The organism is Pseudomonadota bacterium (assembly GCA_040752895.1).
Lineage (GTDB): Bacteria > Pseudomonadota > Alphaproteobacteria.
On sequence record JBFMHN010000006.1, the window covers coordinates 1 to 54445 of the forward strand.

The following is a 54445-nucleotide window of genomic DNA, read 5'->3' on the forward strand; positions in this document are numbered from 1 at the left end:
CAACCCGATCGGGGTGACCGAGAACGACATCTCGGTGGCGCGCCTCGAGAAGGGCGGCGACTAAAGCCTACTCGTTGCGTTTAAATACCGCTGGCGGAGCCCAAAAGGCTCCGCCAGTTTTTTTGTGCATGAGAAATAAGAAAAGGCGCCGGGCCTTAAAGGCCCGGCGCCAGTCGTTTCGATGCGCAAATACGTTCAGGCCGCGCTCTTGCCGCCTTCCAGCAGTTTCTTCAAACCACCTTTCGTGATGGAAATTTCAACCTTGCGCGGCTTCATCGCCTCCGGCAACTCACGGACGAGGTCGATATGCAGAAGGCCATTCTCGAGATGGGCGTCTGCGACCCGAACATGTTCCGCAAGCCGGAACTCGCGGGCGAAGCTGCGGCCGGCGATGCCGCGATAGAGGTAAGTCGCGTTCTCCGGCTCGCCTTTCCGCTCACCCCGAACGGTAAGCGCGTTCTCACGCGCCTCGATGTCGAGGTCCTCCTGCCGGAAGCCGGCCACCGCGATGCTGATGCGGTAGGCGTCCTCGCCCAAGCTTATGACATTGTATGGCGGATAGTTCGAGAAGGACTCATCGACCTGCATGGCGTTCTCGAAATAGGGCGCCAGGCGGTCGAAGCCGATCATCGAACGGAACAGGGGGGTAAAATCAACGTGAGTCATTTCTACATTCTCCTTACGAAGCAATGTTTTCAGGCGCCCGCCGACTGGCCGGGCGGTGTTGGCACTCCTATCAAGAGAGTGCCAACTGTCCCCTATTTGGTTCGGGCCGGCCTTTTTGTCAAGGGGGCGGGCTGAAATGTAACTTACTGAAAATTATTAATATTTTTTGGAAAAATCCGGGGCGGGCGCGCTTGAAACACCGCCTTCTAGCGCGACCCTTCGAGCAGGACCGCGGCGGCCTTCGCCACCTCGCCCGGCGGCCCCCCCGCGGCGAGACGATGCCAGCGAACCGGGCCGGTTTCATACAGAAGCTGCTGGCGGACAACTTCGGGTGTGGCGTCGGAAGCGTCGGCCCGTCTTTCACCCACCCGCGCGATCAAGGTCTCGGGCGAGGCCTCGAGCCAGAGGCCGACGAAAGCAGCCCCGAGCTCCCCGGCGATGGCCTCAAAGGCCTCGCGCTCGCCGGCGTGCGCGAAAACGGCGTCCACTATGACGGCGTGGCCGGCGGCAAGCGCGCTTCTCGCCCGTCTTTCCATTTCCTCGTAAACCCGCCGGCTGACTTCCGGCGTGTAGGCGGAAGGCGGAAGGGGAACGGTTTCCGCAACGCCGAAAAGCTGCTTGCGGAGCACGTCGCTGCGCACATGGAGCGCGCCCGGCGCGACCCCGACGCCGGGACTCAAGGCACGGGCAAGCGAGGTCTTGCCGGTCCCGGAAAGGCCGCCTATGCCGATCAGGCGGGTGGGTTTGGGTGTCAGATAGGCGGCCGCCTCTTCGAAATAGGCCATGGCCTCGGCGCGGAGCGAGGCTGCCGCGGAAGCCGCGCCCTGGCTTGCCTCGGCGATGGCGCTTACCTTGGCGCGGACGGCCGCCCGGCAGGAAAGAAAAAGCGGCAAGGCCCGCAGCCCGGAGAAGTCCTCCGTTGCTTGGAAATAACGGTTGAAGACCAGGTTGGCGAAGGAGCGCAGGCCTCGGTGATCGAGATCCATCAGAAGAAAGGCGAGATCGTCGAGCACATCGATCGCAGCGAACCGATCGTTGAACTCGATCGCGTCGAAAAGGGTGGGCTTCTCCTCGAACAGGCAGATATTCCGAAGGTGCAGATCGCCATGGCAACGGCGCACGAAACCCGCCTCGACCCGTTCATCCAGCAAGCCCCCGACGCGTTCCAGGCTTTCCCGGAGCCCTGCCCGCAAGGCGGCGACCATGGCCGGCGGGAACAGGTTCGGCCGTTCGTCGAATTCGGCAAGATTTTCGTCGATCACCCAACGCATGGCCTTGCCCCCCCCGCCCACCGCCGCCTCCCCGTGCAGCCGCGGGGCCGCGCCGTGAAAAGCGCGGATGACGTCCGCCGTCTCCGCCATACGCCCGACATCAAGCCGGCCTTCCCTGGCCATCCGGTCGAAAAGCGCGGCCTGATCGAAGCGACGCATGCAAACGGCCCATTCGATCGCCTTGCCTTTTCCGCCGATGGCAAGCCCTGCCGCTTCCCGCGTGATCGGCGCGGCGTCCAGGTAAAGCTTGGGCGCCGTGCGGCGATTGATGGCGATCTCCCGCTCGCAGGCCCACCGCCGGCGTTCGAGCGTCGAGAAGTCCAGGAAGGGGAAGCAAACGGCGCGCTTGATCTTGTAGGCCCGATCGCCGGCCAGGAAGACGACGGCGGCGTGGGTGTCGATCCGCTCGACCTTGGAGACGCCGGGACCGTAGCTCGCGGGGGAAGAAAGAAACGCCAGAACCTCCCGCTGGTCATCAACGGGAAGCCGTCTTGCGTCCTTCGTCTTGCCCGTCATTCAAAAGGCTTAGTCGAGCCGTTCGAGCACGTCGAGGAGTTCGGAAAATTCGCCGATCGTGACATCGGCGCCGAGTTCCTCCGGGCTTAGGGTCGAATAGCCATAGCGGCAAAAGACGTGCGGGATGCCGGCGTTTCTAGCACCTTCGACATCCACGTCCATATCGCCGACGAGAACGCCGTCCTTGGGCCCCCCGCCCGTCGCGGCAAGCGTCTTCAGGACGTGCGCCGCTTCGGGCTTCTTCGTGCCGTCGAAGCTGTCGCCGCCGGCGATGAATGCGAAAAAGTCCGCAAGGCCGGTCATCTCAAGTGTACGCACGGCGGAGGCCTGCGGCTTGTTCGAGCAGACGGCCAGGCGCAAGCCCGCTTCCCGCATGGTCTCCAGCGTTTCGACCACGCCCGCATAGGGTGCCGTCAATTGCGGTTCGGGGTACTCGTAATATTGACGGAAGCGTGCGACCTTTTCCTTGAGGTCCGCCTCGGAAAGCGTCTCGCCACGCAACGCGAAGGCGCCGAGGACAAGATCGGAGGCATGGCCCTTGAGGAGTGGCAGCACCTCTTCACGTTCGACCGGAGCATGCCCCGCCGCCGCGAGCAACTTGTTGAAGGCGGCCTCAAGGTCGGCGACGCTGTCGATCAGCGTTCCGTCTATGTCAAAAAGAATGGTCGCGCGTCGAAAGGCCACGGGCAAAACCATATAAAGAAGACCGCGCGCAAGTCAAGGCGGCGACGCGGCCGGGCCGAAGGGGCTCAGTACCGCGGCTTCACGTCCTCGCGGATCAAGGTTTTGGCCAGAGCCTTCGCCGCCGCAATTTCGGTGTCCGTCATCTTCACTTCCAACTCCGCGCGCGCAACGACGGAAGCGTGCAAACCTTCCTCATAGGCGAGCGTGTACCAGGCGTAGGCTTTGATAATGTCCTTCGGCACGCCCCTCCCTTTCGCATGAACATCCCCGAGGGTGTATTGAGAATAGACGTAGCCTTCCTCGGCCGCCCTCTCGATCCACAGTACGCCTTCCTTCTCGTTCTTCTCGACGCCGATGCCTTCCATATACATGACCCCGAGACTGTGGTGCGCCGTCGGCTCTTTCTGCCTGGCCGCCTCGCGCATCCATCGAAAGGCCTCGTTTGCGTTCTTTTCGACGCCCTTCCCGTCCTTGTAGGCGACGGCAAGGTTATACTGGGCGTAGAGGTCCCCCAGCTTGGCCGCTTTTTGCCACCATCGGACGGCTTCCTCGAAGCTAGGCTCCGTGCCGATGCCTTGCGCGTAAAGGATGCCCATATTGCTGATCGCCTGGAGATAATCCTGCCCGGCCGCCTTGCCGATCCAGTGAAAGGCCTGCCTGCCGTCCCGAGGCACGCCGCGGCCGCTGGCATAGAGAAGGCCAAGTTCGTTTTGGGCCATGGCTTCGCCCGCCTCCGCCGCCGACTGGTACCAACGAACCGCCTCGGCGTAGCTCTGGCCCATGCCGCGGCCTTCGACGTAGCGTTTCGCAAGCCTGGCCTGGGCGGCCGTATTGCCCACTTCCGCCTTTGCGATAAGGGTTGCGACCGTTTCGTCTTCGCGATCAAGAACGAACCAGCCCGCCGCCACGAGGACAACCACGGCCACCAGCACGCCAAGCCACGTCTTCGCCCGTTTCATTAAAAATCCCCCCTTCCCGCGCCCTTTTTCAAGTCTAGACCAAAAGCGAAGGCAACCCTGCCGGAAAGCCGGACGGGTGGCTGGAGCGCCGCGCAAGAACAAGCGAGCCCAAAAACAAGAAGGCCCGCACGTGGCGGGCCTTCTCTTTATTTATTGTCTCGTTGGCGCGTCAGTCGACGAGCTTTAGGTTCTCGGCCGCGCTCTTGCCATTCTTGCCCCGCTGCAGTTCGTACTCGACGCGCTGGCCTTCGTTAAGGCCCGGCAGCCCGGCACGCTCGACGGCGGAAATATGGACAAAGACGTCCTTTGAACCATCCTCGGGGCTGATGAATCCATACCCCTTGGCTGGGTTGAACCACTTCACGGTTCCATTGCTCATAGAAATCTTCCTTCTCGTATTAAGTGCTTGTATCGTTACCTACGCCTCATGCGTGGGCATATCTCAGTTCACAAAATCCTGGGGTATCTGGCTCGGTTGGTGGAACGAAGCGCATACGCAGGGCCTTCGAGGACTGATCGTAAACGATATAGGCACAGACCGATTAATTTGCCAATAATTTTCGCAACGGCTTTCCGCGGGCGGGCGTTCGCCTAGCGTTTCCGCCCCCCCCAACCCCCGACCGGCCAAAAAGCGAGGGTTCGCTGGCAAGGCAGGTATAATAAAATCCTGTGACGTAACGCGGCCGCCCGTACAAGATGCAAATAGAACACGTAGAAACGGCTTGAATGCAAAAACGAAAGCATTCCCTTTCGGCTTCAAAAAAGCTGACAAAAAAATCCCCAAAGGCCACGATCGGGTGGCGCGAATGGGCAGCGCTTCCCGAACTGGGCGTCCGCAACATCAAAGCCAAGGTGGACACCGGCGCGCGCACCTCCGCGCTTCACGCCTTCGCCGTTCGCCCGTTTAAAAAGAACGGCAAGGACTGGATTCACTTCCACGTGCACCCCCTCCAAAGAAACGATAAGCTGGTGAAGGTGTGCGCCTGCCCCGTTCACGATTACCGATGGGTGACGAACTCCGGCGGCCATCGGGAACAGCGTTTCGTCATCAAAACGTGCCTGCGCCTGGGCGAGGAGGAATGGCCGATCGAGGTTACATTGACGGACCGGGACCAGATGGGCTTCCGGATGCTGGCCGGGCGGACGGCAATCGTCGGCCGCATGGTGGTGGACCCGGCGAAGTCGTTCTGCCTAGGTCGCCGGAAAAAACGCCAGGGTCAGCCAACGGAACGCCGCATCCCGCAGCGGCCCGACATCGGGGAACGTCGTCCCCTGAAAATACGGGGAACGCCGCCGAAAAATGCAAGGGACGAAGAGGAATAATACATGAAAGTCGCGATGCTGGCACGCAACCCGAACCTTTACTCGCACCGCAGGCTGGTCGAGGCCGCTACGGCGCGGGGGCATACGCTCGACGTCATCAACACGCTTAACGTCTATATGAACATTACCTCGCACCGGCCTGAGTTGCGTTACAAGGGCCAGGCGCTGACCGGCTACGACGCCGTCATTCCGCGCATCGGGGCGTCGGTCACTTTCTACGGCCTGGCCGTTCTGCGCCAGTTCGAGATGATGGGGGTGTGGCCCTTGAATGAGTCGGTCGCGATCGGCCGCTCGCGGGACAAGCTGCGCTGCCTGCAACTGCTTGCCCGCGACGGCATCGGGTTGCCCGTCACGACCTTCGCGCATTCCTCGAAATTCGCCGACGACATCATCAACCTTGCCGGCGGCGCGCCGGTCGTCATCAAACTCCTGGAAGGCACGCAGGGCATCGGCGTCATGCTGGGCGAGACCCACAATTCCGCCAAATCCGTGATCGAGGCGTTCCAGGGCGTCAATGTCAACATCCTGGTGCAGGAGTTCATCCGGGAAGCGAACGGTTCCGACATTCGCTGCTTCGTCATCGGCGACAAGGTGGTGGCGACGATGCAGCGTCAGGGCAAGGAAGGCGAGTTTCGCTCGAACCTGCATCGTGGGGGTTCGGCGAAAATGATAAAGATCACGCCGGAAGAACGCTCGACGGCGACCCGGGCGGCGCGCATCCTGGGTCTCAACGTCTGCGGTGTGGACATGCTGCGTTCGACCCACGGGCCCGTCGTCATGGAGATCAATCCTTCCCCCGGCCTGGAAGGCATCGAGGCGGCGACCGGTCTCGATCTCGCCGGAAAGATTTTCGATTTCATGGAAAAACATGCAAAACCCCACCGGACAAAGACCCGCGGCCGTGGTTAAGGAGAGGCGCGACCCCTTCGAGATCGGCGGCGTCACCATACCGGCTGGCACGCGGCGAACCGTCGATTTGCCCCTAAGCCTACTTTCCAACCACACACCGATGACGGTGCCGGTTCACGTCGTCCACGGACGGAAGGAAGGTCCGCGCCTTTTCGTGTGCAGCGCGCTGCACGGGGACGAGATCAACGGCGTCGAGATCATCCGCCGGCTGTTGCAACTGCAACGCCTGTCGCGGCTTAAGGGAACGCTTTTGGCGGTGCCGGTCGTCAACGTCTACGGCTTCGTCTCGAACACCCGCTACCTGCCGGACCGCCGTGACCTTAACCGCAGTTTCCCGGGCTCGGCCAACGGCTCGCTCGCCGGACAGCTCGCTAACCTTTTCCTTCAGGAAGTCGTGTCCCGCTCGACCCACGGGATCGACCTGCACACCGGCGCCATTCACCGCACGAACTTTCCCCAGGTCCGGGCCGACCTCACGAATCCGGAAGTCCTCCGCCTCGCCTACGCTTTCGGCGCGCCGCTTGTTCTCGATGCGGTCTTGCGCGAAGGCTCCTTAAGGCAATCCGCCATAAAGCAGAACGTGCCGACGCTTACCTACGAGGCGGGCGAGGCGTTGCGTTTCGACGAGTCGGGCATTCGGGTCGGGCTTCGCGGCGTCCTTCATGTCATGGGGGCGCTCGGCATGCTGAGCACCCCTGAAATTTCCACGAAGAAGCCGGAGAAAAAGAAAAAAATGGCTTCCGTCCTCGCCCGGGCGAGCTATTGGGTCCGCGCCCCTTCCGGCGGCATTCTGCGGACGTCGCACCTGCCCGGCGAACGCATCAACGCGAATGCGAAACTGGGTTCCATCTTCGACCCTTTCGGCGAGAAGGAAATCGTCGTAACGGCAAACAACCCCGGCATCCTGATCGGACGAACGAACCTGCCCGTTGTCAACCAGGGGGACGCTCTCTTCCACATTGCCAGCGTCGTCGACGTTGCGGTCGCCGAGAAGTCGATCGAGCAATTCCGCGAGGAGGTCGAAGAGAAAACCGAGCTGGAGGATCTGGACATCGTCTAGAAAGAAGACGCGCAGCAACGCCTAGGGAGTCGCGGAAGAAGCCTCTTTTAGGCGACCCGTTTTCTTCAGCACGCGGATGGCGGCGAAGGCGGCGGTCGCAACGATCAGGATGACGATAAACAGACGCCCGCCGGCGGATTCGAGAAAATCTCCCGCCCGCCAGTGCGCAATGCCATCCACCAGAAACGCGGCGACAATCCAGGCATAGACGTTGCTGTTTTCCTTGAGCAGCACCCGGCGCCAGTTGAAGCGTTGGTCGTGAAAAATACCGCGAACCCCGCGGAGATTCGGCAGCCACCTGGCCACTTTTTGACAATAGGCTTCGTATTCGTCGCCGAATTTTTCGCGTAAATAGTTCTCTTCCGCAGCGACCAAGGAAACGTATAAAAACAAAACCACCGCGCCCCCCAGAAGGAAAATGGGCAGACGGCCGGTAAGCATCAACAGCGCGAACACCATCAACAGATTGCCGATGTAGAGAGGATTGCGGGAGAGCGTGAAAGCCCCTCCCGTCACCAGTTGTTTGGCGTAGACCTGTTTGTTGAGGCCGCCGCGCTTTATGTACTCGAGCCCAACCGTTATGACGCGCACCGCTTCTCCGAAAGCGGCCAAAAGGAGGGCAAAAACATCGAGAATAAAATCAAGCCCGGCGTCGCCGTATGGGTAGCGCGGCGGAAAAACTACGATGAAAGCGATGAGCAAAACCGGAAAGACCACGTTCCGTTTCCGAAACATGAAGTTTCCGATGCGGATGACTGCGGAATTTGAATAGAGGAAACCGAGGCGCAAAGAAGACGGCATTTTATCTAGGTCTTGATCGCAAGCATTCCGCAAAAATTATACCAGCGGAAAAACTCGTCTACTTGCCCGAACCCCACCTTGGTAAGCATTTCCCTGTTTTCTTCAAAGTGATAGGGAATGAGAACGTTTTCCAACGCCTCGCGCTTCCGGGAAATCTCGATTTCGCTGTAACCGTTGCGCACCTTGAAGTCGTAGTAGTGCTTGATGAAGAGACGGTTCAACAGCGAAGACGGAAAATTCAACTTCTCGACCAAAAGAAGGCAGCCATTCGGGTTCATGCCCCGGAAAATCGACTCGAGTATTTTCTGCCGGTAAAGGGGGCGAATAAATTGCAGAGTCAGCACCATCACGACGACCGAGGCATTCTCGACCCCGCGGAAGTCATGCAAATCTTCCTCGACCAGATTGTACAACCGTTGGGTGCCGCAGGATTCCAGTTTGAGGCGCGCCTTCTGCAGCATCTCGCCGGAATTGTCCACGCCAACGAAATGCACCTGCGGATCAATGGCGGCGTCCAATTTCGCAAGGGTGGTGCCGGTCGCGCACCCCAGATCGAAAAGGCTGCTGCCCGGCGTCGCGAAGTCACCCGCCATTTCCACGATCATGCGCTGGATTTCCGTATAGAACGGCACCGAGCGCGTAACCATGTTGTCGAAGACGCCCGCGGTTTCCTGGTCGAAGCTGAAATCTTTGATAGCCGCCTCCGGATTGGCGAACAGGCGGTCCTCCAGCTGGCTATCGGCGACTTTGCCTTGTCCTTCTCCTTCCCGTGGGAAAGACGTGACGGACCCTTTTTTCATCCAAAGTCTCCACGCCAATGTTCGGGGCGACGCCACAATATAAGTTGGGTGACGGGGCTTGGCTAGCCACTTTCACGGTCGGTCTTGCCGGACCAAAGAAGACAAAAGGAGAAAGGGGAAGGCGGGCCGGCCGGCCGCCTCCAGCCCCGCTTCACCCTTACTTGCCGTGCATTTCCTTCAGATGCTGCTGCAGCAGATCTTCCATCCGGCCCTGCATTCCTTCTTGCATCGGCCCGCGATGCCCTTCCCCCATCCCGCGTCCGCCCTGCATGTGGCCGTACTTTCCCCACATGCCCGCCGGGTGGTGGCCGGAGACGGCCGCGTAGCCTGCTCCAATCAGCGGAAGGAGTGCCAGAATGAAAAGCCACGCCCCCAGCACATGGCCGAAGGTCCGGAATTTCCCTTCCGTCCGGCAGGAAGCGAACAGCACGAAATAGCCTACCGTCACCAACGCGGTGGCGAGCAGCAACGCGCACAAAACAAACATCGAGTCCTCCTTCGTCGTTTCAGAATAAGGAACGCCCGCCAGCATAGCGCGTTACCGGGGCTGGCGTCCCCTGCGGGATAACGCCGCGTTCCGGCGGAGAAAACGGGGCGAATCCTGCTAGTTCCGGGCGCTCGGGCGAAGGCTCACATGGGCGTGCCAGCGCCGCAGGTGGGTGAGGCCTTCCGGGACCTCGAGCTTGGCACCGGCGGCGAAATCCACGGTGACCAGCAAGGTGATGTCCGCCACGCTGTAGGCGGGACCGGCGACGAATTCGCTTTCGGCGAGGCGCACGTCCATCGCCTTGAAAAAATTTTGGACGCGCAGCCGGCCGCGTTCGGCAAGAGCTGGTATCTGTTCCACGGCCGCAAGACCGGTCATCGCCCGGCCCTTGAGGCCCTTCGCCGTATTGCGGAAGGCCTCGGCGACAGCGAAGAAGCCGTCCATCTCGCAGCGGTGCTCCCACATGGCGATAACGGCTTTTTCTTTCCCGTTACGGCCCATTAGCGGCGGGTCGGGATAGGCTTCCTCGATATAGCGACAGATAGCAATGGCTTCGCTGATCGCCGTGCCGTCGTCGAGTTCAAGCACCGGCACCGTGCACCACGGGTTCAACTTACCAAACTCCGCCGTCAGCTGCGCGCCGCCGCGCAGGTCCACTTGCACGCTGGGCAACGTGACGCCCTTCTCGGCCAGGAAGATGCGAACCCGACGCGGGCTGGGTGCGCTGCTGCAATCGTAAAATTTCATGGCACGGCATATCCGGTTAGCGAACGTTCGATGGCGTGGCGTACTCTAAGGAATTCGAATTCCCGTCGCCACCGGGAAAGAAAATACTTCCCTATGAAAACCATTCACGCGATGATGTTGAGAAAATGTGGCCGTTTCATGGGTTCGTGCGGCGGAAAGCCGATGAATCATTGAAAAGCTCGCAACCTGTAACCACATAAATTCAATCGCCAGGTTCGTCTTTCTCGAAGATGGCCTGTTTGGGCTGCGATCGGATTCTTGCCAGGTTTTCCCCTCGGAAAACCCCTTTGGATCGCATGCAGAAGGGTCAAATGAAACCTACGTCCATAAGGACGACTTCCGACGAGAACCAGGCGGCCCTTAGGGCTTCCGTTGCCCACTTCCAAGCGCCGATTCTGACCAAGAGTCTTATCCAAATCGGGACATCGTTCGGTTGCTTCCTGGCCATCACCGCTGCCATGTACGTGACGGCGGGAATCTCTTACTGGATCGCATTTGGCCTGATCCCGCTGGCGGCCGGCCTCCGAGTCTGGCGTTTTACCTTATGGGATGAGGACCTCCAGAAGATGGTGACCTTCCGAGCGGCCGCTGCCGCGAGCACCGGAAAGGCGCGCCTTACATGAAGCCGATGAGGAATAAAGTGGATTTCGAATATTTCGAGCCCGCCCCGGAGCCCGCCGAGGAACCGAAGGCGCGACTCTGTCTCGCGTGTCGCACGCCGTTCCAGAGCGCCTGGGCGGGCGAACGCGTCTGCCCGAAATGCAAGTCCCGCGCCGGCTGGCACCGGGGCCGGAATACGATCTGGTCCTGACGGCGTGACGGCTGACCGGCGTCTTGCAACGCCCCCACCCCGCGTGGCGTCCCCTAGGGGATTCGAACCCCTGTTGCCGCCGTGAGAGGGCGGTGTCCTGGGCCTCTAGACGAAGGGGACCCGTAGCGAAGCAAGGGGCGGAGTGTTGCCCTATCCCACCGCCATAAGCAAGGGGGTTTGCGCAGTTTAAGCGGGGGTGACGATGGGAATTTCCTCGAACGCCCGCCCCGTCGCGTCCAAAAGATGCGCCGTCACCGCCTCCACCCGCCCCGCCCGCACAGCGGCGATCACCCAGACGTATTCCTTGTCCCACGCCATGGAAAGGTCGATGGCAGAAGGCTGCGCGGGGTGTTCGGGGTGGGAGTGGTAGTGGCCGATGATGTCGTCTGCCGTTCCTTCGCAGGCCCGCATCACGTCGAAACGAAGCCTGGGGTCGATCTCGAAGCGGTCCTTGCGCGCCTCCTGATCGATCGCGACGTTCCGGCTCGGCACGACCCACGTCACGACACAATCGCCGTTCGCCTGCCGCCGTCCGACCAAAAGCCCGCACGCCTCATAGGGATAGGCCTTTTCCGCTTCGCGGCGGATACACTCCAGGCCTTCCGGGGGCAGCCGGATCATCGCCCCTTCTCGAGTTCGACCGTGCCGAGAAGCCGCCCGTCGTTGAGATCCAGAATCAGGATGCGGCCAGCCCCGTCGGCCAGACGAAGCCGGAGAAGAAGGCGGTCGCCTTCGGCTTCCGTCCCTTCAAGACGGGCGCCCTTCGGCAGCGTCACCTTCGCCGTCTCGAAGGCGGGAAGGTGGCCCCCGCCGGGAGCGCCTTCCAGTTTTCCCGACATCCGGCCCGCGATCGTGACCCCCAGAAAGACGATCCCGCCCAGGATAAGGACCCCCAGAAAGACAACCAGGAACTTGAGCCCACGCATGGTTTCGGTCCAGTCTCCTGCCATGACGGCGGCAAAAAAGGAAAGCGCTCAACCCCTGCGCACGATCCACGCAACCGCGAGCGAGCGGGAGAAGGGGCTTCGCCTCGACCGCTTCCTGGCCGAACGCCTGCCGGAACTTTCGCGAAGCCGCCTTAAGCAGTTGATCACATCGGGGCAGCTTGCCCTCGGCGAGCGGACGATAACGGACCCCAACACGCGGGTCAAACCGGGGCAAGCCTTCCGGCTCACCCTGCCCGCCGTGACGCCGGCCACACCCTTGGGCGAGGCCATACCCTTGGCGATCGCCCACGAGGACGCGGACCTGCTCGTCGTCGACAAGCCGGCCGGTCTCGTCGTCCATCCCGCCCCCGGCAACCCGGACCGCACGCTGGTGAACGCCCTTATCGCCCATTGCGGGGAAAGCCTTTCCGGAATCGGCGGCGTGGCGCGCCCCGGCATCGTGCATCGGCTGGACAAGGACACCTCCGGCCTCCTGGTCGTCGCCAAGAACGACTTCACCCACCGGGCCCTTACCGAACAGCTCCGCGCCCGCACGCTAAAGCGCGTCTACCTCGCCCTCGTCTGGGGGGTGCCGGCGCCGGCCTGCGGCACCATCCGGGCCGCCATCCATCGCCATCCCAAGCATCGCAAGAAGATGGCCACCGTTACCCGCGGCGGCCGCGAAGCCATCACCCATTACCGCGTCGTCCGGCGCTTCGGCAAGCTCGCAAGCCTGGTCGAATGCCGGCTGGCGACCGGGCGAACCCATCAGATCCGAGTCCACCTCGCCCATCTTGGCCACCCCCTGCTCGGCGATCCCCTCTATGGCCGGAAGCCGCCGGCCGGCCTGCCCGTGGGCCCGGCGGCGGTGTTGCGGACCTTTCACCGCCAGGCTCTACACGCCCATGTGATCGGATTTGAGCACCCGCGAAGCGGCAAGCTGCTAGAGTTCACGAGCGACTTGCCGATCGCTTTCGCCCAGTTGATATCCAGCTTAGATGTCCTTTAACTTTTCACGTAGTTAACTGAAAAGCTGTAATTTTTATTGACAAAGCCATGGCGAATCGGGTAAATTTGCGCGCAAAAGCCGAGAGTGCCAAACGCACCCAAACGGGCGACCGCCCGGGAGGATGAAACCATGCCGAACGTACCTGCGATCTTAACCACGACTCTCCCCTTCTCGCCGGAGAACAACCTTGGCCGCTATCTCCGGGAAATTCGGAAATTCCCGATGCTGGCGCGCGAGGAGGAATACATGCTGGCCAAACGTTTCGCCGAACACGGCGACACCGAAGCGGCCCATCGCTTGGTGACGAGCCATTTGCGTCTCGCCGCCAAGATCGCCATGAGCTACCGCGGCTACGGATTGCCGCTGGCCGACCTCATCTCGGAAGGCAACGTCGGAATCATGCAGGCGGTGAAACGGTTCGACCCGGAGCGCGGCTTCCGGCTGGCGACCTATGCGATGTGGTGGATTCGCGCCTCGATCCAGGAATACGTCCTGCGCTCATGGTCCCTCGTGAAGATGGGGACGACGGCCGCCCAGAAGAAACTTTTCTTCAACCTGCGGCGGTTGAAGGGCCAGCTGCAGGCGATCGAGGAAGGCGATCTCTCGCCCGAAATCGTCACGGAAATCGCTGACCGTCTCGACGTGCCCGAAAGGGAAGTCGTCGAGATGAACCGCCGCATGGCGAGACAGGACCATTCCCTGAACGCGCCCCTTCGCGTGGACGGCGAAGGGGAATGGATGAACTGGCTCGAGGATGACCACCCCGATCAGGAAACCGCCTTCGCCAAAAAGGAAGAATCATCGAACCGCCACGCTTTCCTGAAGGCAGCGATGAAAGGCCTGAACGACCGCGAGCGCCACATCCTGACCCAGCGTCGCCTGCGCGACGATCCGCTGACGCTCGAGGAATTGAGCAAGGAATTCAACATCTCGCGCGAGCGTGTCCGCCAGATCGAAGCGCGGGCTTTCTCAAAACTCCAGAAAGCGGTGAAGAACGCCGCTATCGAACAACAGATTCACGCGTAACCCACCGAACGCCACCCGCCTCGGGAAGCAGAAAACTCAGGTTTTCTGCTTCCGCTGTTGCAGGTCGCCCGCGATCTCCTCGCCCCATTCCCCGATCAGCTCTTCCCGAAGCCTGGCAAGCTTTTCTTTCCGTTGCGCGGCGCGCATTTCCACGACCAGCGCGACGACATGAGGCACCCCGAAATAGAGCAGCCAACCAAGGCTCGCCGCCCCGTACATGACCGCCCAGGAATAGGGATCCGAAAGCGCTGCGAAGGCAGCGTCCGCCTGCCCCGCTCCGCCGACCACCCACTGATTGAGCAGGTAAGGAGCGACACCGACCAGATTCATGGCGAGGACGCATTTTCCGGCCACCTTTCCCACGTTGCGGTCAACGACGAAGGCAATCCAGGAAGGCAACAGGCCAAGGACCAGGAGGATGACGCTTGGAAGCGCCACGGTCGCAGCGCCCGAAAGCACGAGAATGCCAACGATCCACCAAAGTCCCATGTGTATGGTCCCGCCGGGTGCCTGTCTCTTGATCGGTTTTCTTGCCATGCCCCCTACTCTAAATGCGTTGCGAAAGTAGAACGCCAAGAGCGATCAACGCGATCAGCATGGAAAATCGCGCCGCGAGCAGGCGGCCCATGACGAGCGCGCTCAGCGACAGCCCCTGCAATTGCTGTTCGATCTTCGCCGTCTCTGCAACCATTCGCATGAACTCACCGCGCGCCATCGCGTAGGCGCGGTGGTCGGCCCGTCTGCGAGCCGGGTTGCCGACCAGGTTGTAGAGTTCGACGAGACTGCCTCTTACGGCGATCTGCTCCACGGATTCTTCCAGTTGCTTGCGCGTGGCCTGGTTGTGATAACTCGAAATGACTGGCGGCAGCATCCTCAACATCCAACCGGCGAGCCCGGGCACCTTCGCGGGCCCGTAACGGTCCTGAAGGCTGGCCAGCAGGCCGAGAACCCCGAACACGCGTTCGGCGGAACCTCTTGGCGAGACGAGCGAAGCCAGAAACGTATCCACCTTGCCGGGAAAATGGGTCGCAATGAAGGCGGTGATGTGGTTGTCCATCGGTTCGACCATCCTCTGCAACTGGCCGGTTGCCGCCTCGAGCGTCGACAGCAGTTCGGAAACGCCGGTGCAATACCTTGGCAGGACGAGCGTGCTTAAGCACCGCGCGCCGGGAACCAGTTCGTAGAGGCAGCGCTCGAGCCCGAAGCCAAGCCCGCGGCGGCCGATGAAGTGCTGAAGCCGATAGAGGCGCTGCAGAAGCTTGCGGTTGGCGACAATCGGTCCCTGCGCCGTTACCCAAAGCTGGGCGAGGTTGAGGCGGATAACCTCGGTGAAATTATGGCGTATTTCGTCGTCGGCGAATCCGACGGCCAGCATGGTCCCGAGGCCGTCGATGGTGGCGGAAAAATTCCGGTAACGGATCGGCGCTTTCGGATCGAGCAGAATGGCGACCCGCGCGACAAGCTGCTCGGCCGAAATTGTCGAACTCCGGCTCGCCACGACCTCTTCCATCAAGTAGCGCGCCATTTCGGGATTGACAATGCTGCGCACCACCCAGGATTCGAAGCGGGTTTCTCGGATAGCCCGCGCAGCGTCCTGGGGGTGTTGCGTAAAGGCGTACGCCAACGAGCGTCCGGTGACGTGCGGTTCTTGCCGGAACGTGAAGACATGCGGCGCATGATCCGCCACGTTTGGCAAATTAGGGTCGTGATATTCGTCCAGCCAGCGTTCGACGCGGTCCAGAGTCCATCGCCGTTCCCGCGCGTCCATCAACAGGCCTTTGAGCAGTTCCATGGCGCGCAGTGAGAGCGCGCGCTTGCCCACCAAAAAAGCGTAGGAACTCTCCTGTATCTTGCGTTGCAGGATGGTTTCGCCGCTGGCCTCGTTCGTGGGCAGACTTCCCAAAAGAAGCGACAGTACCGTGACCCCCAGCGCATAAAGATCGTCGGCGATTTCCCCCCGGCCGCGGCCAGCCGGATGGGCAAGGCCGCTTTCGATCGTCTCGAAAAGAATAGGCTGGGCGTATGCGGGCGGCTCCACGGCGAATTCGCCAAGCACGGCCCGCTTCTCCGTCTTATCGTCGGCAAAAAAAGATTGTCCGGCCGGATGCCGCGATGGGTGAGACCGGAAACGTCGAGCTGACGCAACACCTCTACCGCCGGGACGATGACGATGGATGTGACTTCCTTCTCCGTCATCGGCGGCCCCGGCTCCGTGAGCGAGCGCCAAAGCCGGCGACCCGAACGCTCATAGATCAAGGCCGGCTGTTCGCCGCGGTCGGGAGACCATTCGACGACCCCCTCTTCCACCAGCTTCGGGACGCCGCGGAGATCGTTCTGCCGCAAATGCGCGAGAACCTGCCAGCGCAGCGGCAGCCCGGGATCGCATATATAGGCAACCAGCGGCCTATCGGCGTTTCGGATGTCCTCGGCCCGGTAGGCCTTCGCGGTGAAGGAGTCGTGGTCTGGCAGAGCCGCTTCCCGAAGGATGCGGTACCGCCCTTTTACCAAAACTTCGCCGCCGGTAGGCGTTATTCCCTGTGTAAGGGGTTCCGCCTGTTCCGTTCCCACCATTTTTATCCCGCTTTCGGACAGTTCGGGCCTTGCCGATTATGCGGCGGGAAAGCAAAGAAAACGTTAATGTGGCGACGGTATTCTTAGAAATTCGCGCGTTAAATCAATGTATTAACCATCAATCCGTGAACGGGTCATGGACGAGAATGGTGTCTTCCCGCTCGGGACTCGTGGAAAGCAGCGCGACGGGGGCACCGATCAGTTCCTCGACACGGCGGATGTATTTGACGGCCGGCGCCGGAAGATCCGCCCAGGAACGGGCGCCTCGGGTGCTTTCCTGCCAGCCCGGCAGGGTTTCGTAGACGGGTTCCAGCGCCGCCTGCGCCGACGGCAAGGACGGCAGGTGGTCGTACGCGCGGTCCCCGTTCCGGTAGCGAACGCAGACCTTCACATGCGGAAGTCCATCGAGAACGTCGAGCTTCGTCAACGCGATGCCGTTAATCCCCCCGACCGTGACCGTCTGGCGCACGAGGACGGCGTCGAACCATCCGCAACGGCGCTTCCGCCCCGTGACGGTGCCGAATTCTTTTCCGCGCTCGCCGAGAAGGCGGCCGGTCTCGTCGTCGAGTTCCGTCGGGAAGGGGCCGCTGCCGACCCGCGTCGTATAGGCTTTCGTAATGCCCAGCACGTAGCTGATGGCACCGGGCCCGATGCCCGAGCCGGTGGCCGCCTGCGCCGCCAGTGTGTTCGAAGATGTCACGTACGGATAGGTCCCATGATCGATGTCGAGCATGGCGCCTTGCGCGCCCTCGAAAAGAATCCGCTTGCCGCCCCGGCGCGCCGCGTCCAACTCCTTCCAGACCGTTCCCGCGAAGGGCAGTATCTTCGGAGCAACATCGAGAAGCGCCCCGTAAAGCGCCCCGCCGTCGATCTCGGGTAGTTCGGCGCCGCGCAGCAAAGTGTTGTGGTGCAGGAGAAGCGTTTCGATACGCTCCATCAGCGTTGCCGGATCCCCCAGATCGCAGATGCGGATCGCCCGGCGTGCGATCTTGTCCTCATAAGCCGGCCCGATGCCCCGTTTCGTCGTGCCGATCGTGGCTTTACCCGCGGCCTCCTCCCTCGCCAGATCCAGCTTGCGGTGCAGTGGCAAAATCAGCGGCGCGTTCTCCGCGATCCGCAAATTCTCCGGCGTCACGGGCACGCCCATGCCGCGGACCGTCTCGATCTCTTCGAGCAAGGCCCATGGGTCAACGACGACGCCGTTGCCGATGATCGAAAGCTTGCCCTCGCGCACGATGCCGGAGGGAAGAAGGCTTAGGCGGTAGGTCTTGCCGTTGATGACAAGGGTATGGCCCGCGTTGTGGCCGCCCTGGAAACGGACGACGACATCCGCCCGCTTCGACAGCCAATCCACGATCTTGCCTTTTCCCTCATCGCCCCACTGGGCGCCGACGACGGCGACGTTTGCCACGAAATCCCTCCTCAGCTCTTTTTCACCGGCATCACCTTGCCGGCGACATAAAAATGCGTGCATCCCAATCGTTTCGCTTCCGCCTGCGGATCGCCGCCGTCCTCGAGAGCCGCGACGGTGACCCGGCCTTCCTGGCGAAGGCGCGCCCCTTCCACAGCCGACGTTCCGAAGGAAAGGTAGAGACTGCCCGAAGGTGGCGCCGGGGAAAGCGCCCGCTGCACGCTGTCGAGGAAAAGCGTAAACCCGGTGGCTGGCTCCTTCTCGCCCGCCGCGTAACGCCCGCCGCGGCCCAAGGATCCGCGAACGTCGAGAGCGAAGAAGGTGAAACTCAGGCCCGACTGGTATTCGAAACCACGGTTTTCAACCGCATCTACCGTCATCCCGACGTCGGGTGAAAGGTCGGCCAGCCGTTCGGCCACCTCCACCAAGCGCGCCCGTTCCGCCGCCGCCGGCTTTGGAAGCGCGATCTTCTGCAAGAGGCCAAGCGCCCGGTCCACCGGCCCCGTTGCCGCCAAAAGCGCCCCCAGAACCTTTGCCGGCTTCCCGCCGAGGGCGGTGACGGCCGTCACGTCCTTGTGGTCCAGCATGTCGCGAAGGGGGGAGCCACGCCCGCATTCCAGACCAAGGTCTTCGCATACCGCCGGCACGACGATCGGCAGATTCAAATCGATCGAAAGATTGGCAACGCCAATGCCTTGCAGGGCTTCGACGGCAAGCTGAATGACCTCAAGATCGGCGTTGACCGCCGCCGACCCGATCAGTTCGACGCCGGCCTGGGCAAATTCCCGCTCCGGGCGAAGCTGGCTTCCAACCACGCGCAGCACTTGCCCGCCATAGCAAAGTCTAAGCGGCCGCGGCGCGTCCAGAAGCCGCGTGCGGGCGATGCGGGCCACCTGCAACGTCATGTCCGGACGCACCCCCATCATGCGCTGGGAGACGGGGTCCATGACCCGGAAGGTCTTGTTCGCCATCCCCGCGCCGGCCTCCTCGAGGAGGGTTTCCTCAAACTCGACGAGAGGGGGCGACACCCGTGCGTAGCCGTGGGCGGCGAAGGACGCCATCAGCGTTTCCATCACGCGCGCCTCTGCCGCCGCATCCGGCGGCAGAACGTCCCGAAGTCCTGCTGGAAGCAGGGCCTTTTGCGATTGATCCGTCATGCGTGTCTCCCCTGTCCCGAGGGGATTGACCAGTGAGGTAAAAGCCCGGGTGAGATTCCTACTAGCTGGTTTCCCGGCCAACGGCAAACGGAAATCCCGGCCGGTGCAGCACCGGGATTGGGGGAATTTCCAGGCAAGGTTCTCTAGAAAAAAAGCAGATTGGCTTGCAGCACTTCCGGAATCGCCCGCACCTGCTCGAGGGTGGCGACATCCACCCGGCCGTCCACCCGGATCAACGCCAGGGCATTGCCGCCCGCTGCGGCGCGGCCCAGATGGAAAGTGGCGATGTTGACTCCGCTGCTGCCAAGCACGGTCCCCAGCTTGCCGATAAAGCCCGGCTTGTCCCGGTTCGCCACGAAAAGCATATACGGCCCAAGCTCGGCCTCGACGGCGATGTCGTTGACCTGTACGACGCGGGGCTTGTCCTCTCCGAACAGGGTGCCGGCCACGGTCTGCGTTTGCTTTTCCGTCTTCACGACGAGACGGATCAGCGTTTGGTAATCCGCCTTGCGCTCATGCCGAACCTCGGTGACGTCGATATCGCGCTGGCGCGCAATCGTCGGCGCATTCACCATGTTCACGGATTCCATGAGCGGCGAAAGCAGGCCCTGCAGGACAAGGGCCGTCAGCGGCCGGGCGTTCAGTTCCGTCACATGGCCGGCGTATTCGATGGTGACCGCCTCGATTCCACCCCCCTCGGTCATCTGCCCGGCAAAGCTGCCGAGTTGCTGCGCCAGGGTCATGTAAGGCCGCAGCCGCTGGGCTTCCTCCGCCGTCACCGAGGGCATGTTGACGGCGTTGGTCACGGCGCCCGTCAGAAGGTAGTCCGACATCTGTTCTGCAACCTGCAGGGCGACGTTCTCCTGAGCCTCGGTCGTCGAGGCTCCCAGATGGGGCGTCGCGATGACCCGGTCCATCCCGAAGAGAACGTTTTCCTTCGCCGGCTCTTGGGGAAAAACGTCCAGGGCGGCGCCGGCAACCTTGCCTTTCTCGATCGCCTCCTTGAGATCCTTCTCGACAACGAGTCCCCCGCGGGCGCAATTGATGATGTGAACGCCGTCGCGCATCTTCGTGATCGCCTCGGCGTTGATCATATTTCGCGTCGAATCGTTAAGCGGGGTGTGCAGCGTAATGAAGTCGGCCCGCGCGAAGAGTTCATCGAGCTCGACCTTCTCGATGCAGAGGTCCGTCGCACGCTCCGGCGACAGGTAAGGGTCGTAGGCCACCACCTTCATCTTGAGGCCAAGCGCCCGGTCGGCCACGATCGAGCCGATATTGCCACAGCCGATGACACCTAGGGTCTTGCCGGTCAGCTCCACCCCCATGAAACCCGACTTCTCCCATTTTCCGGCGTGGGTTGAAGCGTTCGCGGCCGGCAACTGGCGGGCAAGCGCGAACATGAGGGCAATGGCGTGCTCGGCGGTCGTAATCGCGTTGCCGAAAGGCGTGTTCATGACGATGACACCGCGCGCGGTCGCCGCCGGCACGTCCACGTTATCGACGCCGATGCCGGCGCGACCGATGACCTTGATCTCGCCCGCCGCGTCGAGGATGTCGGCCGTTACCTTCGTCGCCGAACGAATGGCGAGGCCCTGATAGGCGCCGATGCACGCCTTGAGTTCTTCCGGCTTCATACCGGGCTTCACATCCACCTCGATGCCCCGCTCGCGGAAGATTTCCGCTGCGCGCGGGCTCATTTTGTCGGCAATCAGAACTTTCGGCATGGCGTGTCCGTTTATGAGTTTGCTTTCACTTCGGCAAAGGCCCAGTCCAACCAAGGCAGAAGCGCTTCCAGATCGGTCTTCTCGACCGTACCGCCCGCCCAGATTCGAAGACCGGGTGGCGCGTCCCGATAGCCGCCGATATCATAGGCGACGCCTTCCTTTTCCAGCAGGCCAACCAGCCGTTTCAACGCGGCGGCTTGGGCGTCCTTGTCGAGGGATTCGAACCAGGGATCCGCGACCTTGAAGCAAACGGAGGTCGAGGAGCGGGCCGAAACCGCCTCCGCCAGGAAAGCGATCCAGGGGGTCTTTTCAACCCAGGCGGCAAGAACGGCAAGATTGGCGCGGCTGCGTTCGATGATCGCATTGCGCCCGCCGACATCTTCCATCCATCGCAGGGCATCGAGCGCGTCCTCGACGCAGAGCAACGACGGCGTATTGATGGTGGCGCCCTCGAAAATCTCCTCGATCAGCTTACCGCCTTTCGCCAGCCGGAATACCTTCGGCAACGGCCAGGCCGGCACGTAGCTTTCGAGCCGCTCAACGGCGCGCGGGCTCAAGATCAGCACGCCGTGTGCCGCCTCCCCGCCCATGACCTTCTGCCAGGAATAGGTGACGACATCGAGCTTTTCCCACGGCAAGGCCATCGCGAAGACGGCCGAGGTCGCGTCGCAAAATGTAAGCCCCTGGCGGTTCGCCGAAATCCAGTCGCCGTCAGGCACGCGAACACCGGAGGTTGTTCCGTTCCACGTAAAGACGACGTCGCGGTCGGTGTCCACCGCCGCCAGGTTTGGAAGCTTGCCGTAATCCGCCTCGAAAGCGCGGACATCGGCGAGCTTCAGCTGCTTTGTGATGTCCGTGAGCCAGCCTTTACCAAAACTTTCCCACGCCAGCACATCAACGCCGCGCGCACCCAGCATCGTCCACATCGCCATCTCGAAGGCGCCGGTGTCCGAACCCGGCACCAGGCCGATTCGGTAACCGTCCGGCAGGCCAAGCAGATCGCGGCTGCGGGCAAGCACTTCCTGAATCTTCGCCTTGCCCGGTTTCGAGCGGTGCGAGCGCGCAACCGTCGCGTCCTTCAGGGCTTCCAGCGACCATCCCGGCCGCTTGGCGCAGGGGCCGGATGAAAAACAAGGATTCTTCGGCCGGGGGATCGGCTTCTGCATGGCCTTTACCTTCAGAGACGGTGCCGGGTGGGGTAAAATCGCGCGAAGTCTAGTGGGGAGGGGTGCGGTGCGTCAATGTTAGATCGGGGTAAATTGGCGATTTGCCGGGAACGCGAATGGTGGCTACCCTTTCCATGCAGCGAAGGCCCATCGGCCCGTAAAGCATACCGAGAGGAAGCGCCCCGCCATGACGCTCGACCAGACCACCCTGTTCGTCATCCTACTGGCGGCGCTGGCGTTTTTCGTGTGGGGCCGGTGGCGCTATGACGTCGTGGCGATCGGCGCGCTGTTGGCCGCCGTTTTTTTCGGGATCGTGCCGGCCGGCCAGGCCTTTGTCGGCTTCGGCCATCCGGCCGTTATTACGGTCGCTGCCATCCTGATCATTTCACGGGCGCTGCATCATTCCGCAATTCCAGGCCTGCTGGCGAGCGGCATGGCCCCCTTCGGCCGCCATACGACCCTGCAGGTAGCGGCGCTTACCTTTCTCGTCGCCATCTTTTCCTCCTTCATGAACAACGTCGGCGCGCTTGCCCTCATGATGCCGGTTGCCCTGCAACTGGCCTCGAAAACCGGGCGGCCGGCGTCCGTCGTCCTGATGCCGCTTTCGTTCGGCTCCCTTCTGGGTGGTCTGGTAACAATGATCGGCACGCCGCCGAACATCGTCATCGCGAACTATCGCACCACGATCAGCGGCGCCCCTTTCGGCATGTTCGACTTTTCGCCGGTCGGAATTGGCGTGGCCGTCGTCGGCGTGTGCTTCATCGGAATTATCGGCTGGCGGCTGTTGCCGCAACGGAAAGGGGATGCCCTAACCAACGCGGCCTTTGCCCAGATCGAAGATTACATTACCGAGGTGCGGCTGGAAGGGACTTCGAAATATGTCGGGGCGACGCTCCAGGAACTCGAAGCGCTTAACGAGGACGTCGCCGTGGTTGGCCTCATTCGAGGGGAACGGAAATTCCTGGCCCCTTCCCGCTACCTCCGCCTTCAAGAAGGTGACGTTCTTATTCTCGAGGCCGACCCCGAGACCCTGCGAGCGCTGGTGAACGCCGCCAAGCTCGAGCTGATCGGCAGCGAAGGCCTGAGCATAGAAACCATCCATTCGAACGACGTCAGCCTGATCGAGGCGGTCGTCCCGCCCGGCTCGAAGATGGAAAGCCAGACTTCTCAAGACCTGCGTTTGCACGACCGTTTCGGGATCAACATGCTTGGCGTCGCTCGACATGGCCTGCCGGTGAAAGAACGATTGGGCCGGGTTCGCTTCCAGGCCGGCGACGTCCTGTTGCTGCAAGGCGAAACGGCCGCCCTCTTCGAGGCGTTGTCCGAACTTGGCTGCCTGCCGCTTGCCCACCGCGATCTTCGTCTGGGCAAACGGCGACGGACTTTGCTTCCCGTCGGCATTTTCGCGGTCGCCATCGCCCTTACCGCTTTCGGCGTACTGCCGGCCGCCATCGCTTTCATCGGCGCCGTTTTCGCCTTCATCCTCTTCAACGTCCTCTCCTTGCGCGAGGCCTATGAAAGTGTCGAGTGGCCGATCATCGTCCTGCTCTCCGCCATGATTCCGGTCGGACAAGCCCTGGAAACGACAGGGGGCACCTCGCTTATCGGCGGCGTCTTCGTGGGCATTTCCGAATACCTCGACCCGCCGATGATTCTCGTCCTCCTTATGATCGCCACCATGCTGCTGTCGGATATCATGAACAACGCCGCCACCGCGGTGCTCATGGCGCCGATCGCGGCCAGCGTCGCCATCGGACTCGGAGTCAACACGGACTCCTTCCTGATGGCGGTGGCGGTGGGAAGCTCCTCGACCTTCCTCACCCCGATCGGCCATCAATCGAACACGCTGGTTCTGGGACCGGGCGGTTACAAATTCGGTGATTACTGGCGGATGGGGCTGCCGCTCGATATCCTGATCGTCGCCGTCGGCGCTCCGCTCATCTTGTATTTTTGGCCGCTTTAGGCCTCGTCGTCATCGTCCGACCCGTTTTGCAAATCATTCGGGTGGCCGCCCACCGTATGGGCATGGTTGATCGGCCCATGGCCATGGCCGAAGCCGGGCGCGGTGCGGATCGCCTCCCACACATAGGCCCTGGCCCTCAGGATCGCCTCGCGCAGCGTGCTGCCCTGGGCCAAGCCGGTGGCGATAGCCGAGGCCAGAGTGCAGCCCGTTCCGTGGGTATGGGGGGTCGCGATCCGCGGGCTTTCAAAAATCTCAATTCCCTCGGGCGTCGCCAGCACGTCCTGAATTTGCGACTGGTCGATATGGCCGCCAGTGATAAAGACCGCCTGCGCGCCAAGCGTCAGCAGGGTTTCCGCGGCGTGCACGACTTCCTTCACCACCGTCAGGCGAAGCCCGGTCAGGGCTTCCGCCTCCGGCACGTTCGGCGTCATCACCGTCGCCCGCAGAAGCAGCCGCTCCTTCAATATGTTCACGGCGGCGGAGTCGAGTAGGCGCGCGCCCCCCTTCGCCACCATCACGGGGTCCACGACAAGGGCGATATCGGGCGCCATGCGTTCAAGAACGTCCGCGACCGCCTCGATCACCCCGGCGGTATGCAGCATGCCGGTTTTGATCGCATCGGCGCCCAGGTCGGAAAGGACGGTTTCCATCTGCAACCGGACAAAGTCCGGCGGTACTCCAAGCACGCCCGCCACTTTTTGCGTGTTCTGCGCGGTAAGTGCGGTAAGTGCGGTAAGCGCGTACCCGCCAAGGGCCGTTACCGTCTTGATGTCGGCCTGGATACCGGCCCCGCCACCGGAATCGGATCCGGCGACGGCGAGAACCCGCCCTCGCATGGTTGCTTCCCCTTCCCTCGGAATTAGCGGACCGCGCGTTCGATCGCCGTCACGATGTTGCCAACGACGCGGTCGACCACGGCCTCGTCCTTCCCTTCGGCCATGATCCGAATGACGGGCTCGGTGCCGGACTTCCGGATAAGCAGGCGCCCGTTCTTGCCCAGGGTCGATTCGCCTTCCTGGATCGCCCGCAGGACATCGGAATTTTCAAGCGGCATCGAATTCGCGAAGCGCACATTGCGCAACAATTGCGGCATCGGATCGAAACAGCGGACAACTTCGCTGGTGGGCTTTCCGGTCCGCACGATCTCGGACAGCACTTGCAAAGCCGCGATCAGGCCGTCGCCGGTCGTTCCGAAATCGCCGAAAACGATATGACCGGATTGCTCGCCGCCGATGTTGTAGCCGTGCTTGCGCATGTGCTCGACGACGTAACGGTCGCCGACCTGCACGCGGACAAGACCGAGCCCCAGCGTCTGAAGGTAGCGTTCCAAGCCCAGGTTCGACATGACGGTCGCGACGATGCCGCCGCCCTTTAGCCGTTCCATTTCCTGCCAGGAACGCGCGACGAGCGCCAGGATCTGATCGCCGTCCACCCGCTCGCCATGCTCGTCCGCCATCACCATGCGGTCGGCATCGCCATCGAGCGCGATACCCAGATGCGCCTTGTGTGCGACGACCGCTTCACACATCGCCGCCGACGACGTAGATCCGCAATTCTGGTTGATGTTGAAGCCGTCCGGCGAAACCCCGATGGGAACGACCTCCGCACCCAATTCCCAGAGCACGGTGGGAGCCACCCGGTAGGCCGCGCCGTTCGCGCAATCGACGACAATCCGAAGGCCGTTCAGCATCCGCCCTCGCGGAAAGGTCATCTTGACGTGTTCCATATAGCGGCCGAGCGCATCGTCCAGCCGCATCGCCCGGCCCAGCCGATTCGAAGCCACAAGGTCCTTCTCGCCGCCATTGTCGATTCGCGCTTCGATCGCCACTTCGATCTCGTCGGAAAGCTTGCGGCCCTCCGGATCGAAAAATTTTATTCCGTTGTCCTGGTAGGGATTGTGGGAAGCCGAAATCATCGCGCCAAGATCCGCCCGCAGCGAGCGCGTCAGCATCGCAACGGCCGGCGTCGGCAACGGCCCGACCAGGATGACGTCCATGCCCATCGCGATGAATCCGGCCGTCAGCGCCGGTTCAAGCAAATAGCCGGAAAGCCGCGTGTCCTTGCCAATCACGACCCGGTGCCGGTGATCGCCGCGGAGGAACTGGCGGCCGGCAGCCATGCCGATTTTCAGCGCGGTCTCCGCGGTCATCGGTTCTTGATTGGCGGTGCCGCGGATACCGTCTGTGCCAAAAAGTTTCCGCATATTCCATGTCCTTCGGAAACCTTGAGTCGGGATTATAGCAGAGGGCCCTGTAGGAAAAAGAAAATTCAACGCGCGGGGCTTTGGGAAAGCGCCGCGAAGGCGCGAAGAGCGAGCGCCGATTCCGGAACGTCGTGGACGCGCAGGAATTGCACCCCCTGGTTCAGAGCGGTCAAACCGGCGGCAAGGGAAGGGGCGAGGCGCTGCTTCGGCTTCAGGTTCTTCGGCCCGGCCAGAAAACTTTTTCGGGAAACGCCGATCAGGATAGCCGCGCCCAGACCGTGAAAAAGGCCGAGCCTCTCAAGGACCTCCCGGTTGTGAGCGGCCGTCTTGCCGAAACCGATCCCGGGATCGACGCAAAGATTGCCGCGCCGGATTCCAGCTTTTTCGCAGGCGGCAACCCTAGCTTCCAGGTAGTCGAAGACGTCAAGGGTAACGTCCTCGTAAATCGGGTTCTCCTGCATCGTCTTGGGTTCGCCTTGCATGTGCATCAGCACGACGGCGGCCTGTCGCTCGGCAACCAGCGGCAAGGACCGCGCGTCGTGCGTCAACGCCGTCACGTCGTTCACCACCCGCGCCCCGGCCGCCAGGGCGGCGTCCATGACGGCAGCGTGGCGCGTGTCGATGGAAACGGGAATGTTTTGCGCGGCAAGATTGCGAACGACAGGAAGCACACGGCGAAGCTCCGCCTCCGCCGTGACGGGTGCCGCCCCCGGCCGGGTGGATTCGCCGCCGACGTCAACGACCGCCGCCCCCGCCTCGGCCAGGAAGCGACCGTAAGCGATGGCGGCCTGCGATTCCGCATGGTCGCCGCCGTCCGAAAAACTGTCGGGCGTCACGTTGAGGACGCCGAAAAGGCGCGGGCTCGCGAGGGCGAGGCCGGCGAAGGGCGGTCTTGGGCCGGTAAGGCCGGCGGTAAGCCCGGCGATTCGCGTCGCCCAGGCATCACCGGCCCGACGGGCCCAGTCTTCGATGATGGGAAGTGGCGCCCGCCACCTGCGAACGCCGCCGGGGCCGCGCCAAACAAGCTCGCAGCGCCGAAAGGCGACAGGGCCGCCGGCCAGCGGGAGAGCCGCGCCCCTGGCAAGGGCGGCCTTTGCCGCGGTGCCGGAAAAAAGATCGCACGGGCGCAGGTAAAGATCGCACGGGCGCGTCTTCGCGGCATCGGGCGGCCAAGCCTCAAGCTGCCAGTCCGGCATGAAGGCGGAAAATTCAGCTGCCGGGCTGCGGGGTCGGCGCCAGCCCGCCGGCCGCCGCGCCTTCGTCTCCGCTGGTGGGTACGGAGGATTGCGGCACGCTGCTCTTGGCCGGCGCTTCCGCTTCGTCGTCGTCGGTCGGCCGATGGATCGGCTCGCCCCTCAGAAGGGTCTGGATTTCCGCGCCGGTCAGCGTTTCATATTCCAGAAGCCCCTTGGCCAGAATCTCGAGCTGGTCCCGCTTTTCCGTGATGATCTTACGCGCGAGCGCGAGCGCCGTTTCGACAATCTCGCGGATTTCCGAATCGATAAGCTCCGCCGTCGACTCCGAGATGTGCTGTTGCTGGGTCACGGCGTGGCCCAAGAAAAGCTCCTGTTCGTTCGCCTGGTAGGTGAGCGGGCCAAGCTTGTCGCTCATCCCCCACTCCGTCACCATGCGGCGCGCGATCCGCGTCGCCATGGCGATGTCCTGGGAGGCCCCGGTCGTCACCTTCGCGCGCCCGAAGACAACCTCTTCGGCGACGCGACCGCCCATCGCCACAGCAAGATCCGCTTCGAGCCTCGCCCGCGATTCGGAAATCCGGTCGCCTTCGGGCAGGCGCATGACGAGCCCCAAGGCCCGCCCGCGGGGAATGATTGTCGCCTTATGGACGGGATCGGATTCCGGCATGTTAACGGCAACCAGCGCATGGCCGCTCTCGTGATAGGCGGTGAGCCGCTTTTCCTCTTCCGACATAACCATCGAACGGCGCTCGGCGCCCATCATAACCTTGTCCTTCGCCTCCTCCATCTCCTGCATCGTGACGAGACGCTTCATCTTGCGCGCCGCCAAGAGGGCCGCCTCGTTCACGAGGTTGGCGAGATCGGCGCCGGAAAAGCCCGGCGTGCCGCGCGCAATCGTCCGCGCGTTGACGTCGGGCGCCAGGGCGATCTTCTTCATGTGGACTTTCAGTATCTTCTCCCGGCCCATGATATCCGGCACCGGCACAACGACTTGCCGGTCGAAGCGCCCCGGGCGCAGCAGCGCCGGGTCCAGCACGTCGGGCCGGTTGGTCGCCGCGATGATGATAACGCCTTCGTTCGATTCGAAGCCGTCCATTTCGACCAGAAGTTGGTTCAGCGTCTGCTCGCGCTCGTCGTTGCCGCCGCCCAGGCCGGCGCCGCGATGCCGTCCAACGGCGTCGATTTCATCAATGAAGATCAGGCAGGGCGCGTTTTTCTTGCCCTGCTCGAACATGTCGCGCACGCGGCTCGCGCCGACGCCGACAAACATTTCGACGAAATCCGAACCGGAAATCGAGAAGAAAGGCACGTTCGCCTCGCCCGCGATTGCGCGCGCCAGCAACGTTTTGCCCGTCCCCGGCGGGCCGAGCAGCAAAACGCCTTTCGGAATTTTTCCGCCAAGGCGCTGGAAACGGTGCGGGTCTTTCAGAAAGTCGACGACTTCCTCGAGTTCCTGTTTCGCCTCGTCGATCCCGGCGACATCATCGAAAGTCACGCGCTCACGGTGTTCCGTAAGCAGCCTGGCGCGGGATTTTCCGAACCCCATCGCCTTGCCCCCGCCGGACTGCATCTGGCGCATGAAAAAGATCCAGACCCCAATCAAAAGCAGCATCGGGAACCAGGAGATGAGGATGCCGAAAAGCGACGGCACGCCGTCCTCGTCCGGTGCGGCGGTGATCCGCACGCCACGGTCCGTCAGGCGGCTGACGAGTTGCGGATCATCCGGCGCGTAGGTCGTGAACGGCTGGCCGTCCTGCAGATGGCCTTGAATGCGATGGCCCTGAATCGTGACATCGCGCACCTGCCCGCCCGATACGTCCGCTAGGAAGTCCGAGAAAGCCAGCTCCTGCTCCCCCTCGGGTTGACGGGGCCCCTGAAACAGGTTGAAGAGCGCCACCACCAAGAGGACGATGACGACCCAAAGCGCCAGATTCCTGCCGAAATTATTCACCGTTTCCTTGCCTCTCCTTCGCGGATAACTGTGCAAACGCCTCACTGGAATTCAGAAAGCCTACCACGCGGAAGTGGCCGACCGTCCTATAAAGATAGGGAGTCGCCCTTTCTACACAATAGAAAAAGTAGGCCCCGCCAGCGGTGGAATGGACGCAAAAACCAGGCGTTTCAAGATGATCCCCGCAGCCCCGTCTTGCCCATAGCCGAGATGGGGCACGGCGAGGACACCGCGCCTGTCCCAAATCGCCGGCAGCGTCGGCCGAACGGCGGGCGGAATAGCGCACGCCCGCAGCTCGGGCCGCGCGGCCACCACCTCGGCCCAACCTTCCCCGCCGAGACGGCAAAGCCGAAGGGCCTGGATACGTTTCGCTTTGGCGGAGGCCGCCTTCGCCGCCACCACCTCGACCTGGAAGCGCCCATCCCAACGAAGTTCCGCCGCTGGCCGCAAGGCAAGGCTTTCGCCCGCCGCCCGCGCCTCGCGACAAATGAGGAAACCTGTCCCCACCGGCAGCACCCGGCAGCCGCCCAAGGTGCGCCCGCGCCCGAGCTTTTCCTCCCGCAACATCTTGTAGAGCCGGTCGAGCCGGTCGAGCCTCGGAGCGTAGGGCGCGCCGCCGACCAGCCGCAGCAGCCGGCCAAGCCCGAACCGCCCCACCTCCGAAGGGGCCGCCAGAAACGCCTCGCGCCGTAAACGGGCATAGCCTTCCGGGTAAAGGCTTGCCGATTTTGCAAGAAGGGCGGCGACTGTTACGTCCAGGCGCGCCCGAAAGGCACCGAAGCACATCGCCGCCGCGGCGAGGCGGGCAGGCGTCAGGCCTTCCTCGGCCAGCATGGGCAAAAGCGCCCGCAGGCGGACGCGGGCGAAGGCGGGATTCTCGTTCGAGGGATCCTCGAGCCAGGCCTGCCCCCGGCAAACGAGCGTCGCCCGCAGGCGGGCGCGCGAAAGCCCGAGCAGCGGACGCAAAAGTCTAACCTGCTCCCGTTCGGCGAGCCGCGGCATACCGGCAAGGCCTTCGAGGCCGCTTCCCCGCGACAACCGCAAAAGGAACGTCTCTGCCTGGTCTTCCTGATGATGGGCGAGAAGAAGGTGCAGGATGCCTTCCCGCCGGCAACGTTCCGTCAGCAGATCGTAACGCGCCTGGCGGGCGGCCGCCTGAACGCCGGTCTTCGGCTTTGCCCCTTCCCAACGAAGGACGCGATGGGGGATGTCTCGTGCCTTCAGCCAGCGGCCGACCTTTCGCGCCTCGGCAGCGGCGGAAGGGCGAAGCCCGTGATCCACCGTTAACGCCAGCGCATGGCCACCGCGCGCCCGCGCCCATTCGTCGGCTAAAAGCATGAGCGCCAGGCTGTCGGCGCCGCCCGAAACCGCAACCGCCAGACGCGGCCCAGCCTCGAAGGGGCCGAGCCCGGCCATAAGGTCGGCAAATTCCTCCGCGCCCACAGACATCCCCCGACGGCTTTCCGAAAGCAAGTTAAGGGCAAGCGCTCCGCTTGCGCTCGTCGGCGACGCGCTGCCGGACCGTCGCCGACGCGTTCTGGAACTCCTTCACGAGGCGGCCCAAGGCGGCGCAGGCTTCCTTCTTCTCACCCAGATTGCCAAGCGAGACCGCAAGCTTGAGGAGATTGTCCGGCGCCTTGGAACCTTTCGGCTCCTTTTGGTAGCCCTCCAGAAATGTCACGGCCGCCTGCCGAAAATCGTTCCGTACGAAATAGGTTTCCCCCAGCCAGTAAGTCGCGTTCGCAGCCAGCGCATCGTTCGGATAGGCCGCGAGGAAGGCCTTAAGCTCGCGCTCGGCCTCCCCATAGTCGCGACGGCTGAGCAACGAAAAGGCATGGTTGTAAGCCTCCTTCGGCGGCAGGCTGGCCGCCTGCGGCGGCGCCTCCCCGAGGATCGGCGCGGACGGCGGCGCGGACGGCTGTTCTTCGCCAGCCGGCGGCGGCGAATAGCCCGGTGTTGCCGTTGCCGCAGGCGCGCGTTGTTCGAGCGCGCCGAGCCGGAGTTCGAGATCGCTCCCCACGCGGTCGAGGCGTTCGCCGAATTCGGAAAGCCGGAACTGCAACTCCTCGATCCGGCCGGTGAGTGCGCGAATTTCCGTCTCGATTTCCAGCATGCGAATTTCCATCCGGGCGGCCACTGTCGGCGCGGACGAATCGGGCGAGGCGGTCGTTGCTTCGATCGCGGGCGAAGTTGAGGAAGGCGCTGCCTTCCCGCGATAAACCTCCCGCTGCAGTATCTGCAAATCCCGTTCGAGCCGGCCCAACCGATCAACCAGCGCGCCCAGATCGGAGTTCTGCGCCCGGGCGGGGCTGGTTTCGAGAAAACCCAAGAAAAACACCGCCACCAGAAGCCCGCCCCACAGGGCCAACCTTCCGGCGCTAGAACCGGATCGCGGCGATGTACGCTTGGCGGATTTCGGAAGCGGTGGTTTCATCACCTGAATACACATCGTCCGTCCGCCTCGAAAGGTTCCCGGGAACCTCGGAGCCGGACGGACGATTGACTCGCAAGACTAAAGAGGGCCGATAACGTCGAGAGGGTTAATTGACTTTTGTTACCCCACGACGATTTTGCGTCCACGCCGATTCGTCATGACCGAGGACGGTCGGCCGCTCTTCTCCATAGCTGATCGTCGTGATCCGGCTTGCCGACACGCCGAGCGCCACAAGGTAATCCCTCACGGCGTTCGACCGACGCTCGCCGAGCGCGAGGTTGTATTCCCGCGTGCCCCGCTCGTCACAATGCCCTTCGACCGTAACGGTCAAGTTCGGGTTCTGCTGCAGCCATTCGGCTTGAGCCTTCAGCGTTTTTTGCGCATCCGGCCGTATTGCGTATTTATCGAAATCGAAGAAAACCCGGTCACCGACCTTGGCGACGAGTTCCTGTTGTGGGCTCATCGCCACAGTGGAACCATCCGAGCCCGCACCACCAGCCCCAGCACCACGACCGGCGCCTGTGGATTGAGTTTCGCAGGCGGCCAGAAGGACGAGCGCTGCAAACATTACGAAAATTCGACGCATCAATTTGTCTCCCGATCGAGATTTGAGTGTTTAAACCATATAGGAGGTTTACAAATCCTGAAGAACACTTACCGGACGCTTGACCGCCCTCCCCGGCGGCTGCCCCGTCCGATCCCCATGCTACCCTTTGTGAATCCTGCGGTTTCCTTAACCATACGGGGCTGAGATCAGGGAATCAAGGGGGACCAAGCCGGATCCGAGCCATCCAAAGGGGTTACAACTTCCCTTTCATTTTGGCCGGTGAGGTCCACCGAGTAAAGCCGGACGCGATCGTTAAGGCCGTCCCTGCCGCCCGGAATCTGCCGAAAAAACATCAGCACGCGGCCGTTCGGCGCCCAGGTCGGCCCCTCGTCCCGGAAGCTTTCCGTCAATAGCCGCTCGCCGCTGCCGTCCGGCTTCATCACCCCGATGAAGAACCGGTTTTGATGGATTTTCGTAAAAGCGATGAGATCGCCGCGCGGCGACCACACCGGCGTGCCATAGCGGCCTTTCCCAAAGCTGATCCGGTGAACGTTCTGGCCGTCTACGTCCGTTGTGTAAAGCTGGGGCGACCCGCCGCGGTCGGAAAGGAAGACAACCTGTTTGCCGTCCGGCGAGAAGGAAGGCGACGTATCAATGGCCGGATTCGAGGTCAGCCGCGTCGAACGCCGCGTGGCAAGGTCCAGGATATAAATATCCGAATTGCCATCCTTCGCGTAGCTCATGATTATTTTTGAATCATCGGGCGAAAAACGCGGCGCGAACGTCATGCCGGGAAACTCGCCGAGACGTTCCTGCAGGCCGGTTTCGATGTTGAAGATATAAACCCTGGGAAGGTTTCGGTAATAGGAAAGGAAAGCGATTTTCTGCGCCGTCTGCGAAAAGCGCGGCGTCAGGACCAGCGTCTCCCCGTCCGTCAGGAAACGGTGGTTCTCACCATCTTGATCCATGATCGCAAGCCGTTTGATCCGGTGTATCCCTGGCCCGCTCTCGGCAATGTAAACGATACGCGTGTCGAAATAGCCGCGCTCGCCGGTAATCCGTTCGTAGACGGCGTCCGCAATCTTGTGGGCGACCCGGCGCCAGTTTTCCGGCGTCGTCTGGTAGGTAAGCCCCTGCATCTGCTGTTCCGCAACGACGTCCCAGAGACGGAATTCGACCCGCAGGCGGCCGTCGCGTTGCACCTGGACTTCGCCGTTGACGAGCGCCTGGGCACCAATCACGCGCCAATCCGCAAACCGCGGCTGAATGTCGAGGGGAATTTCCTTCTCGATATAGGCCTTCGGATCAACCCCCCGGAAGAGGCCGGAACGCTCAAGATCGGAAAGAACGACGAAAGTGATCTGCTGGCCGATCCCCGTCTCCTTGCCCGTCTTCCCCTTAAAATCTGGAGTGGCGATCGGCAAGGGTTCGACCACCCCCCGCGTGATGTCGATCTTGAGCTCTGCCCGGACCGGAGCGGTGAGGAAGAAAACGGAAAGAAACGCGCCGAGAACGAAGACCCAAGTCCGCTTTTCTTGTTTTTCTCGACGGTTGATCATGTGCCAAGCATTTCCTTCGGATTGAAACTCAACGTGAACGTCTTCCATTGCTCGTACTTTTCCGGTGGCAATCGAAGCGGGCTGCACCGCGGATTGATGACGGCGCGATAGGCGCTTTCCGCCGCCGTCCGGAAGAAGGGATCGCGCCGCATGCGTTCCGTATCGAGAATGCGCGCCTGCTGGATGGTGCCGTCCGAGTTGACGGCGACCCAGATATCAACGACGAGGTTCTCGGCGTCCTTTGCCCCCACCGGCACGTTCCAGCAGCGGCTGATCTGGCTGCGGATGGCATCCAGCTCGCTCAGCGTCAACGCCCGCGAGGGGTCGAATTGCTTCGGCGCCTGCAGCACTTCCGGCGCCGGTTTCAAGGGCGCCTGTTCCGGTTTTTTCTCGCGGAACTTTTCCACCGTTTTGAGGACGGAGGCGAAGGGGTCCGGTTCGACCGCCGGCTTCGGTTTGACCGCCGGCTTCGGTTTGACCTGCGGCTTCGGTTTGACCTGCGGCTTCGGCGGCACGACCGCCGCCACTTTTTCCGTTTTCGGCACGGCCGGGACCGGCAAGGGTGGCGGCTCGCTCTCCGCGTGCGCTTGCGGTTCGGCGGCGACTTCCTGCGCAGGTGGCGGCTCGCTCTCCGCGCGCGCTTGCCGTTCGGCGGCAACTTCCTGCACCGGCTTCGGCGGCGGCGGGCTGGGCGTCGGCAGATTTGTCCGCTGATCGATCGTCACGAGATCGACGACGATCGGATGGTCTTCGGCCGGCGAAGGCTCAAACAAGAGGGGCACTCCGAAATAGGCGATCAGAATCAGTATGGCATGAAGGGCGGCCGAGCCGATGAGACCGTTGCGCATCGAAACTAGCTTTTTTGACCCGGCTTTTGCCCTTCGCCGCTGGTCCGCGCGACCAGGCCGACCCGGTTAAATCCGGCAGCGCTGATTAAGCTCATCACGTCCATGATACGGCCGTAATTGATGGTCTGATCCCCCCGGATGAAGATGCGCGCCTCCGGGTTGTTGCCGCTGATGGCGACAAGGCGCGGTGCAAGTTCGGCAAGTTGAATTTGCGTTTCCTGGAGAAAGACCTCGCCGTTCGCATTGATGGACACGACAAGCGGCTCGTCCTGGCCGCTGAGAACGCCGGCATCCGACTTCGGCAGATCGACCGGCACGCCGACCGTCATCAAGGGTGCCGTCACCATGAAGACGATGAGAAGCACGAGCATGACATCCACCATCGGGGTGACGTTGATCTCGCTCATCGGCCGGTAAGTGGTTCGCGTGCCGCGCTCGCCGCCCTCTTGCAAATAAATGGCCATGTTAAGCCTGCTCCTCGGCGCCGCGGGCGAGAATGGCGCTGAATTCCGTGGTGAATCCTTCGATGCGGTTTGCGTAGCGTTTGAGTTCGTTTGAAATCTTGTTAAAGGCGATAACGGCGGGGATGGCTGCAATCAGCCCCATGGCCGTTGCAAACAGGGCTTCCGCGATACCGGGGGCGACAACCGCAAGCGAGGTGTTCTTCGAAATCGCGATCGACTGGAAACTGTTCATGATTCCCCAAACGGTGCCAAAAAGCCCGATAAAGGGCGCCGTCGAGCCGACGGAGGCGAGAAAGGTGAGGTGACGTTCCAGCCCTTCCATCTCACGGCCCAGGGTAAGGCGCATGGCGCGGTCAACCCGTTGCAGGACGGAGCCGACACGCTCTTCCGCGACCGCCCCCTTAGCCGTGGAGTTCTTCCATTCCCGCATGCCGGCACTGAACACCGCCGCCATCGGGTCCTGCGGGTTGTGGCCGGCGCGGTCGTAGAGCGTATCGATCGAGCCGCCGGACCAGAAGGTTTCCTCGAAGCGGTCGGCGATCGCGCGCAGCCGGCGCAGCCTCAAGAGCTTGTCGAAGATGATCGCCCAGCTCCAGAAGGACGCCGCCAGCAGAAACAGCATGACCAGCTTGACGAGGGGGTCGGCCTGCAGAAAAAGGCCCCACACCGATATGTCCATCGCCCCCACCGACTGTCCGGCAGCTATAGACTCGATGACATTTTCTTCCATTAAGCGCTCCGTTTCCTCTTGGAGGTGAAATGAGATGCGTACGCCTTCAAGGCATCCCTTAGTTCCATCGGCATGCGGACGGCCTTTCCGTCCGAGCGAATGCAGGCAACCCGCACGATCAGGCGCACAAGCTCCGTACCGTCTCGGCGGATTGCCTGCTCGACCTTGAGGCTTGCGCCGCCGGCATCAAGGAGGCGCGTCTCCACGTCGAGCAGGTCGTCCAGACGGGCGGAGGCCAAGTAGTCCGCCGTGCAATGCCTGACCGCAAAGGCAACACCGAAACGTTCATCCGTTCGCTCGAAGCCGAGGCTGCGTAAAAATTCCGTTCGCGCACGTTCGGCAAAACGCAGGTAATTCGCATAATAGACGATTCCGCCGGCGTCGGTATCCTCGTAATAGACACGGATGGCAACGTGATGCCCCTCGCCCGCCGCTTTCCGGAATTGGGTCATCCGTTTTCCCCTTCGCCGCCCGCCTCCAGAAAGTCAAACTGGGCAAGCGTTTTCGGCGCCTCCAGCCCGAGATGGCGGTAAGCAAGCGCGGTCAGCGTCCGCCCGCGCGGGGTACGCTGGAGAAGGCCGCGTTGAATGAGAAACGGCTCGATCACTTCTTCGATCGTGTCGCGCTGCTCGGAAAGCCCGGCCGCCAGCGTCTCGACGCCGACCGGGCCGCCGCCGTAATGCTCGGCGATGCGGGCAAGGTAGCGCCGATCCATCGAGTCCAGACCCAGCTCGTCCACTTCGAGCTGCCGCAGCGCTGTGTCCGCCGCCTTGGCATCGGTCGAGCGTACGCCGCCGCCGACGGCGGCGAAGTCCCGCACGCGCCGAAGCAGCCGGGTCGCCACCCGCGGCGTGCCGCGGGAACGCCGGGCGATTTCCGCCGCCCCGTCAGCGGTGAGGTCGAACTTGAGAACCGCCGCCCCGCGGCGGACGATCTGCTCGAGCTCGGCCATCTCGTAGAAGACGAGCCGCATCGGAATGCCGAAGCGTTCACGCAGCGGAGTCGTGATGAGGCCCGAGCGCGTCGTCGCCCCGATCAGGGTGAAGGGCGGCAGGTCGATTCGCACCGAGCGCGCCGCCGGCCCTTCGCCGATCACGAGGTCGAGCTGGAAGTCCTCCATCGCCGGGTAGAGCACTTCCTCGACCGCCGGGTTCAGGCGGTGAATCTCATCGATGAAGAGAACGTCGCGCGGCTCCAGGTTCGAGAGAATGGCCGCAAGATCGCCGGCCCGCACGATGACGGGCCCGGAAGTGGCCCGAAAACCGACGCCGAGTTCGCGTGCCACGATCTGGGCAAGGGTGGTCTTGCCAAGGCCAGGCGGCCCATGGAAAAAGACGTGGTCCAGCGCCTCCTTCCGGGCGCGGGCCGCCTCGATGAAGACGCGCAGGTTCCCGCGCAACGCCTCCTGGCCGATAAACTCGGCAAGCGTGAGCGGGCGAAGCGATGCCTCCGGTGCATCCGCCGTCGCCGCAGCCGTATCGAGGAGGCGGGTTTTCGTCACGAGGCAAGCTCCTTCAGTCCGGCCCGGATCAACGCCTCAACCGAGGCCTTGGGCCCCAAGTCCTGCCGGGCCCGGCCAACGGCGCCGAAAGCTTCGTCCCGCCGGTAGCTTAAATTGACGAGGGCTGAAATCGCATCCGCCGCGGCCGGGTCCGGGGGAACGATCGCCCCCCCATGGGCGGCGGCGCCAAGGCCGAGACCGCCCACTTTGTCCTTCAACTCGCTGACCACGCGGCCGGCCAGTTTCGCGCCGACCCCTTGCGCCCGGGTGATCGCCTGGGCATCCGCCGCCGCGATCGCCCGGGCAAGCTCGGCCGGTGAAAGGGCGGACAGAATGGCCAGCGCCATCTTGGCGCCGACGCCTTGGACGGTGAAGAGAAGCCGGAACCAGTTCCGCTCGGTCGCGTCGAGAAAACCGAAGAGGTGAATGTAGTCTTCCCGTATGTGCGTCTCGATATAGAGCGAGATCGGCTCGCCCGCACGCGGCAAGGCGCCGCGCGTTCGGGCGGAAGCATAGACGAGGTAACCGACGCCGTTCACGTCGACGACAAGAAAATCGTCATCCCCATTCACGGAATCGAGAACGCCGGTAAGTTTTGCGATCATGCGCGCACTTTCTCCTGGGCTTTTTGCGCCCAACGTTGCCAGGTGGCGCGATGGTGGGCGTGGCAGATCGCCACGGCCAGGGCGTCAGCGGCATCCGCCGTCTCGAGCCGAGCGCCGGGAAGCAGCATGCGGACCATGGCGGCGATCTGGTCCTTCGCGGCATGGCCGGTGCCGACGACCGCCTTCTTGACCAGATTCGCCGAATATTCGGCCACGGGAAGCCCGGCCTCGGCTGGCGCCAGCAGCACAACGCCGCGGGCCAGGCCAAGTTTCAGGGTCGAGGCCGGGTTGCGGTTGACGAAGATCGCCTCGACCGCGGCGGCCTCCGGCCGATGGGCCGCGATCACTTCTCGCAGGCCCTCGTAAAGCCGGACGAGGCGGTCGGGCGCGGAGGGCCCCTCGCCCGGCCGGATGGCGCCGTCCGCCACATGGCTGAGCCGGTTGCCCGTGACGTCGATCACGCCCCACCCTGTGATTCGGATACCCGGATCGAGACCCAGGAGTCGCATCTTTTCACCTCTGGCGATCGCGAAGGCTTCAGGCGCTTAGCCTGGCGATCGCTTCGTCGGAAATTTCATAATTCGCCGAAACCGTCTGCACGTCGTCGCTGTCTTCGAGCGCTTCGATCAGGCGAAAAAGCGTTTCCGTGTCTTCTTCGCTTACCGGCGTCGTGACCTTCGGTTTCCACGTAAGGCCCGCGCTGTCCGCGGGCCCGAACTTGCCTTCGAGGCTTTCGCGAACCGCGTTGAAATCCTGCGGCGCGCAGGTGATTTCGTGAAGCGTCTCATCCGATACGACATCTCCGGCGCCGGCTTCCAGGGCAGCTTCGAAAATGGCCGCCTCCGAAATTTTCTGCGCCGCATACTGCACGAGTCCGACGCGGTCGAATTGAAAGCTCACGCTGTTCGCTTCGCCCAGACTGCCGCCGTGCTTGTTGAAAGCGGTGCGGATGTCGGCCGCCGCGCGGTTGCGATTATCGGTCAGCGCTTCGACGATGATGGCGACCCCGCCCGGGCCATAGCCTTCGTAGCGGATCTCTTCGTAATTCGCGCTTTCGTCGTCGCCCGCCCCGCGGCGGACAGCGCGTTCCATGGTGTCTTTCGGCAGATTGGCCACCCGCGCCGCGGCGATTGCCGCCCTAAGCCTCGGGTTGCCGGTTGCATCCCCTCCGCCCATGCGGGCCGCCACCGTAAGTTCGCGAATGACTTTCGTGAACAATTTGGCGCGCTTAGCATCCTTCGCGCCCTTGCGGTGCATGATGGTTTTGAATTTCGAATGGCCAGACATCGAATCTAGGCTACCCTTAAGGAATTCGCGTGCCATCTATACCAGATGATGGGCGTGAATGCACGAAACCCGCAGAATGTATTCGATTTTCATATGGGGAGGGGCAACCGATAACGACCCTCTTTTTAACCCACCCGGCCTGCCTCGCCCATGACCCAGGCCCCGGCCACCCGGAGAGCGCGGACCGGCTCCGGGCGGTGCTTGGCACCATGAAAAACAAAGAATTTCAATTACTTGAACACGAAGACGCCCCCCTCGCCACGCCCCAGGACCTGGCCCGTGTCCATCACCTGACCTATGTCGAAAGCTGCCTGAGGGCCATCCCCGAGCGCGGCCTGCGCGCGCTGGACCCGGATACCATCGTCTCGCCGGGCTCGGGCCAAGCGGCGCTGCGCGCCGCCGGCGCGTTGTTGGCCGGCGTGGACGCGGTGGCCACCGGCCAGGCGCTAAACGCCTTCGCCGCCGTCCGCCCGCCCGGCCACCACGCGACGCCGGATCGTGCGATGGGGTTCTGCCTATTCAACAACGTGGCGATCGGGGCGGCCTATGCGCGGGCGCGTTACGGGTTTTCGCGCCTCGCCATCGTCGATTTTGATGTCCACCACGGAAACGGCACCCAGGCGATCTTCGAAGCCGACCCCGACACGTTCTACGCCTCGACGCATCAGGAAAACATCTTTCCCGGTACCGGCCGGCGGGACGAACGCGGGGTGGGCAACCTTTGCAACGTGCCGTTGCCGGCCGGTGCGGGAGGCGAGGCCTTTCGGGAAGCCATGAAAAACGCGGTGCTGCCGGCGCTGGCCGCGTTCGAGCCGGATTTTCTATTTATCTCCGCCGGCTTCGATGCCCATCGCGGGGACCCGCTGGCCGGGCTTCGGTTGGAGACCGAGGATTATGCCTGGGTGACGACGAAGCTGCTGGAAATAGCCGCCGCCACGTGCGGCGGCCGGGTTGTTTCCGCCCTCGAAGGCGGCTACGCGCCGGACGATCTGGCGGCGTCCGCCGCCGCCCACGTCCGCGCCCTGATGGGCGGGAGGCCGGCCTTAGGCCTGCCCGTCGAAAGGCCAGGCGGGGCTTAGCCTTCCCCCCATCCGCAGCGGCGCAACCCGCGAAGCAAGGCCGGTCTTCGGATTCGTCTCGACGAAGACGCCACAAAGCGTCGCCTCGCCTTCGGCCGGACTGAAGGGCTCCGTCCGGATCGGGCGCAGGAAGCGCTTGATCGACGTCTCCTTCTTCATGCCGATCACCGAATCGTAATCCCCGCACATGCCGAGGTCGGAAATATAGGCGGTGCCGCCCGGCAAGATCTGGGCGTCCGCCGTCGGCACGTGGGTGTGGGTGCCGGCCACCAGCGTCACGCGCCCATCGAGGTAATGGCCAAGTGCCATTTTTTCGCTGGTCGCCTCGGCGTGGATATCGACGACGATGGCGCCCACCGTGCCGCCCAGCCGGTGGTTGCCGAGCACCCTTTCGATCGCCACGAAAGGATCGTCGAGCGGTTCCATGAACAACCTTCCCATCGCCTGCAGAACGAGAACGGACTCGCCCTTCGCGGTCGGGAAGACGCCGCTGCCAAAGCCCGGCGTCGTCAACGGGTAGTTGAGCGGCCGCAACAGCTTTGGATCGTTCTCGATATAGCCGACGATCTCGCGCTGCGCCCAGGCGTGGTTGCCGAGCGTCAGCACGTCAACGCCTACCTCATAGAATTCCCGGCAGAGTCGTTCCGTGATGCCGAAGCCGCCGGCCGCGTTCTCGGCGTTCACGACGACGAGGTCGAGCTGCAGCCGTTCGCGCAGTTCCGGCACCCGCGCGAGAATGGCCTCGCGCCCGGCGCGGCCGACCACGTCTCCGCAAAAAAGAATCCGCATCTCACTCCGCCTTAATCAAAATGGCCTCGCGCTCCGTCACCACCCAGTCGAGCGCCTGGTCGGCGGCGGTGGAAGGCACCCTGGGCAGTTCCTGCCCGGCATAGGCAAGCCCCACGGCAAGCACCCGGCCTTTCGCGCGCAGGCCGGCGATCGTCCGGTCGTAATGGCCGCCGCCATAGCCGAGCCGACGGCCCTGGCGGTCGAAGGCAAGCAAGGGCACGAACAGCAGCGCGGGGCATAAAAGCGCCGCCCCGTCGGCCGGCACTTGAATCCCGAAAAGGCCGCTTTCCAGTTGGTCCCCCGGCCGCCATGACCGGAAACGAAGGGGCTCTCCCTTCGCCGCGACGGGAAGCGCGCAGCGGCACCCGGCTTGCGCGAGCTTGAAAAGCAGCGGGCGGGGATCCGCTTCATCCCCGATCGGCCAATAGCCACCGACGACGGCGCCGGTTTCCCAGGGCACCGCTTCCAGGAAGCGGGCGGCCAAGTGGGCAGGCGCTTCTTCGCCGGCCGCTGCCCGCGCTTCCTTGCGAAGGCGCTTCGCCTTTTCCCGAACGGTTCGTTTATCGAAGGCCGGACTCAAAGAGGAAGTCCCCGGAAGGGAAAACGAACGGGCATCTTCCCGGAAAGAGATGGGCCGGAAAAAAAGAGGTGGGTAAGGCTGCATCGGCCGTCGGGTGTTTCAGTATCCTCTGTGACCCGCCTAAGCAGGTGGGCGCCATATACCGAGACCACGGCCCCGGCAGGGACAGCTCCCTTGAGATAAATATTGGTCCCAGGGATTTCGATACCTGACGGGCCGCGAAGCCTTACCCGTTCCTTTAATTTAGGCGGAAACCAGGCGGTCGGCAATGTTCTCGATTCGGGCGGCAAACGTGTCGAGCTTGGCGGCGATCCGGGCCGGATTCGCAGACGCCGCCTGGGTGCTGTCGTTTTTCATCTTCGCCACCTCCGCGTACGCATCGGCCAGTTCATCGGCGATCAAGAGCGACACCATCACCAGAAGCCGCGCATCCCCGATCTGCCCGACCGACGTGATGAGTTCCTTTACCCGCTTGTCGACGAAGGCGGCGAGCCGTTCGAGATGTTCTTCCTGGCCGTTGTCGCAGGCGATGTCGTAATCCCGCCCGTTGATGGCAACGCTTACCTGCGTCATGTCATTCCCCCAGCGCCTGGCGCAACCGGTTGATTGCCGAATCGAGACGCTTGGAAACGTCGCGGATCTCCTGGCGTTTTTGCGAATCGTTTGCCGCGGTGGAAGGCGCGGCGACCGCCGCCAGGGGGGCCGCCCCCGGACGCGCTTCAAGCGCGGCTTCGAGCCGCAGAATCGCCTGCTCCAGCCGTCTTTCCGCCGCCCCCATGTCCGTCATGGCAACTCTCTGATGCTTCTTGGATTTTTCCGCAAATCGTGCGCCCCAGGGCAGGAGGATACGCCCGGCTTCCTTCCCCCGTCAACCGATGGCCGACCATGGTTGACGGCCATCGAAGACGGCGGCATTTTCTCCGCCACACACCTGCGCCCAAGGCGCTATAACAAGCGACGGCCCGTGGCCGCCTCAACAGGAAAGGGACAAAGCGCGAATGACGATTCGGATTGGCATTAATGGATTTGGACGGATTGGCCGGCTTGTCCTCCGGGCCATCGCCGAGACGGTTCGGAGCGACCTCGTCGTGGTCGGAGTCAATGACCTCGGGCCGGCGGAAACGAACGCCCATCTCCTGCGTTACGATTCCGTGCACGGCCCCTTCCCCAGCAGCGTCAAGGTCGGCGAAGGGCAGATGGACATTGGCCGGGGCCCGATCCGTGTCACGGCCGAGGCCGAACCCGCCAAGCTCGCCTGGGGGGACTTGGGCGTCGACGTCGTCCTCGAATGCACCGGCCGGTTCCTCAAGCGTGAACAAGCCGCCCGCCACCTCGAGGCAGGCGCCGGCAAGGTCCTGATCTCCGCCCCGGCGAAGGACGTGGACCTGACCGTCGTCTACGGCGTCAACCACGACCGCCTGGCGCCCGGAATGACGATCGTCTCGAACGCGTCCTGCACGACGAACTGCCTGGCGCCGGTCGCCGACGTGCTGCACCGAACGATCGGCATCGAGCGCGGCTTCATGACGACGGTCCATTCCTACACCGCCGATCAGCAGATCGTGGACGCGCTCCATAAGGACCTGCGTCGCGCCCGCGCCGCCGCCGTCTCGATGATCCCGACCTCGACCGGGGCGGCGCGCGCCGTCGGCCTCGTCTTGCCGGAACTGAAGGGCAAGCTTGACGGAACCGCGATTCGCGTGCCGACCGCCAACGTCTCGCTGGTGGACCTCACCTTCGTCGCCGCCAGGAAAACGACACCGGAGGAAATCAACGCCGCCATGACGGAAGCCGCGCGGGGAAGGCTCGGAGGAATCCTGGCGGTAAGCGACGTGCCTTTGGTTTCAGCCGACTTCAACCACACGCCTTACAGCGCCACCCTAGACCTTGCCGAAACGCAGGTGGTCGAGGGCACGCTTGGCCGCGTGCTGGCCTGGTACGACAACGAATGGGGCTTCTCGAACCGGATGCTGGATACGGCGGCCTATCTCGGGAACCTGCAATAGGGTGGGCGGACGCGCCGTCATCGTTCACGACCTGCCGCAGGCGCTTGCCGCGCTGGCGGCGGCGGCGAGGCTCAACCGGCCGATCACGCTCCGAACCCCTTACGGGGCCGCGAGCTGCGCAGGGGCTGGCTACTTCCAAAAGGTGGCCGAGCTTGCTAAGCGGCAATACCCGGGTGTCACTGCCGTTTTCGTGCTCGATTGCGGCGACGCGGCCGGCCAGGCGCTTGGCGCCCTCCGCGCCGGCTGGAAGCGAATCCGGTTCGAAGGCACGGCGGCAACGCTTGCGAAGGTCGCCGACATCGCCGGCCAGACGGGCGCTGTACTCGATACGGATGCGACGCCGGCACGCGATCTTTCGCAGGCGGAAGACCCGGAAAAGGCCACCGCCGAATGGCTGGAGGAATAGCCTTTCCAGCCGTTTGCAAATGCCCAGCACCTAGGCTATGAAGCCGCCTTGAATCCGATTGCAACGCCAACGACCGCATCCCTTCGGGAGGAGTAACGTCCCGCCATGAAGTCCCCCCGCCCCCGTTCCCGCGTTCAGGAAATTCTCTCCTGCTACGAAGGCGAAAGCCGCGAAACGAAGAAAAACCTTGCCCGCATTCTGATGCATGGCCGGCTCGGTGGAACGGGCAGGCTTGTCATTCTTCCGGTTGATCAGGGTTTTGAGCACGGGCCGGCGCGAAGCTTCGCGCCGAACCCCGACGCTTACGACCCCCACTACCATTACCGGCTGGCGATCGATGCCGGCCTTTCGGCCTACGCCGCGCCACTTGGGATGCTCGAGGCCGGCGCCGAGACCTTCGGCGGCCAGATCCCGACCATCCTGAAAATGAACAGCGCAAACAGCCTCTCCCGCGAAAAGGAAGCCGCCGACCAGGCCGTAACAGCCACGGTCGAGGACGCGCTTAGGCTTGGCTGCGCGGCGGTCGGCTTCACGCTCTACCCCGCCTCGGACGCCGCCTACGGGATGATGGAGGAGCTGCGCGAGATCGCCCGCGAGGCGAAGAGGATGGGCCTGGCCGTTGTCGTCTGGTCCTACCCGCGCGGTGGCAACCTTTCAAAGGAAGGCGAAACCGCGATCGACATCGTGGCCTACGCCGCCCATATGGCCTGCCTGATGGGCGCCCATATCGTGAAGGTGAAGCTGCCGACCGCGCATCTCGAATCGCCGGAAGCGAAGAAAGTCTACGAGAAAGAGAAGATCGACATTGCCACACAGGCCGCGCGCGTCCGCCACATCGTGGAATGCTGCTTCAAGGGTAGGCGGCTCGTTGTCTTTTCCGGCGGCACCACGAAGGGCGCCGACAGCCTCTACGAAGACGCCCGCGCCATCCGGGACGGCGGCGGCACCGGCTCGATCATCGGGCGCAACACCTTCCAGCGCCCGCGCGAAGAGGCGCTCAAGATGCTCGACACCATCCTCGACATATACCAGGGGAACGCTTGATCCAAGCGCGCCACACACGCCTTTACCTTCTGACCCCGCCGGAGATCGAGCCGAAGGCGTTCGCCGAAAAACTGGCCGAGGCGCTGGACGCAGGCAACGTCGCCTGCGTGCAGCTACGCCTGAAGGGCGCCTCCGACGACGCCGTTCGCGGCGCGGCGGAACGGCTGCTTCCCGTCTGCCACGCGCGCGCCGTGCCCCTGCTCATCAACGACCGGCCGGACCTGGCGAAGGAAACCGGTGCCGATGGCGTCCACGTCGGCCAGCAGGACGCCCTTTGCGCGGAGGCCCGCCGGGTCTTAGGTAAGGACGCCATCGTCGGGGTCACCTGCCACGGCTCGCGCCACCTCGCGATCCAGGCCGTCGAGGCGGGCGCGGATTACGTCGCCTTCGGCGCCTTCTTTCCCACGACGACGAAGGAAACGAAGGCGCACCCGCACCCGGAAATCCTCACTTGGTGGGCCGAAACGACGGTGGTGCCCTGCGTGGCGATCGGCGGCATCACGGTCGAGAACTGCCCCCTCATGGTGCAGGCGGGGGCCGATTTCCTGGCCGTGCTGCGTGGGGTGTGGGCGCGCGAAAGGGGGCCGGGAGAAGCCGTCCGCGCCTTCAACCGAGCGATCCGGGAAGCGGCCGATGCGCCGCCGCCGGAGGCGGCTTGAAGGACCGGCGGCCCTTCCATTGCCTAGCTGCCGCCAACCTGATAGGTTCCGCGCCGATTTTTCCCAAAACTTTCGGTTTCCAATAATTCGGTTTCCAGCAACATGAAAATCAGTGGCAACGCCGTACGTCCCGGCATGGTGATCGAGCACAAAAGCAGGCTGTGGCGCGCCGTGAAAATCCAGCACACCCAGCCCGGCAAGGGCGGCGCCTACCTCCAGGTCGAATTGAAGGACATCCGGGACGGCACAAAGCTCAACGAACGCTTCCGTTCGAGCGAAAGCGTCGAACGCGTCCGCCTGGACCAGCGCGAATACCAGTATCTTTACCGGGACGGCGAAAACCTGACCTTCATGGATACGGAAACTTTCGATCAAGCCACGGTCAACGAAAGCATGGTCGGGGACGCGGTGGATTTTCTTCAGGACGGCATGGTGGTCACGGTCGAAGCTTACGAAGGCAAACCGGTCGGCGTCACGCTTCCCGACACCGTCGTTTGCACCGTCACCGAGACGGAAGCCGTCATCAAGGGGCAAACGGCCGCCGCCTCCTTCAAGCCTGCCCTGCTCGACAACGGGGCTCGCATTTCCGTGCCGCCGCATGTCGTTAGCAACGACAGGATCGTGGTCAGCGTTTACGAACGCGCTTACGTCGAACGCGCGAAAGGCTGATGGCCGTCCACTCCGCCCTTATCAACGTCATGGAGACCGCCGCCCGCAAGGCCGCGCGGTCGCTTGTGCGGGACTTCGGCGAGGTCGAGCAGTTGCAGGTCTCGAAGAAGGGACCGGGCGATTTCGTGACGAACGCCGATATCAAGTCCGAGGCGATCCTGCGCAAGGAGTTACGCCGCGCCCGCCCCGACTACGGCCTGCTGCTTGAAGAAGGCGGGGCGGAAGCCGGCAGCGACCCGGCGAACACCTGGCTCGTCGATCCGCTCGATGGAACATCGAATTTCCTGCACGGGATTCCCCACTTCAGCATCACGATCGCGCTGAAGCGCGACGACGCGATCGTCGCGGGGGTCATCCTGGACCCCATCAAGGACGAATTTTTCTGGGCGGAACGGGGCAGCGGCGCCTTCCTGAACACCCGGCGGCTTCGCGTTTCGGCCCGCAAGCGCCTTGAAGACGCGCTGCTTGCCTATGGCGAACCCTTCGGCGGCCGCGAGGGCAAGGAAGCCTTCGCCCGCGTCCTTCCCATGGTAATGGAGCGAACGGCCGGCATTCGCCGGTCGGGCGCGGCGGCGCAGGATTTGGCCTATGTCGCGGCGGGCCGGTTCGACGGCTACTGGGAAAAGGGCTTGAAACCCTGGGACATGGCCGCCGGCATCCTCCTCGTCCAGGAGGCGGGCGGCTACGTGACGGAGATCGAGGGCGGCAAACACATGCTGCAATCGGGAAGCGTGCTGGCCACCAACGCCCATCTCTACCCCACCGTCGCCGACCTTCTGCGGTCGGCTTATGCCGGAACCAGCCCTTGATAATGGGTTGATTCCCGGTCCGAATCTTCCGACGCCCATTGTTTCGTCCGGCGCCCTGAGTTAAGCTTTCGCGGATGTTCCCTCACCCTCTTTTCCGCATTGGCATCGGCGCACTCCTGTTGTCTGGGGCGCCGGCGTTAGCCGAGCCATCTACCGTCGTCATCGGCGGCAGCGGCAAGCCGGCCGTCACGGTCGACATGGGCGTGCTGGAGACGCTCGACCGCCCCACCATGAGGCGTTATCTGCTTATGCCGGGATCGGGACCGGCCAACGACGGCCGCGTCGAGTTGCGACGGCCGGGCAGCCTAGCAGCCGGGTCGGGGACGACCCCGCCAGCTCCGGAGCCGGCCGAGTCTGAATCTGCAACCCTATCGCCGCCGGCCGAGCCCGTTATGGCACCGGTTGAGACGGCGGTCCCGCCGCCGCCGGCCAGGCCGGTCGTTGAAATACCGCTGACCCCGCCGCCGCTGGCCCAGCCGAAGATAGCGCCGCCGAAAGAGGTGGTCTCGGCCCCGGCCCCAGTCCCAGCCCCAGTCCCGGTCCCAGCCCCAGCCTCGGTCCCGGTCCCGGTGAAGCCGGTCGTTGAAACGCCGCTGACCCAGCCGAAGGTAGCGCCGCCGAAAGAGGTGGTCTCGACCCCAGCCCCAGCCCCGGTCCCGGTGAAGCCGGTCGTTGAAACGCCGCTGGCCCAGCCGCCGCTGACCCAGCCGAAGGTAGCGCCGCCGAAAGAGGTGGTCTCGGCCCCGGCCCCGGCCCCGGCCCCAGTCCCGGTCCCGGTGAAGCCGGTCGTTGAAACGCCGCTGACCCAGCCGAAGGTAGCGCCGCCGAAAGAGGTGGTCTCGACCCCAGCCCCAGCCCCAGCCCCGGTCCCGGTGAAGCCGGTCGTTGAAACGCCGCTGACCCCGCCGCCGCCCGTCAAGCTGACGGAGCCGAAGTCGTTCCCGCTGCCGGAGGCAAAACCGCAGACCAGCGCGGCGGCTGTCCCGGCCAAGCGGCCGGAGCAAGCCGAAGAAGTGGCTAGTCTTTTGCCGCCGGCGTCCGCCTTCAAGGCCGGCGAGCCGCTGCGCCTCGCGTTCGGAAGCGAAAGCGCGCTGCTGTCCGATACCGCCAAGATCGCGCTCGAAAGCTTCGCCCGCCAATTGAAGGAAAAGCCCAGCTTGAGGATCCAGCTTCTGGCCTATGCCAGCGGCACCCAGGAAACCGCGCTCCAGGCGCGGCGGCTGTCCCTTTCCCGCGCCTTGGTCGTGCGTTCCCACCTGATCGAGCAAGGCATATCGAGCATCCGGATGGATGTCCGCGCGCTCGGCAACAAGGCCGAGGGTGAGCCGTCCGATCGCGTCGACCTCGTCATCGCGAACGACGAATAACGAAGACTCAGGAAGCCGCCTCGGACGACGATCGGAGGAGGTCCGGCTCGAACTGAAGTTCGGCCAGCCGCGCATAGAGAGGGGACGTCTTCAGCAGCTCGGCGTGGGTGCCGATCGCGGTGATTGCGCCATCCTTGAGGACAACGATCCGGTCGGCCGTCAAAACCGTCGAGAGGCGGTGGGCGATCACCAGCGTCGTCCGTCCCGCCATCAGGGTTTCCAGCGCCCCCTGGACGACCCACTCGCTTTCCGAATCCAAGGCGCTCGTGGCCTCGTCCAGAAGAAGAACGGCCGGGTTGCGCAGGATAGCCCGGGCGATGGCGATGCGTTGTTTTTGCCCGCCGGAAAGACGCACGCCGCGTTCGCCCAGGAAAGTGTCGAAGCCCTTCGCCAGCCGATCGAGGAATTCGGCCGCGTTTGCCGCCTCCGCGGCGCGGCGTACCTCGGCGTCCGTCGCTTGCGGCCGGCCATAGCGGATGTTCTCCCAGGCGTTGGCCGAGAAGATGACCGGATCCTGGGGAACAAGCCCCAAACGCGCGCGTATTTCGGCGAGGTCGGCGTCCTTAAGCGCCACGCCGTCGAGGGCGATGCGCCCCTCTTGCGGATCGTAAAAACGAAGCAGGAGCTGAAAGACGGTCGATTTTCCGGCCCCTGACGGGCCGACCAGGGCCAGCTTCTCGCCCGGCGCGATCGCAAGCGTGAAATCGCGAAGCGCCGGCCGCTCCGGCCGCGACGGGTAGGCGAAGGTGACGCGCTCGAAGGCGACCGCCCCTTTCGGCGGTACCGGCAGAGAGACGGGGTTGAGAGGTGCCTCGATATCCGGGCGCAGCGCCAAAAGGTCCATCAGGCGTTCCGTCGCCCCCGCCGCGCGCTGAAGATCGCCGATCACCTCGCTGATCGCACCGACCGAACCCGCCACGACGACGGCGTAAAAAACAAACGCGGCGAGTTCGCCCGCGCTTAAATCCCCGGCCAGCACGTCGCGGCCGCCAACCCAGAGAATGCAGCCGATGGCGCCGAAAACCAGAACGAGGACGAGGACGGTAAGCCACGCCCGCACGCGCACCCGATGCATGCCGACGCGAAAGGCGTCCTCGACGCGGCCCGTGAAACGCGCGCGGTCGATCGCTTCGTGACCGAAAGCTTGCACGGTGCGAACGGCGTTGATGCTTTCCTCCACATAGGCACCGACGTCGGCCACGCGATCCTGGCTTGCCCGCGAAAGCCGGCGAACGCGCCGCCCGATCACCAGGATCGGAACGACGACGAGGGGAACGCCGAGCGCCACGAGCAACGTCAGCCTCGGGCTGGTGACGGCAAGCAACGCAAGCCCGCCGACCAGCAGCAGCACGTTGCGGAGCGCCATTGAAAGGGAGGCGCCGACGACGGTCTGCAGCAAGGTCGTGTCCGTCGTCAAACGCGAAAGCAGCTCGCCGGTCTTCGTGACCTCGAAGAAACTTGGGCTCAGGCGAAGGATGTGCGAGAAAACCTCGCGGCGGATATCGGCGACGACCCGTTCACCCACCCAGGAAACGAGATAGAACCGCCCATAGGTCGCCACCGCCAAGAGCACGATGACGCCAAGCAGCGCCATAAGCGCCTGATCAAGCAACGCGACGTTGCCGCCGCGGAAGCCTTCATCCACAAGGGTGCGAAGCCCGATGCCGAGGACGAGCACGGTGGCGGCGGCGAGGGTAAGCGCCAGGAAGGCGCCAAGGATGCCAAGCGCATAAGGCCGCAGGAAGGGCCCGAGGCGGCGAAGATGCCGAAGCTCCTTTTTGCCCCCCCCTTCGGGGCCGGCGGGCGGTGTGGCTTGCGCGTTCAATTGAAATCCAATCCAGTGATTTTCCGGGCGGAAACTATCAATTGTAGCGGCCGCCAACAAGCCAAGCGCCCTGCCCCTTGTTTCGGGCCTCCCCCTTCGCTATAACGGCGGCCGGCAATGAAGGCACAAAAGATGAAGAAAAATACCCACCCCGATTACCACACCATCACCGTTGCCCTGACGGATGGCAGCACGTTCACGACCCGCTCGACCTGGGGCAAGGAAGGGGACACGCTGAAACTGGACATCGACCCGCTTTCGCACCCGGCGTGGACGGGCGTGCATCGCCTGATGGACAGCGGCGGCCAGCTTGCGAAGTTCAAGAAGCGCTTCAAGGGCCTTGGCCTTAAATCCTCCTCTTAAGGCCATCTATTTTCGGAAAAGGCCCTCGGCACCGGCGCCGTGCTTTTGCTTGGCGCGGATCGTTTCTTTCGCGCGCGCAATCTCGTGCTCCAGCTCGGCGATGTAACTTTTTAGCTCCTCGATACCCAGGCAGCCGAGATCCTTAGGCTTCGGCTTTGCCTTCCGTGGCAAATCTTCGTCGTCGAAGTCCATGCTTTCCTCCGCCGAATCGGGCTTGCGTGCGGATTTTTATCATACTACACCCGGCAGGAAGCCTCCCCCGCAATCGCGCCATTACCGTTTTTCGATGACCGAACCCCTTCCCCCGACGATGACCGCGATCGAAGTTACCGCGCCCGGCGGACCGGAGAAGCTCGCCGCTGTCGCGCGCGCGCTGCCCGTCCCCGGTCCGAACGAGGTTCTGATCAAGGTCGCGGCGGCCGGCGTGAACCGCCCGGACATCATGCAGCGCGAAGGGAGTTATCCGCCGCCGGCCGGGGCTTCGGACATTCTGGGGCTTGAGGTCGCCGGCCGCGTCGTCGCCTTGGGGCCGGGGGTGGCAACACCGAAACTCGGCGAAGAGGTAACCGCGCTGGTCACCGGCGGCGGCTACGCGGAATACTGCACGGCGCCGGCGCCGCTTGCCCTGCCCATCCCCGCCGGACTCGGGCTGGTCGAAGCCGCCGCCATCCCGGAAACCTTCGCGACGGTCTGGACGAACGTCTTCGACCGCGCCGGCCTTCGGCCGGGGGAGACTTTTCTCGTGCACGGCGGCACGAGTGGCATCGGAACGACCGCGATCCAGCTTGCCAAAGCCTTCGGCGCGCGGGTGCTGACGACGGCGGGAAGCGAAGCAAAATGCGCTTTTTGCGAAAAACTTGGCGCCGATCTTGCCATTGCCTACCGGCAGACGGATTTCGTCCAAGCCGTGAAGGCGTTCACCGGCGGCCGGGGCGCCGACGTCATTCTCGACATGGTCGGCGGCGACTACGTCCAGCGCAACCTGGATTGCCTGGCGACGGAAGGCCGCCTCGTTCAGATCGCCTTCCTGAAAGGGGCAAAGGTCGAGCTTAACCTTCTGCGCCTCATGCTGAAGCGGCTCACCCTTGCCGGTTCCGTGCTGCGCTCCCGCACGGTCGAGGAAAAAGTCGTCATCCTGAAAGCCCTTCGCGAACGGGTCTGGCCGCTTTTCGAGGCGAAACGGGTGCGCCCAATCGTCGATTCGACCCACCCCTTGCGCGAGGCGGCAGCGGCGCACCGGCGGATGGAAAGCGGCCTGCATATCGGAAAAATCGTGCTCATTCCCTGAGGGGGAAGCCCGCCGGCGCTCCGGTTATCCTGCCGTTCCCCCCGATCGCACGCTTTGCTTTCCGGCCCGGACCGCGTATAATCTGGGGAAGTCATCTCCCGACAAGGAATTGCGTAATTTACGGCCCGCCGCGCCCATGCCGGCTGGGCCGGCCCCGGAGGAACTATGCCGAAACCCCTCATGCCAAAGGCAACGGCCGTCTGGCTGATCGAGAACACGACGCTCACCTTCGAGCAGATTGCCGATTTCTGCGGGCTGCATAGTCTGGAGGTGCAGGGCATCGCGGACGAGGAAGTGGCGATCGGGATCGTCGGCGCCAACCCCGTCGAGGCCGGCGAACTCACCCTGGAAGAGATCGAGCGTTGCCAAGGGGACCCCTCGGCCCGGCTCGTGATAGTGAAGCCATCCTTGCCGATGCCGGTCGCCCGGGCGAAAGGACCACGCTACACGCCGGTGGCCAAACGCCAAGACCGCCCGGACGCCATTGCCTGGCTGCTGAGTCACCATTCCGAATTGAGCGACGCCCAAATGTCGCGCTTGGTCGGCACGACGAAGCCAACCATCGCCGCCATTCGCGAGCGCACCCATTGGAACATCCAGAACCTGAAGCCGCAAAGCCCGGTGAAGTTCGGCCTTTGCACCCATACGGAACTGCAAAACGAGATCGAAAAAGCGGAGCGGGCGGCGGAAAGACGCAAGGTGCGCGAGGCCCGTGCTGCAAAGGCCGCCGCGGGGCCCCAATCCGGGGAGACGGCGGAAGCGGAAAGCGAAACGGCGGCGGAAACCCCCGCTCCGACGACAAGAACGCTGCCCGGCGCGTGGCAGCCGCATCTGCCCGCCACGACGGCCCCGGACGAAGAGACGGACACGGCCCTTGCGGAAGACGAACGGATGAACGGGAACGGCTAGAGACCGGGCCAAGCCGTCCCTTAATGTAATTTTTCAGCCAAAAACTTCGTAAAAAAAATCCCGACGCAGCCGTTCCGAGCGGCTACCCGCCGCTAGCCGGTGGCAAGCTTGAGGAGTTTATCCTTGATGCGGAGTTTTTCGCGTTTCAATTTATGGATGTAGGTGTTGTCGGGAAGGGGTCGTTGGTTTTCTTTTTCGATTTTGATTTCCAGATCGGCGTGTTTCTTTTTTAATTCCTGCACGTTCCTTACTTCCGTCATATAGAACCTCCTGCCAAGTCCGAAGAAGCCCATAACCTAAAAAGCGTACCCCTTCCACTTCGGCTTGACCAGACGGAAGCGCAAGCGTCTCAATCCCCAAGCGAAATTCCGAGACCGCGGGCGGTCGCCACCAGGCTGCCTTCCGGATCCACGCCATGGTGGCGCACCAGTACTTCCGAAATCGGGACCGCGACGACGCGTCGGTTCTGCCAAGCCACCATCTGCCCGAATTTCCCCTTGGCGATCAGGTCAACTGCGTGGACGCCGAAGACGGACGCCATCAACCGGTCGCGCGGCGTTGGCACGCCGCCGCGCTGCGTATGGCCAAGCACGGTGACACGGGTTTCGGCACCCGCAAGCTCGGCAAGCCACTCGCCCAGATAATGACCGATCCCGCCGTAGCGGACGTTGCCGGCTTCGTCCCGCACGCCGACCGCTTCGCCGTTTTCCGTCCGCAGGCCTTCGGCCGCGATGACGAGGGCGTGGTTGCGCCCCTTTTCCCGCAAGTTCGCGATTTTTTTGGCAACTTTTTCGAGCCGGTAAGGAATCTCCGGGATCAGGATGGCGTCGGCTCCGCCGGCGATCCCAGCGGCCAGGGCGATATGCCCGGCATCCCGCCCCATAACTTCCAGAATCATGACGCGGCTGTGGCTGGCCGCCGTCGGCTGCAAGCGATCCAGCGCTTCCGTCGCCACGTAAACGGCGGTGTTATAGCCGACGCAGCTTTCGGTGAAGCCGATGTCGTTGTCGATTGTCTTCGGAATCGCGACGATATTCAAACCGCCCTTCTCGGCGATTTTCTGGAAGATTTTCAGGCTGCCATCCCCACCAACGACGACAAGGGCGTCGAGGTCAAGCGCACGGTAGCCCTCGATAATCTCGTCCGAACGGTCCTTCTTGCCGCCGTCCGGCATCGGAAAGGCGAAGGGGTTCCCCTTGCTGGTGGTGCCGAGGATCGTGCCGCCCATACGCAACACCTCGCCCGTAACGAGCCGGGGCGTGAGTTCCTCGTAATCGAGCGGCCGGCGCAAAAATCCCGCCGTTCCATCGCGAATGCCGAGAACCTGCCAGCCATAGGTT

Annotated in this window: 60 protein-coding genes, 1 tRNA gene and 1 other RNA gene (1 of these 62 cut by a window edge); 19 read left to right on the forward strand and 43 right to left on the reverse strand. The window is 63.3% G+C overall.

Annotation, left to right across the window (positions count from 1 at the left end; translation table 11 throughout):
* Positions 1–195 precede the first annotated feature (195 nt).
* From AB1781_10255 to AB1781_10275, 5 genes are all read right to left on the reverse strand, one after another.
* On the reverse strand, positions 196–666 hold the full coding sequence (locus tag AB1781_10255) for an Hsp20 family protein (protein MEW5704949.1): 471 nt from the start codon (positions 664–666) through the stop codon (positions 196–198).
* 206 nt (positions 667–872) lie between these two features.
* Entirely contained in the window at positions 873–2453 is a 1581-nt protein-coding gene (locus tag AB1781_10260) for an AAA family ATPase (protein MEW5704950.1), read from the reverse strand.
* A gap of 9 nt (positions 2454–2462) precedes the next feature.
* Positions 2463–3137 carry an HAD-IA family hydrolase gene (locus AB1781_10265; GenBank protein MEW5704951.1) on the reverse strand — a complete coding sequence of 225 codons (675 nt, stop codon included), beginning with the start codon at positions 3135–3137 and terminating at the stop codon, positions 2463–2465.
* 65 nt (positions 3138–3202) lie between these two features.
* On the reverse strand, positions 3203–4096 hold the full coding sequence (locus AB1781_10270) for a tetratricopeptide repeat protein (GenBank protein ID MEW5704952.1): 894 nt from the start codon (positions 4094–4096) through the stop codon (positions 3203–3205).
* A gap of 169 nt (positions 4097–4265) precedes the next feature.
* On the reverse strand, positions 4266–4475 hold the full coding sequence (locus AB1781_10275; GenBank protein MEW5704953.1) for a cold-shock protein: 210 nt from the start codon (positions 4473–4475) through the stop codon (positions 4266–4268).
* A gap of 347 nt (positions 4476–4822) precedes the next feature.
* Here AB1781_10275 and AB1781_10280 point away from each other — a divergent pair, with 347 nt between their 5' ends.
* From AB1781_10280 to AB1781_10290, 3 genes are read left to right on the forward strand one after another with little or no spacing between them, the layout of a single operon-like run.
* Positions 4823–5419 (forward strand): ATP-dependent zinc protease, encoded by a 597-nt coding sequence (locus AB1781_10280; protein MEW5704954.1) that lies wholly within the window; start codon positions 4823–4825, stop codon positions 5417–5419.
* A 3-nt stretch (positions 5420–5422) separates the two neighbouring features.
* Positions 5423–6328, forward strand: a complete 906-nt coding sequence (gene rimK / locus AB1781_10285; protein MEW5704955.1) for a 30S ribosomal protein S6--L-glutamate ligase — start codon at positions 5423–5425, stop codon at positions 6326–6328.
* Entirely contained in the window at positions 6288–7388 is a 1101-nt protein-coding gene (locus AB1781_10290; protein MEW5704956.1) for a succinylglutamate desuccinylase/aspartoacylase family protein, read from the forward strand. The genes rimK and AB1781_10290 overlap by 41 nt, the downstream gene beginning before the upstream one ends.
* A gap of 21 nt (positions 7389–7409) precedes the next feature.
* On the opposite strand, the gene AB1781_10295 is transcribed toward AB1781_10290, so the two are convergent.
* The 4 genes from AB1781_10295 to AB1781_10310 form a co-directional block, all read right to left on the reverse strand.
* Complete coding sequence (locus AB1781_10295; GenBank protein ID MEW5704957.1) at positions 7410–8123, reverse strand: isoprenylcysteine carboxylmethyltransferase family protein; 714 nt, start codon at positions 8121–8123, stop codon at positions 7410–7412.
* Positions 8124–8194: 71 nt separating this feature from the next.
* Positions 8195–8989 carry a carboxy-S-adenosyl-L-methionine synthase CmoA gene (gene cmoA / locus AB1781_10300; GenBank protein ID MEW5704958.1) on the reverse strand — a complete coding sequence of 265 codons (795 nt, stop codon included), beginning with the start codon at positions 8987–8989 and terminating at the stop codon, positions 8195–8197.
* Between the two features lie 157 nt (positions 8990–9146).
* On the reverse strand, positions 9147–9476 hold the full coding sequence (locus AB1781_10305) for a hypothetical protein (protein ID MEW5704959.1): 330 nt from the start codon (positions 9474–9476) through the stop codon (positions 9147–9149).
* A gap of 117 nt (positions 9477–9593) precedes the next feature.
* Positions 9594–10223, reverse strand: coding sequence for a glutathione S-transferase (locus AB1781_10310; protein ID MEW5704960.1), 630 nt, complete (start codon positions 10221–10223; stop codon positions 9594–9596).
* 287 nt (positions 10224–10510) lie between these two features.
* On the opposite strand from AB1781_10310, the gene AB1781_10315 reads away from it, so the two are divergent.
* Both AB1781_10315 and AB1781_10320 read left to right on the forward strand, forming a co-directional pair.
* Entirely contained in the window at positions 10511–10846 is a 336-nt protein-coding gene (locus AB1781_10315; GenBank protein MEW5704961.1) for a hypothetical protein, read from the forward strand.
* A 5-nt stretch (positions 10847–10851) separates the two neighbouring features.
* Positions 10852–11034, forward strand: a complete 183-nt coding sequence (locus AB1781_10320; GenBank protein ID MEW5704962.1) for a hypothetical protein — start codon at positions 10852–10854, stop codon at positions 11032–11034.
* Between the two features lie 44 nt (positions 11035–11078).
* Here the strand turns inward: AB1781_10320 and AB1781_10325 are convergent.
* The 3 genes from AB1781_10325 to AB1781_10335 form a co-directional block, all read right to left on the reverse strand.
* Positions 11079–11154 (reverse strand) — tRNA-Glu (locus AB1781_10325).
* 66 nt (positions 11155–11220) lie between these two features.
* Positions 11221–11655, reverse strand: a complete 435-nt coding sequence (locus tag AB1781_10330; GenBank protein ID MEW5704963.1) for a M67 family metallopeptidase — start codon at positions 11653–11655, stop codon at positions 11221–11223.
* A complete protein-coding gene (locus tag AB1781_10335; GenBank protein ID MEW5704964.1) occupies positions 11652–11960 on the reverse strand; it encodes a hypothetical protein in 309 nt (102 codons plus the stop codon). Before AB1781_10335 ends, AB1781_10330 begins: the two co-directional genes overlap by 4 nt.
* A 22-nt stretch (positions 11961–11982) precedes the next feature.
* Between AB1781_10335 and AB1781_10340 the strand changes: the two genes are divergently transcribed.
* Together AB1781_10340 and rpoH are read left to right on the forward strand one after the other, a co-directional pair.
* Positions 11983–12969 carry an RluA family pseudouridine synthase gene (locus AB1781_10340; GenBank protein ID MEW5704965.1) on the forward strand — a complete coding sequence of 329 codons (987 nt, stop codon included), beginning with the start codon at positions 11983–11985 and terminating at the stop codon, positions 12967–12969.
* Between the two features lie 129 nt (positions 12970–13098).
* Positions 13099–13995: an RNA polymerase sigma factor RpoH gene (rpoH, locus tag AB1781_10345; protein ID MEW5704966.1), complete on the forward strand. Its 897-nt coding sequence runs from the start codon at positions 13099–13101 to the stop codon at positions 13993–13995.
* Between the two features lie 36 nt (positions 13996–14031).
* Here the strand turns inward: rpoH and AB1781_10350 are convergent, their stop codons facing one another.
* From AB1781_10350 to AB1781_10375, 6 genes are all read right to left on the reverse strand, one after another.
* Complete coding sequence (locus tag AB1781_10350; GenBank protein MEW5704967.1) at positions 14032–14532, reverse strand: hypothetical protein; 501 nt, start codon at positions 14530–14532, stop codon at positions 14032–14034.
* Positions 14533–14542: 10 nt separating this feature from the next.
* Positions 14543–16051 (reverse strand): hypothetical protein, encoded by a 1509-nt coding sequence (locus AB1781_10355; protein MEW5704968.1) that lies wholly within the window; start codon positions 16049–16051, stop codon positions 14543–14545.
* Positions 16052–16684: 633 nt separating this feature from the next.
* On the reverse strand, positions 16685–17977 hold the full coding sequence (locus tag AB1781_10360; GenBank protein MEW5704969.1) for an adenylosuccinate synthase: 1293 nt from the start codon (positions 17975–17977) through the stop codon (positions 16685–16687).
* 11 nt (positions 17978–17988) lie between these two features.
* Entirely contained in the window at positions 17989–19134 is a 1146-nt protein-coding gene (locus AB1781_10365; GenBank protein ID MEW5704970.1) for an ATP phosphoribosyltransferase regulatory subunit, read from the reverse strand.
* A 143-nt stretch (positions 19135–19277) separates the two neighbouring features.
* Positions 19278–20858, reverse strand: a complete 1581-nt coding sequence (gene serA / locus AB1781_10370; GenBank protein MEW5704971.1) for a phosphoglycerate dehydrogenase — start codon at positions 20856–20858, stop codon at positions 19278–19280.
* A gap of 11 nt (positions 20859–20869) precedes the next feature.
* The gene (locus AB1781_10375; GenBank protein MEW5704972.1) at positions 20870–22024 is read right to left on the reverse strand and encodes a phosphoserine transaminase; all 1155 of its coding nucleotides are present in this window, start codon (positions 22022–22024) and stop codon (positions 20870–20872) included.
* A gap of 187 nt (positions 22025–22211) precedes the next feature.
* Here AB1781_10375 and AB1781_10380 point away from each other — a divergent pair, with 187 nt between their 5' ends.
* The gene (locus AB1781_10380; protein MEW5704973.1) at positions 22212–23987 is read left to right on the forward strand and encodes an SLC13 family permease; all 1776 of its coding nucleotides are present in this window, start codon (positions 22212–22214) and stop codon (positions 23985–23987) included.
* Here the strand turns inward: AB1781_10380 and thiD are convergent.
* The 16 genes from thiD to AB1781_10460 all read right to left on the reverse strand — a co-directional run bounded on the left by thiD (position 23984) and on the right by AB1781_10460 (position 39312).
* On the reverse strand, positions 23984–24823 hold the full coding sequence (thiD, locus tag AB1781_10385) for a bifunctional hydroxymethylpyrimidine kinase/phosphomethylpyrimidine kinase (GenBank protein MEW5704974.1): 840 nt from the start codon (positions 24821–24823) through the stop codon (positions 23984–23986). The genes AB1781_10380 and thiD overlap by 4 nt on opposite strands.
* Before the next feature lie 23 nt (positions 24824–24846).
* Positions 24847–26190: a phosphoglucosamine mutase gene (gene glmM, locus AB1781_10390; protein MEW5704975.1), complete on the reverse strand. Its 1344-nt coding sequence runs from the start codon at positions 26188–26190 to the stop codon at positions 24847–24849.
* A 65-nt stretch (positions 26191–26255) separates the two neighbouring features.
* Complete coding sequence (gene folP / locus AB1781_10395; GenBank protein ID MEW5704976.1) at positions 26256–27386, reverse strand: dihydropteroate synthase; 1131 nt, start codon at positions 27384–27386, stop codon at positions 26256–26258.
* Between the two features lie 13 nt (positions 27387–27399).
* Positions 27400–29337, reverse strand: coding sequence for an ATP-dependent zinc metalloprotease FtsH (ftsH, locus tag AB1781_10400; GenBank protein ID MEW5704977.1), 1938 nt, complete (start codon positions 29335–29337; stop codon positions 27400–27402).
* Positions 29338–29448: 111 nt separating this feature from the next.
* A complete protein-coding gene (gene tilS, locus AB1781_10405) occupies positions 29449–30786 on the reverse strand; it encodes a tRNA lysidine(34) synthetase TilS (protein MEW5704978.1) in 1338 nt (445 codons plus the stop codon).
* Between the two features lie 25 nt (positions 30787–30811).
* Positions 30812–31681: a tol-pal system protein YbgF gene (ybgF, locus tag AB1781_10410; protein ID MEW5704979.1), complete on the reverse strand. Its 870-nt coding sequence runs from the start codon at positions 31679–31681 to the stop codon at positions 30812–30814.
* 196 nt (positions 31682–31877) lie between these two features.
* The gene (gene pal, locus AB1781_10415) at positions 31878–32234 is read right to left on the reverse strand and encodes a peptidoglycan-associated lipoprotein Pal (GenBank protein ID MEW5704980.1); all 357 of its coding nucleotides are present in this window, start codon (positions 32232–32234) and stop codon (positions 31878–31880) included.
* Positions 32235–32524: 290 nt separating this feature from the next.
* Positions 32525–33877, reverse strand: coding sequence for a Tol-Pal system beta propeller repeat protein TolB (gene tolB / locus AB1781_10420; GenBank protein ID MEW5704981.1), 1353 nt, complete (start codon positions 33875–33877; stop codon positions 32525–32527).
* On the reverse strand, positions 33874–34725 hold the full coding sequence (locus AB1781_10425; protein MEW5704982.1) for a hypothetical protein: 852 nt from the start codon (positions 34723–34725) through the stop codon (positions 33874–33876). The genes tolB and AB1781_10425 overlap by 4 nt, the downstream gene beginning before the upstream one ends.
* Positions 34726–34730: 5 nt before the next feature.
* Positions 34731–35189, reverse strand: coding sequence for a protein TolR (tolR, locus tag AB1781_10430; GenBank protein ID MEW5704983.1), 459 nt, complete (start codon positions 35187–35189; stop codon positions 34731–34733).
* 1 nt (position 35190) lies between these two features.
* Entirely contained in the window at positions 35191–35919 is a 729-nt protein-coding gene (gene tolQ, locus AB1781_10435; protein MEW5704984.1) for a protein TolQ, read from the reverse strand.
* Positions 35919–36371 (reverse strand): tol-pal system-associated acyl-CoA thioesterase, encoded by a 453-nt coding sequence (gene ybgC, locus AB1781_10440; GenBank protein ID MEW5704985.1) that lies wholly within the window; start codon positions 36369–36371, stop codon positions 35919–35921. Before ybgC ends, tolQ begins: the two co-directional genes overlap by 1 nt.
* Positions 36368–37420 (reverse strand): Holliday junction branch migration DNA helicase RuvB, encoded by a 1053-nt coding sequence (gene ruvB / locus AB1781_10445; protein ID MEW5704986.1) that lies wholly within the window; start codon positions 37418–37420, stop codon positions 36368–36370. The genes ybgC and ruvB overlap by 4 nt, the downstream gene beginning before the upstream one ends.
* The gene (gene ruvA, locus AB1781_10450; GenBank protein ID MEW5704987.1) at positions 37417–38025 is read right to left on the reverse strand and encodes a Holliday junction branch migration protein RuvA; all 609 of its coding nucleotides are present in this window, start codon (positions 38023–38025) and stop codon (positions 37417–37419) included. The genes ruvB and ruvA overlap by 4 nt, the downstream gene beginning before the upstream one ends.
* Complete coding sequence (gene ruvC, locus AB1781_10455; protein ID MEW5704988.1) at positions 38022–38534, reverse strand: crossover junction endodeoxyribonuclease RuvC; 513 nt, start codon at positions 38532–38534, stop codon at positions 38022–38024. Before ruvC ends, ruvA begins: the two co-directional genes overlap by 4 nt.
* Positions 38535–38562: 28 nt before the next feature.
* Entirely contained in the window at positions 38563–39312 is a 750-nt protein-coding gene (locus AB1781_10460) for a YebC/PmpR family DNA-binding transcriptional regulator (protein ID MEW5704989.1), read from the reverse strand.
* Positions 39313–39422: 110 nt separating this feature from the next.
* Between AB1781_10460 and AB1781_10465 the strand changes: the two genes are divergently transcribed.
* A complete protein-coding gene (locus AB1781_10465) occupies positions 39423–40391 on the forward strand; it encodes a histone deacetylase family protein (protein MEW5704990.1) in 969 nt (322 codons plus the stop codon).
* Here the strand turns inward: AB1781_10465 and AB1781_10470 are convergent.
* From AB1781_10470 to AB1781_10490, 5 genes are all read right to left on the reverse strand, one after another.
* Positions 40356–41180 (reverse strand): TIGR00282 family metallophosphoesterase, encoded by an 825-nt coding sequence (locus AB1781_10470; protein MEW5704991.1) that lies wholly within the window; start codon positions 41178–41180, stop codon positions 40356–40358. The genes AB1781_10465 and AB1781_10470 overlap by 36 nt on opposite strands.
* A gap of 1 nt (position 41181) precedes the next feature.
* Complete coding sequence (locus AB1781_10475) at positions 41182–41760, reverse strand: 5-formyltetrahydrofolate cyclo-ligase (GenBank protein ID MEW5704992.1); 579 nt, start codon at positions 41758–41760, stop codon at positions 41182–41184.
* A 71-nt stretch (positions 41761–41831) separates the two neighbouring features.
* Positions 41832–41990, reverse strand: a non-coding RNA gene (ssrS, locus tag AB1781_10480) — 6S RNA.
* A gap of 13 nt (positions 41991–42003) precedes the next feature.
* The gene (gene zapA / locus AB1781_10485; protein MEW5704993.1) at positions 42004–42333 is read right to left on the reverse strand and encodes a cell division protein ZapA; all 330 of its coding nucleotides are present in this window, start codon (positions 42331–42333) and stop codon (positions 42004–42006) included.
* Position 42334: 1 nt separating this feature from the next.
* Positions 42335–42547 carry a hypothetical protein gene (locus AB1781_10490; protein ID MEW5704994.1) on the reverse strand — a complete coding sequence of 71 codons (213 nt, stop codon included), beginning with the start codon at positions 42545–42547 and terminating at the stop codon, positions 42335–42337.
* A 211-nt stretch (positions 42548–42758) separates the two neighbouring features.
* On the opposite strand from AB1781_10490, the gene gap reads away from it, so the two are divergent.
* From gap to AB1781_10525, 7 genes are all read left to right on the forward strand, one after another.
* On the forward strand, positions 42759–43766 hold the full coding sequence (gene gap, locus AB1781_10495) for a type I glyceraldehyde-3-phosphate dehydrogenase (protein MEW5704995.1): 1008 nt from the start codon (positions 42759–42761) through the stop codon (positions 43764–43766).
* Position 43767: 1 nt separating this feature from the next.
* Positions 43768–44172 (forward strand): hypothetical protein, encoded by a 405-nt coding sequence (locus tag AB1781_10500; GenBank protein MEW5704996.1) that lies wholly within the window; start codon positions 43768–43770, stop codon positions 44170–44172.
* A 105-nt stretch (positions 44173–44277) separates the two neighbouring features.
* Complete coding sequence (locus AB1781_10505; protein MEW5704997.1) at positions 44278–45216, forward strand: class I fructose-bisphosphate aldolase; 939 nt, start codon at positions 44278–44280, stop codon at positions 45214–45216.
* A complete protein-coding gene (gene thiE / locus AB1781_10510; protein MEW5704998.1) occupies positions 45216–45875 on the forward strand; it encodes a thiamine phosphate synthase in 660 nt (219 codons plus the stop codon). Before AB1781_10505 ends, thiE begins: the two co-directional genes overlap by 1 nt.
* Before the next feature lie 102 nt (positions 45876–45977).
* Positions 45978–46544 (forward strand): elongation factor P, encoded by a 567-nt coding sequence (gene efp, locus AB1781_10515; protein MEW5704999.1) that lies wholly within the window; start codon positions 45978–45980, stop codon positions 46542–46544.
* Entirely contained in the window at positions 46544–47353 is an 810-nt protein-coding gene (locus tag AB1781_10520; GenBank protein ID MEW5705000.1) for an inositol monophosphatase family protein, read from the forward strand. Before efp ends, AB1781_10520 begins: the two co-directional genes overlap by 1 nt.
* Positions 47354–47427: 74 nt before the next feature.
* Positions 47428–48720, forward strand: a complete 1293-nt coding sequence (locus AB1781_10525) for an OmpA family protein (protein MEW5705001.1) — start codon at positions 47428–47430, stop codon at positions 48718–48720.
* 7 nt (positions 48721–48727) lie between these two features.
* Here the strand turns inward: AB1781_10525 and AB1781_10530 are convergent, their stop codons facing one another.
* Positions 48728–50545, reverse strand: a complete 1818-nt coding sequence (locus AB1781_10530; protein MEW5705002.1) for an ABC transporter transmembrane domain-containing protein — start codon at positions 50543–50545, stop codon at positions 48728–48730.
* A 132-nt stretch (positions 50546–50677) separates the two neighbouring features.
* Here AB1781_10530 and rpmE point away from each other — a divergent pair, with 132 nt between their 5' ends.
* On the forward strand, positions 50678–50908 hold the full coding sequence (rpmE, locus tag AB1781_10535; GenBank protein ID MEW5705003.1) for a 50S ribosomal protein L31: 231 nt from the start codon (positions 50678–50680) through the stop codon (positions 50906–50908).
* A 6-nt stretch (positions 50909–50914) separates the two neighbouring features.
* Here the strand turns inward: rpmE and AB1781_10540 are convergent, their stop codons facing one another.
* On the reverse strand, positions 50915–51100 hold the full coding sequence (locus AB1781_10540) for a DUF1192 domain-containing protein (protein ID MEW5705004.1): 186 nt from the start codon (positions 51098–51100) through the stop codon (positions 50915–50917).
* Positions 51101–51194: 94 nt separating this feature from the next.
* Between AB1781_10540 and AB1781_10545 the strand changes: the two genes are divergently transcribed.
* Both AB1781_10545 and AB1781_10550 read left to right on the forward strand, forming a co-directional pair.
* Complete coding sequence (locus tag AB1781_10545; GenBank protein MEW5705005.1) at positions 51195–52196, forward strand: NAD(P)H-quinone oxidoreductase; 1002 nt, start codon at positions 51195–51197, stop codon at positions 52194–52196.
* Between the two features lie 165 nt (positions 52197–52361).
* Positions 52362–53105, forward strand: coding sequence for a cell cycle transcriptional regulator TrcR (locus AB1781_10550; GenBank protein ID MEW5705006.1), 744 nt, complete (start codon positions 52362–52364; stop codon positions 53103–53105).
* A 92-nt stretch (positions 53106–53197) separates the two neighbouring features.
* Here AB1781_10550 and AB1781_10555 read toward each other — a convergent pair whose 3' ends face one another.
* Positions 53198–53365, reverse strand: a complete 168-nt coding sequence (locus tag AB1781_10555) for a YdcH family protein (protein ID MEW5705007.1) — start codon at positions 53363–53365, stop codon at positions 53198–53200.
* 89 nt (positions 53366–53454) lie between these two features.
* A protein-coding gene (locus AB1781_10560; GenBank protein MEW5705008.1) for an ATP-dependent 6-phosphofructokinase crosses the window boundary here: on the reverse strand, positions 53455–54445 show its 3' portion. The gene runs 95 nt beyond the window's last position; the window shows 991 of its 1086 coding nt (coding positions 96–1086); its start codon lies off the right edge, out of view — the gene reads right to left on this strand; its stop codon occupies positions 53455–53457.

What these genes read in the sequence shown, in the direction of transcription:
- AB1781_10255 (MEW5704949.1), bottom strand. Translation starts at nt 666, where the DNA reads ATGACTCACGTTGATTTTACCCCCCTGTTCCGTTCGATGATCGGCTTC.
- AB1781_10260 (MEW5704950.1), bottom strand. Translation starts at nt 2,453, where the DNA reads ATGACGGGCAAGACGAAGGACGCAAGACGGCTTCCCGTTGATGACCAG.
- AB1781_10270 (MEW5704952.1), bottom strand. Translation starts at nt 4,096, where the DNA reads ATGAAACGGGCGAAGACGTGGCTTGGCGTGCTGGTGGCCGTGGTTGTC.
- AB1781_10275 (MEW5704953.1), bottom strand. Translation starts at nt 4,475, where the DNA reads ATGAGCAATGGAACCGTGAAGTGGTTCAACCCAGCCAAGGGGTATGGA.
- AB1781_10280 (MEW5704954.1), top strand. Translation starts at nt 4,823, where the DNA reads ATGCAAAAACGAAAGCATTCCCTTTCGGCTTCAAAAAAGCTGACAAAA.
- rimK (MEW5704955.1), top strand. Translation starts at nt 5,423, where the DNA reads ATGAAAGTCGCGATGCTGGCACGCAACCCGAACCTTTACTCGCACCGC.
- AB1781_10290 (MEW5704956.1), top strand. Translation starts at nt 6,288, where the DNA reads ATGCAAAACCCCACCGGACAAAGACCCGCGGCCGTGGTTAAGGAGAGG.
- AB1781_10295 (MEW5704957.1), bottom strand. Translation starts at nt 8,123, where the DNA reads ATGTTTCGGAAACGGAACGTGGTCTTTCCGGTTTTGCTCATCGCTTTC.
- cmoA (MEW5704958.1), bottom strand. Translation starts at nt 8,989, where the DNA reads ATGAAAAAAGGGTCCGTCACGTCTTTCCCACGGGAAGGAGAAGGACAA.
- AB1781_10305 (MEW5704959.1), bottom strand. Translation starts at nt 9,476, where the DNA reads ATGTTTGTTTTGTGCGCGTTGCTGCTCGCCACCGCGTTGGTGACGGTA.
- AB1781_10310 (MEW5704960.1), bottom strand. Translation starts at nt 10,223, where the DNA reads ATGAAATTTTACGATTGCAGCAGCGCACCCAGCCCGCGTCGGGTTCGC.
- AB1781_10320 (MEW5704962.1), top strand. Translation starts at nt 10,852, where the DNA reads ATGAGGAATAAAGTGGATTTCGAATATTTCGAGCCCGCCCCGGAGCCC.
- AB1781_10330 (MEW5704963.1), bottom strand. Translation starts at nt 11,655, where the DNA reads ATGATCCGGCTGCCCCCGGAAGGCCTGGAGTGTATCCGCCGCGAAGCG.
- AB1781_10335 (MEW5704964.1), bottom strand. Translation starts at nt 11,960, where the DNA reads ATGCGTGGGCTCAAGTTCCTGGTTGTCTTTCTGGGGGTCCTTATCCTG.
- AB1781_10340 (MEW5704965.1), top strand. Translation starts at nt 11,983, where the DNA reads ATGACGGCGGCAAAAAAGGAAAGCGCTCAACCCCTGCGCACGATCCAC.
- rpoH (MEW5704966.1), top strand. Translation starts at nt 13,099, where the DNA reads ATGCCGAACGTACCTGCGATCTTAACCACGACTCTCCCCTTCTCGCCG.
- AB1781_10350 (MEW5704967.1), bottom strand. Translation starts at nt 14,532, where the DNA reads ATGGCAAGAAAACCGATCAAGAGACAGGCACCCGGCGGGACCATACAC.
- AB1781_10365 (MEW5704970.1), bottom strand. Translation starts at nt 19,134, where the DNA reads ATGACGGATCAATCGCAAAAGGCCCTGCTTCCAGCAGGACTTCGGGAC.
- serA (MEW5704971.1), bottom strand. Translation starts at nt 20,858, where the DNA reads ATGCCGAAAGTTCTGATTGCCGACAAAATGAGCCCGCGCGCAGCGGAA.
- AB1781_10375 (MEW5704972.1), bottom strand. Translation starts at nt 22,024, where the DNA reads ATGCAGAAGCCGATCCCCCGGCCGAAGAATCCTTGTTTTTCATCCGGC.
- AB1781_10380 (MEW5704973.1), top strand. Translation starts at nt 22,212, where the DNA reads ATGACGCTCGACCAGACCACCCTGTTCGTCATCCTACTGGCGGCGCTG.
- thiD (MEW5704974.1), bottom strand. Translation starts at nt 24,823, where the DNA reads ATGCGAGGGCGGGTTCTCGCCGTCGCCGGATCCGATTCCGGTGGCGGG.
- glmM (MEW5704975.1), bottom strand. Translation starts at nt 26,190, where the DNA reads ATGCGGAAACTTTTTGGCACAGACGGTATCCGCGGCACCGCCAATCAA.
- folP (MEW5704976.1), bottom strand. Translation starts at nt 27,386, where the DNA reads ATGCCGGACTGGCAGCTTGAGGCTTGGCCGCCCGATGCCGCGAAGACG.
- tilS (MEW5704978.1), bottom strand. Translation starts at nt 30,786, where the DNA reads ATGTCTGTGGGCGCGGAGGAATTTGCCGACCTTATGGCCGGGCTCGGC.
- pal (MEW5704980.1), bottom strand. Translation starts at nt 32,234, where the DNA reads ATGAGCCCACAACAGGAACTCGTCGCCAAGGTCGGTGACCGGGTTTTC.
- tolB (MEW5704981.1), bottom strand. Translation starts at nt 33,877, where the DNA reads ATGATCAACCGTCGAGAAAAACAAGAAAAGCGGACTTGGGTCTTCGTT.
- AB1781_10425 (MEW5704982.1), bottom strand. Translation starts at nt 34,725, where the DNA reads ATGCGCAACGGTCTCATCGGCTCGGCCGCCCTTCATGCCATACTGATT.
- tolR (MEW5704983.1), bottom strand. Translation starts at nt 35,189, where the DNA reads ATGGCCATTTATTTGCAAGAGGGCGGCGAGCGCGGCACGCGAACCACT.
- tolQ (MEW5704984.1), bottom strand. Translation starts at nt 35,919, where the DNA reads ATGGAAGAAAATGTCATCGAGTCTATAGCTGCCGGACAGTCGGTGGGG.
- ybgC (MEW5704985.1), bottom strand. Translation starts at nt 36,371, where the DNA reads ATGACCCAATTCCGGAAAGCGGCGGGCGAGGGGCATCACGTTGCCATC.
- ruvA (MEW5704987.1), bottom strand. Translation starts at nt 38,025, where the DNA reads ATGATCGCAAAACTTACCGGCGTTCTCGATTCCGTGAATGGGGATGAC.
- ruvC (MEW5704988.1), bottom strand. Translation starts at nt 38,534, where the DNA reads ATGCGACTCCTGGGTCTCGATCCGGGTATCCGAATCACAGGGTGGGGC.
- AB1781_10460 (MEW5704989.1), bottom strand. Translation starts at nt 39,312, where the DNA reads ATGTCTGGCCATTCGAAATTCAAAACCATCATGCACCGCAAGGGCGCG.
- AB1781_10470 (MEW5704991.1), bottom strand. Translation starts at nt 41,180, where the DNA reads ATGCGGATTCTTTTTTGCGGAGACGTGGTCGGCCGCGCCGGGCGCGAG.
- zapA (MEW5704993.1), bottom strand. Translation starts at nt 42,333, where the DNA reads ATGACGCAGGTAAGCGTTGCCATCAACGGGCGGGATTACGACATCGCC.
- AB1781_10490 (MEW5704994.1), bottom strand. Translation starts at nt 42,547, where the DNA reads ATGACGGACATGGGGGCGGCGGAAAGACGGCTGGAGCAGGCGATTCTG.
- gap (MEW5704995.1), top strand. Translation starts at nt 42,759, where the DNA reads ATGACGATTCGGATTGGCATTAATGGATTTGGACGGATTGGCCGGCTT.
- AB1781_10505 (MEW5704997.1), top strand. Translation starts at nt 44,278, where the DNA reads ATGAAGTCCCCCCGCCCCCGTTCCCGCGTTCAGGAAATTCTCTCCTGC.
- efp (MEW5704999.1), top strand. Translation starts at nt 45,978, where the DNA reads ATGAAAATCAGTGGCAACGCCGTACGTCCCGGCATGGTGATCGAGCAC.
- AB1781_10520 (MEW5705000.1), top strand. Translation starts at nt 46,544, where the DNA reads ATGGCCGTCCACTCCGCCCTTATCAACGTCATGGAGACCGCCGCCCGC.
- AB1781_10525 (MEW5705001.1), top strand. Translation starts at nt 47,428, where the DNA reads ATGTTCCCTCACCCTCTTTTCCGCATTGGCATCGGCGCACTCCTGTTG.
- rpmE (MEW5705003.1), top strand. Translation starts at nt 50,678, where the DNA reads ATGAAGAAAAATACCCACCCCGATTACCACACCATCACCGTTGCCCTG.
- AB1781_10540 (MEW5705004.1), bottom strand. Translation starts at nt 51,100, where the DNA reads ATGGACTTCGACGACGAAGATTTGCCACGGAAGGCAAAGCCGAAGCCT.
- AB1781_10545 (MEW5705005.1), top strand. Translation starts at nt 51,195, where the DNA reads ATGACCGAACCCCTTCCCCCGACGATGACCGCGATCGAAGTTACCGCG.
- AB1781_10550 (MEW5705006.1), top strand. Translation starts at nt 52,362, where the DNA reads ATGCCGAAACCCCTCATGCCAAAGGCAACGGCCGTCTGGCTGATCGAG.
- AB1781_10555 (MEW5705007.1), bottom strand. Translation starts at nt 53,365, where the DNA reads ATGACGGAAGTAAGGAACGTGCAGGAATTAAAAAAGAAACACGCCGAT.